This window comes from Ralstonia sp. OTU4908, assembly GCF_038440115.1.
GTDB classification, from domain to species: domain Bacteria; phylum Pseudomonadota; class Gammaproteobacteria; order Burkholderiales; family Burkholderiaceae; genus Ralstonia; species Ralstonia pickettii.
Map to the genome: position 1 here is coordinate 1 of NZ_JASATD010000024.1, position 56,485 is coordinate 56,485.

Sequence of the window (56,485 nt, forward strand, 5' to 3'; positions counted from 1 at the left end):
CCTCCGCCCTTCCCCACCCCCACTACCCCCCCCGCCCCCCGATACCGCGGGCCCCGATCGCGCCTTTTCGCGTGTCGCGTATACGCGCTCGCGTTCTGGTGCGACTGATCTTCAGGGCTCCATTTTAGGTGCGACCTCTCCTAATCCGAAAGATTTTTCGCAAATCACAGGCTTGGGAAGGGCGACTGTCTGATTTTTGCCGCAACGCGCGGCAAGGAGCTTTGTTATGCCCAAATTTGTTGTTCGAGTGACCATTCATGATGGTCGTGAGCAGGACTATCAACGCCTGCACGAAGCGCTGGAAGCCATCGGCTGTCTTCGCAGGATCATGTCTAGTGATGGTCGATGGTACCAGCTACCAGACGCCACATACGTCTACGGGCCATCTACGCCAACCAACGTGGGATCGGTACGCGATCGAGTGGCTCCGGTTGTGAAGCGCACGGTTCCCCGCACGACGGCGCCGGAAGTGTTTGTAGCCGAGTATTCATCGTCGGCGTGGTCTGGTCTCACTTTGGTGAAGTAGGAGAGCAGGGCCGCAGTCGACCCGCACTTCTGCCGGTCGACTGCCCCTGAGCTGTTGCGCACCGTCAGCCGACACCAGCCCGGCCATGCCGCGCGCATAGCCCAAACGCACCGCCACCTCCCCATCCATTCACCTACCGCCTGCTGCCCTGCAGCGGCTCAATGTCACCGCGCGCAAACACGGCGTCGGACGATTCGGCAAAGCGCCAACGAGCAGCCCCATGAAGGCGGGAGCGCGATGCGCCATCGTTCCACCGGCGACGATGAGCCGGTGCCTGCTTTGCTCTTCCACCGGGATACACGCAAACTGAAAAAGCCCGTGGGTCCGTGTAGTTCTTTGTCTAACTCTTTGATTTATAACGAAAGGGGCGCCACGGTTTTGCCCCAAAATGCCACGACTTCGGTTCTATCCGCCACACGCCCCCTTTTTCCCGGCGTCCCTACTTCTTTCCTTTTTTCCTTTAAAAATCAAAGAGAAAGAGAAAGAAGGCGGTGAGAAAACAGGGAAGAGCCGTGCCACGGTTTCGAGGGGTTGCCTATTTTTTAGGCCACGGAATTGGAGGCGTGCCACACCCCATTTCGTGGCATTCCGTGGCGCCTAGATTCGTTGTAGCGTAAGGCTTTGCGGGCGATAGGAAGGGGATGCCACGGAACCACGGGTGTTTTTTGCCTGTGGGGGCCGACGGCACGCCGTATTGGCGAAAAGGCGGGGCGCAGTCGAGGTGTTATTGGCAGCGGGATGCACAAGTGTTCATCCTTATTCTGCAAGCACCTATCGCCTCACCGAATGTGGCGAAGGGCTTTCACGAGCACGGGAGGACGGGAGTGCCAGTAATCACCAGCATCGCAGAGGGGTCGCGGCATGAGCGTTGATCGATTCCAGCTACTGCGAAATGTAGGGCGGTTCGACTCGGTCAATGCGGGTGCGCAACTTCCGTTGGGCCGCCTCGCACTCATTTATGCAGAGAATGGCCGAGGAAAAACAACGCTCGCGGCTATCCTTAAATCGGCAGGCACGGGCGACGCGTCACTGGTCACAGAGCGTCATCGACTTGGCGCGCAACACCCGCCGCACTTGGTCATCTCGCTCGGAATAGGCGCACCCCTCATTTTCCAGAACGGCGCCTGGTCTGCCACGCTTCCGAATATCGCAGTTTTTGACGACCGCTTTGTTGCGCAGAATGTCTGTTCAGGGATCGAGATCGAGACGGCTCACCGGCAGAACTTGCATGAGTTGATTCTGGGCGCTCAAGGCGTCGCGTTGAATGCTGTGTTGCAAGGCCATGTCGCTCGTATTGAAGAGCACAACCGTGCCCTGCGAGGGCTGGAAGACGCAATTCCGGCTGCCGCCCGGGGGGCGCTTTCGGTCGACGACTTCTGCGGACTACCCGCTCAGGCCAATATCGATGTAGCCATCCGGGAGGCGGAGCGCGACCTCGCTGCGGCGCAGTCGGCTGACATGGTGCGGCAAGCGGCAGAGTTTTCCACACTGACTCTGCCGGCGTTTGACATTGAGGCACTCAACGCCTTGCTGGTGCGCACACTGCCAGAACTTGAGGCCGCTGCGGCCGCAAACGTCCAAGCCCATCTGGCGAAGCTCGGACCAGAGGCCGCCGCTTGGGTCCACGATGGGATGCAACTCGTCGCCGGTGCGTCGGCGGGGCACGACAAAGACATCTGTCCCTTCTGCGCGCAGGACCTCGCAGGTTCACCACTTTTGCGCCACTACCAAGCGTATTTCAGCGCCGCTTATGAGGGGCTGAAGCAGGATATCGCACAATACATTCGGGGAGTGAACACCGCCCACGGCGCTCCGGCGGCCCTCGCGTTTGAGAGATCAGCGCGCGAAGCGGAGCGGAGCAGCACGTTTTGGCGCTCGTTCCTCGCAGTCCCTGAGTTCGCAATCGACACTGCGGCTGTGACGCAAGTGTGGACCCAAGCGCGCGAGGCGGTCGCGCAAGCGCTCGCCGAAAAGCAGGCTTCACCACTTGAGGGAATGCGGCTTTCCGCGGCTGCCCTTGCGGCGCTGGAGGCCTACGAAGCGGCCAAGGCAGCGGTTGTGGCCTGCTCTGAATCCCTGGAGGCTTGCAACGACCAAATTGCTGCAGTAAAGGAACGCGCAGCGTCGGCTAACGTGGCGAGGCTAACTCTCGATCTGACCAGGCTGAAATGCGTCCAGGCGCGTCACTCGGACGCAGTGGCACCGCACTGCGCGGCCTATCTCGCAGAGAAGGCATCGAAGACCGAAACTGAACGCCTAAGAACGCAGGCGCGCTCGGCGCTCGACAACTATCGGCAGAACATTTTTCCAGCGTACCAGGACGCGATTAACATCTACCTGGGGCGTTTCAACGCTGGCTTTCGCCTCGATGCAGTCGGCTCAGTCAACAATAGGGGAGGTTCTTCTTGCACCTACAACGTGCTCATCAACAACGAGACGGTGCCGCTAACTTCTGCCGCTGGTCCCTCCTTCCGCAACACGCTGAGTGCGGGTGATCGCAACGCACTCGCTCTAGCGTTCTTCTTCGCTTCGTTGGACCAGGACCCCCAACTTGCGCAGAAGGTCGTCGTTATTGACGACCCCATGACAAGCCTTGATGAACATCGTTCGCTGACCACAGTGCAGGAGATTCGACGGCTTGTGGGCCGCGTAGCGCAAGTAATCGTGCTTTCACACTCTAAGCCGTTCCTGTGTGGCCTATGGGAAGGCGCCAACCCGGCTGATCGCTCAGCGATCAGGGTATCCCGCGAGGCTACGGGTTCAACTTTGGCGCCCTGGGATGTTCGGCAGGACTGCATCACGGAGCATGACAAGCGCCACGAGTTGGTGACTCGGTATTTGCAGGCGGCTGACCCTGCAGAAGAGCGCGCGGTGGCGGCCGCCTTGCGACCCATCCTTGAAGCGTTCGCCCGCGTTGCCTATCCGGCCACGTTTCAGCCGGGTAGCCTCCTCGGGCCATTTCTTGGTATTTGTGAACAGAGGGTGAATACGCCGGCGCAAATCCTGAGCCAGGTCGACATCACGGAGTTGAGAGCATTGCTAGACTACGCCAACCTTTTTCATCATGACAGCAATCCGGCCTGGGCCGCGCAACTCATCAACGATCAGGAACTCGCTGACTTTGCACGGCGCACGCTTGCCTTTACGAGACGGTCATAGCGATGGGTGGGGCTGCCAATTCGCCTCAATGCGGTTGTGCTGTTTATTTCACAGTGGTGGATGTTCGAAAGCGGCGAGTCAGTGCAGTTGAACTATTCCATCCGGGTAGCATCTGGTGCAGGTGAAACGCGCAAAAAAACTATGCTCGACTGGGACCGTAGAACAACGCCGAAATGGCGGTTGATTCGAAGAGATCAAAAAGGTCACGCATACAGTGTTAAAGAAGTGTTGAAGCTGCTCGCGCCGGAAAAGTGGATGTGTCAGCGGCTTCTTCCTCGATCACAAGAGTTGGCTCGGCCTGACACTCTTTCCTCGCGATATGGGCTAGATATCTTCCCACCCCACACCGACTTCGCGACCATTGATGTCCCCCCTCAATACCTAGTATTGGTTGCGCCGCAACCGAGAGCAGCAGACACATTGATATACGACGCTGGTGAACTTGTTCGCGAATTCGGGATTGATTACTTGCAGCGATGTTTGTACTTGCTGCGTGGGCGGACATCACGCTACTGTCGTTTAATAACGCATCAAGACAATAAGAAAGTACTTCGATACAACGCGACCGTTATGGCGGCGCAGAATGCGGAGGCTCACGCTGTCGCCGACTACATCAAGACCTCTATGAGGGCTACGTGTCGTATAGATTGGACCCAGCATCGGATGGCAATTCTGGACAATTGGAGCGCGATGCATGGGAGAGACGCATTGGACGGCACGCTTGGCGTAGGGCTATATCGCTTTGCACTTTGGGGGAGCAATGACTTGGACAACCGAGAACTATTTTTCGAAGGCCCAGTTGTACTGGCAACGGGGCAGTAGTCGCGGGCGAGACAGTGAGGACTTCATCCTCTACCTTTGTTTTGCCCTCGAACTCATAGCTCGTGGAGCGGTGTGTCACGTCAATCCGGCACTCAATGCAGCCTCCGATTTGGAGAGCCTTCTCTTTGCGTGTGGACGGGTTCCGAGATCGCCACCAAGGTCGGCGGACCTGCAAGAGGTTATAAAAAGGCTTCAGCGACTTGTACCTGAGTTGACTGACGCGGAGGTCGCCAATGTCCAAACATTGGTCAATACACGTAATGGCGAGCTTCACGGTGATACAGCGGAGATCGCACAGTTGGCGGTGAACACTCTCATGCCGCACGTGTACTCGTTCATCGTCAAGGTCGCGGATTTTGCCGCTCAAAGCTTGGACACCTTGCTAGGTCCGGAGGATGCCGAAACCGCCAGAAGGACGGCCCAAGCCATCACAAAGGATCGATCACGACGAGTCCAAGACCTCATCCGCGTTTGCAAGGAGCGCTTTTTCTCCTTGCCAGATAACGAGCAACAGGCGAAGCGAGATGCATCGAAAACTGTAGCGTTGTCGGCGGTTCTCGTGAGCGGCCACCACATCATGTATTTGAAGTGCCCGGCGTGTGCGCAGGTTGGCCAATTGTTGGCAGCTCCGGTCGGCAGAAGCGCGCCCTTCTTAAGAGGGGAGGAACTGGTCCAAGAGGTTCGAGTGGCCCCATTTCAGTTCGCCTGCAAGTGCTGTGGCTTAGATATACGCGGCTTGGACGAACTGATGGCCGCTGGATTCGGGCATGAATATTCTTCGATGGACCAAGTCGATCCGGTCGATCATTTCAACATTGACCCGCATGACTACATCGATGCCGAGACCGTGGCACGCGAGTACTACCGGGAAAATTACGGCGACGAGTATCGGGATGAATGAGTGTCGCCAAGACAAACGGTCTCTGGCCCTTTGCTGGGGACGATCCACGTCACATCTGCGAGCCGGGAAGTTGATCGCTGTGGGGGCAAGTTTGGGGGCAAGTCTCAAAAGGCAGGTGGAAGATTGGCTTAGTCATAAGCATTCCCAGCATTTGTTCGAGAGCCCTTCGGCCACCAAGTTACTGGCAGCGTTTGATGAGCGATGCCCGAAAAAAACCCGCGAAGCGTTGAGCTTCGCGGGTTTTTTGTTGCTAGCCCTGCCTAAAGTTTGCCGTTGGCACCCAGGGCAGGCGGGGGCAAGTTCGGGGGCCACGTAACCACCCGGCGAATCACTAGCCCTATGGCCCCCTGGTCAAGCTCGAAAAGCTTGGGCTTTACGCTACGCCCCGCGCTGTCGGACCACAGTTCTCCGTCGCAGCGGCTCGGAACTTCCGTGAAAAAGAGCCGGCACTGGCGGGCTCTTTTGGGTTCTTGCTCGGACGTAACTCTTAGTGGCGTCGTCGGCTTCTAGTCGGAGCGGTCAGGCGGCATTACCGGAGAGGCACCCTTATGATTTGCACGTTGCACATCGAATCAAACATGCTCGCTTTTTCTTCGATGTTTTCACCGTGGTAGGCCACGACAAAGGGGCGCCACCATGCACTTTTCTCGCCCAGATCGTATGTCAGGCGATAGCTTTGGCCTGCTTCAGCGTTAAATTTCAGTGTGGCAAGCTCGGATTTCCGACATAGCAAAAAAAACTGTGCGTCGAGTTCGTGTTGACCGGGCAGCATCTCGATAATTTCGCGCCGTTTGCCAGCAGAGTGCACCAAGGCTCTGGCATCGGTTGGCTGCTCTGTAATGGTGTCAAAGCGACGTACCACTACATGTGGATCGACATATAGCAGGGATAGGTTCTTCTGGTCCTTGGTGTGGACCGTCGTATAGCTTTACCTTCGAGTAGACGGTGCAGCCGCACAATAGTGCGGCAGCGAGCAGGGGGGCTAATACGACTCGCATTGGTTTTTCTCGAGATATTTTGGGAGGCCGAATATATCTCGGATCAAGGGTCGCCCATACGATAGCGGCAGCCTTTGGCACCACCGCACATCAAATCAGAGCTAACAATGGACGACACGCTAAGAACTTAGGCAGTCAAACTGCGAGGCATAGATTCGACCGAAGCGGCGACTTAGCTCATGGAGGCATATCCCGTCGATAGCGCCGACTATGGGAGCGCGTTTCGCTTGCTTCGTGCCAGGTCATTCGATGCTGGGTCTGATACTCCTGCTCGTGACCGGTCCACCGCGGCTTTTGGTGATAAGCGGGCTCCCATGGCATTTAGCTTTGGCAAGCTGCGGACAGCCCACCGAGAGAATTGATTTGGAGTGAGTCTCATGCCGATCAGCATCCTCCCTTCTATTGCCAGTCGGCTCGCAGAGCTGGAAGCAGCGCCGCGCCCAATCGAGCCCCATTTGCTCTCCGTCGAACTCGACAGGTTGGTGACAGATCCGGACAAGCTCACTGAAGATGAGCGGCTGGGGTGCCAAGCCGAAATCGTCGGCTGGCGGTTTATGCCCATGCGCGGAGACGATCGTGGACCATGGGACAGCTACTTCGGGCCGCTCGGCTCAGGAACCACGGAAGACGGCAAAGAGGTCTACTTCCCGGACGCGAGGGAGATATCACGGGAGGTGATCGAGCATTGGTGGAACCGCTCTGAGCAGGCGTCTCACCCGGTTCTGCGTGCCAGGTACGCGGACCTCGCGTTGGAAATTGGCCGCGTCTGGAATCGTCATCACCCTAGTCAGCCGCAGTTCACCTTTTCACGCGAACTCGCGCAGCGAGCCGTTGACGCTCACTTGAAAGCCGTTGCGGACGATCTGGCAGAGAGTGATCACCAGGCTTGGACATTCCTAAACAGGGCCTTGGACTTGGCGCTACTTGTGAAAGACCGAGAGCGAGTCGGGCGGGCCAAGCTCGAGGCGTTCGCATATTGTCGAAAACTGCACGGCGCCGGCGAGTCCGGATATTGGTGGAACCTTGACAATATGTTCTGGGATCGCAAAGGCGCACCGCTCACGGAAGAGGAGCGCTCTGAGCTGATCGGCTGGCTTGAGGAGGCCTTGGAGGGTCACGCCAATATCAAAGATGCACAGCGCTTTGACCCGCACCAGGCGCAGAGCGCCGCTGACCGCCTTTCCCGCTGGTCGGAGAAACTTGGAGCGCCTGAGCGCAGCATCTCCGTAATCAAGAAAGCAGGTGCCGCGTTTGAGGAGATTGCCGCGAAAAGCAACGCGCTGACCGCCATCGCATGGTTGGAGGATTTGAGCGTTCGCTATCGGCGAGCGAATCTCATGGGCGACGTCGCTCGGGTCGACGCGACGATCAAGGCCCGCAGCGAGGAGGCCGAACAGTCGATGAGGCGCCACGAGGTCAGGCTGGAAATCACCAAGCAGGAAATGGATGAGTGGCTCAACAACTTGCTCGGGGAGTCATTGGAGCTGTCGCTCGGTCGGATCGCGGTTCATTTAATGACCAGTGAGGAGCAGTTGCGCCAATTCGTCGAAGATTCGGCCGCAAACGCGCCGCTTCAGGCTCACATACAGATCAACATTGTGGGCTCCAGCGGATTCACACGAGCAAAGATCGGCTCGGTCAAGGACGACATGCCTGGCCGCCTCATGAATATGGCCGCCACGCTCATCGGTCAGCAGGCCCCGTGGGTACATATGGCTCTGCAGCGCGCGAAGGAAAAATGGCAGCTCGATTCGGAAAAGCTTTTCGCTTGGCTGACTCAGAGCCCTTTGTTCCCAGTCGGCTCTCATAGTTTGCTGCGCGTCGGCATCGACTCGTGGTTTGCCGAGGACCACCTCAAGGCGATCCATCTGCTTGTGCCGCAGGCGGAGGCCGCACTCAGAGAATGGCTGATGTTGATGGGTGAGTCACCAATGCGGCCCGACCCGGAGTCAGGCGGCTTTGAGGCGTTGGGGATGGGTAGGGTCCTACACACCGAGTCCTTCAGGACGAGGGTGAACCCCACACTGCGCATGCACCTGAGGGCCCTATACACTGACGCCAAAGGACTCAACGTTCGCAATCGGATCGCTCACGGACTCGCCAGCCCGGAAGTATTAGACAGAGGAATTGCTAACTGGGTGATCCACTCGCTCCTGGCTATTCGCACCTACGCGCATCTAAAGTAACAAGGGCCGCTGGTCGGAGCGCATCCGCGCACGTCGGCTGTCCGCTTTGGGGTTGCGGATTCAACCGGTCAATGCACATCGCTATGGGGCAATTTTGGGGGCAAATTATTTATGCAAAGTAGAGGTTTGGCTCAACCAAGCGCTCAGGTCGAACCTCAACGCCAAAGAAAAAGCCCGCGAGCCAAACAGCATCGCGGGCTTTTCCAAATCTAGGCCACCATCAGCAGCCCCTCACCTCACTCCCCAGGCACCTCCTCGACCGTCTTCCGTGGCCCCCGGCTAAACCGCGCCGACAACGTCCGTCGCGCCGATTCCAACCCTTCCCCTTTGCCCGCAACCTTCAGGTACGTGTAACCCTCCAGCGCGGCCGTCATCAGGTCACTGCCCATCGCGAGTTGCGAATCCTGCATTCTTTCCAGCAACTTCTCCACGCGGGCGAGGCGAGGGCGCAGGGTGTCAAAGCCCACCAAGTCACGTCGCATTTCCTGCAGGTTGAAATTGGCGGGAAGCACGCCGGGGTTGTTGCTCAGCAGTTCCACTGCCTGGCGGCAGAACGCTTCGGACTTGTCGCCCATCTTCATGAGCGTGCTGCGCTGCTCGACTGACAGGCCAATCAGGCCGACGAGCTTTTCTTCCAGTGTCTTGAGCGCACCGTCAATGGCGGTCAGGTCGGTGGCGCTGGGTTGAAACGAGATCAAGTTCTGAGACATTGCGTTCCTTCTAAAGCGGATATCAACGTCATGCCGATTGGCACAACCCGGTGAGGTTGGCTACCGCTGCGGCGTATCGCAATGCTGTACACAACTTTTGACGGAAAGCGCCCGCTCATGGGGCGAGCAAGCCCGCTCACGCCGTTCGAATGTTGGAGCGTGAAGCGCGAGCCTCGGACTGTCGAATTCGACTCTCTGACACTGACGCTCGACCCTCAGACAGTGGAACGTGACCCTCAGACAGTGAAGTTCGAGTGTTTGAGGCTCAAACGCGAACCTCAAAGGGTCGAATTCGACTGTTTGACACTGGCGCTCGACCCTCCAACAGTGAAACGCCAGTGTTTGACCCTCGCGTTCCACTCTCTGAGGGTGAGGCGCCACTGTTTGAGGGTGGAGCGTGACCTTCCGGCCGTCGCTGCCTGCGAATCAAGAATCCAACTTTCGCCGCTGCCCCCGTCGCTATAATCCATCCCGCTGCCGCACCAACGGCAGTCGGGTTTGGCGACTCGACATACTCACAACGAGCATCCGCTTGGCGGATACGCTCGGGCACACTCGCGCATGCCTCCTATGGCGGGCCGGGTGGGGAGACCGCAAGGTCTGCCGGTTGCCGTGAGTACCGGTTCGCCAGCCCCGCCGTCAGGCCCGCCACCTTCGTCTGGCGACGAGAAGGCGGACCTCCAATCAATACTCACGGAGGCGCCTATGCCTATTGCAGACGAGACGCGACCAGCGTCCTACCCATCTCCACCCGCATCACCCAGCCCACCGCCCTCGTCATCCGACACAGGTAGGCTCACCAAGAACCGTACCTACCTGAACGGCGCAATCGCAGCGCAGGCGTATCTCCGGCGCACACGCGCCGCCATGCGCAGCCACGGCCAATGCCGCCCGGGCATGCTGCGCGAGCAGCTTCAACATCTGTCCGCGCACGCGTTTCCGCCGGCTTTTATCAAAGGCTTTGTGGATGCGATTGATGCGTACGTATCGATGTCGCTCGGGGGCCGCGATGTCGATCCGCAAACGTGGGACGTGTTAGCCGCCATAGAGCGGCGGGGCTACAGCCAATAACAACAGATTGACGCATTCCCGTGACGGGCGGGAATGCCTGTGTAGGGTCGGAGTTGCAGTTGCAGTTGCAGTTGCAGTGGCGCGTTGGCTGCTGGAGCTGCCCGCTTGCGGCCAGAAGGCGACATTCACCGGACATTCCCGCCCCAAGCGCGGCGGTGCTTCCCGCTCCGGTTAAGCTGGGAATTCCCCATTTTTTGCAGAACGTTGCGCCGCTATAATCGGCTACCCTCGTAGTCCACTTTTCCATGTCCTTCGCCCGCCGCCTTTTCGTATGGCTTGCGCTCCTCGGTATGGTGCTGCATGCGCCATTGCCGGCGATGCCGCATGGGCAACAGGTGGAATGGCTGGCCAGCCAGACCATTTGTAGTGCGAGTGGCATGCACAGCGAGGGGATGACCACGCAGTCATCCGGCAATCAAGACGACTCCGGCGCCGGCCACAGCGACATGCTGTGCTGCCTGGTTTGCGCGGACCTCGCTTCCAATCACGCGGCACCCCCGGCCGCTTGGGCTTTCGTTGAGCAACGCGGCTTGCATTTTGCCGTGCCACCGCTTCCTCCGTCGGGCTTCTACCGACATCCTGGCAGGTTACTGGCGGCCGCCCGGGCACCGCCGGTGGCATAGCGCACGTCGTCTATATGACCCATGGCGCGCTGCCTGCGCACCATTACGCCAACGGCGGAGACTCCGCCCGTGCCTTGCCAGGACTTTCATGAATCCGATTCTTCGCGCCGGAGCCGCCGGCGCAGCCTTGTTGTCCCCTGCGTTTGCTTTTGCCTGCGCCACCTGCGGCTGTTCGCTGAGCACCGATGCCGCCATGGGCTACTCCGCCATCCCCGGCTGGCGCATCAGCCTTGATTACACGTACATCCCGCAGAACCAGTTGCGTCACGGCACACGCTCGGTCACGCCGGCGGAGGCCGCGAGCATCAATGCCGCCGGAGGCAACCAGGAGGTGGAGCGCCAGACCATCAACCGCTACACCAACCTGAGCATCTACTACAGCCCGAACAGCAGTTGGAGCTTCGGCGCAATCGTGCCTTACATCAACCGCAGCCACACGACATACGGCTCAGCCACGCCCGACCAACTCACCCCGGACAACGTAAGCGGCGCCACGGCCAGCGGCCTGGGCGACATTAAGCTCATCGCCAACTACCAAGGTTTCCTGCCGACGCACAATCTGGGCGTTCAATTGGGCGTGAAGCTGCCGACCGGCCGCTACGGCGGCCAGGACGTGAACACCGGCGCCACGGTGGGGCGCAATCCGGTGTTCTTCAACAGCGGCCCCAACGCAGCGGGTGGGCAGGCGCTCGATACCAGCCTGCAACCAGGTACCGGCAGCACCGACTTGATTCTCGGCGCCTACTACTACCAACCCGTCAGCCAGGATTTCGATGCCTTCATCAACGGTCAATTCCAAGCGGCCGTGACCCACAGGCTGCGTGATGCCGGCGCCGACTTCCGGCCAGGTAATGCCGCGACAATGAGCTTCGGCGTGCGCTACGAGGCCAATCCGCACATCGTGCCGCAGTTGCAGTTCAACGTGACGCGCAAGGGTGCTGACAAGGGGGCGCTGGCTGACACCACCAATACGGCCGGCACGGTGGTTTATCTGTCGCCGGGCGTGACGGTCAGTGTGGCGCACAACCTGCAGGTCTATGCTTTCCTGCAGAAAGCGCTGTACAGCAACCTGCAGGGCTATCAACTCTTCCCGCGCTGGTCGGGCACAGTCGGAGCGAGCTATGCGTTCTGATGCGGACATGAACCCGATGCAAGGGCCCGGGCCGAGGCGCGCCTGGCTGCGTGCCGCAGGCGCGCTTGCCATGGGAGCCGGGCTGGGCGGCCGACAGGCGGCGGCGCACGCGGCCAGTCTGGAGGTTGGGCGCCCCGCACCACCCCTCGTCCTGCACACTCTGGACGGGCGCAGCATTGCGACCGATGATCTGCGCGGTCAGGTGGTAATCCTGACGTTCTGGGCGACGTGGTGCGGTCCTTGCCGCACGGAGCTTCCGCTGCTATCAGCCTACGCCGCACGCCATGCCGACAAGGGCTTGCGCGTACTGGGCTTCAGCCTGGACGAGCCAGCGGAGCTGCCGGCCGTGCGCGAAGTAGCGGCCAAGCTGAGCTTTCCGGTAGGCCTGCTCGGCAGCGCTTACGCGGGCGGCTACGGCCGCATCTGGCGCCTGCCCGTCAACTTCACGGTCGACCGCAAAGGCCTGCTGGCCGACAACGGCTGGGACTCGCGCGAGCCCGCCTGGACGGCCGAACGCCTGGAGCGCGTTGTCACACCTTTGTTGCGTTGAGGGTGGGCGGGCGATTGAGTAGCGTTCGCGCCGAGCTACTCGCCGTCACCGGGTAGTGTCGCGTCGGTGATTTGGTAATGGACATTCGACGATAGGGAGCGACAGGTGGCCTTGGGTCGGTAGCGGGCGTCGACCGATAGAGTTTCGGCTGGCTGCTACCGGCCAAGAGCAGCCATTCGGTACCGGCCATGAGGTGACATTCAACTATGCCATCCCCCAGTTTTCGTCTTACAGCAATGTATGCCGAGGGCGAAATGCAGTCCGTCGCTCGGCGTTATGTTCCAGCTTGCGTTGTGGAGGCGCTTCACCTTGAGCCGACCGCGCCATGGTTCTTGGTAAAAACAAAGACAGATATGGAGCGTGACCTGCTGAGAATGACTGAAACGCTCCTGAGCGAGTTCCAGGCAGTGTTTCGGGCATGCGGGTGCCCTGATGACATCGTCCGACGGCTCGCGTTTACGTTCCAGTCACTTGAGACCGTAGAGCGAGACTATGGGGGCAACTGGTATTGGGCGTTGAAGTAGTCAACGTTTTGCCCAACACACCTACCCTCGAAACCTCCCGCCGCCCCTCAGCCCCTCAGCCAAACTGGCGCGCCGCATCGCGCGCCAGGCCAGAACCGATCCCGCCGAACAGGTCGCCCTCGACGCGCCGCGCCGACGGCAGCACTTGCGCCAGTTGCTCGCGCAGCAACGGCACCCCGCTGGAGCCGCCGGCGAAGAGAATGGTATCGACCGCTTCCGCTGCGACGCCCGCCGTCTTCAGCATCGCTTGCACCGTCGAGACCGTCTTGCCGACCAGCTTCCCGATCGACTGGTCGAAGTCTTCGCGCGTGACGGACTGCTTCAACTCGGGCGCGATGCGGTGCAGGTCGATCTCCCCCACCGGGGCGTCCGACAGCGCGATCTTCGCGGCTTCCACCTGGATGGCCAGCCAGTGGCCGGCGCGCTCGCGGATCAGGCGGATGAGGCGGTCGAGTTTTTCGGTGTCGGCGGCATCTCGGTAGTTGTCCATCACCACCGTCCACGCCTTGCGCGTGTACACGTGGTTGATGGTGTGCCAGCTCGCCAGGTCGAAATACTGGCCGGACGGCATGGCCTTGCCGTTGCGCAGCGTGCTGTTCAGGCCCAGTAGCGGCATCACGCTGGCCAGGCTCAGGGCGCGGTCGAAGTCGGTACCACCGATGTGCACGCCGCCGTTGGCGAGGATGTCTTCGCGGCGGTCAAGGCGTTTCGCGCGGTCGGGCGACAGGCGCACGAGCGAGAAGTCGGACGTACCGCCGCCAATGTCGGCCACCAGCACAAGTTCTTCACCGCTGATGCCGGCCTCGTAGTCGAACGCGGCGGCGATGGGCTCGTACTGGAAGGCGATCTCGTCAAAGCCGGCGTCGCGCGCGATGTCCGACAGCGTGTCTTCGGCAAGCTGGTCGGCCTTGGGGTCTTCGTCGATGAAGAACACCGGGCGGCCCAGCACGGCGCGGCGGAATTCATGGCCGGCGGCATGCTCGGCGCGCCGCTTGAGTTCGCCAATGAAATGCGCCAGCAGCTTGCGGAAGGGCATGGCTTGGCCCATGACCTCGGTGCTGTCGTCCATCATTGATGTGCCGAGCAGGCTCTTGAGCGAGCGCATCAAGCGGCCCTCGTAGCCGGCAAGATAGTCGGCCAGCGCGGCACGGCCGTAGCTGACCGTCGGGTCTTCGGCGTGAAAGAAGATGACGGAAGGCAGAGTCGCCTTGCCGTCTTCGAGCGGCAGCAGGGTGGGTGCGTCCGGTCTCAGCCAGCCGACGGTGGAGTTGGACGTGCCGAAATCGACGCCGCAGGCGTTTGACATCATAGGATTGGGGCTTCTGGAGTGCAGCTGGAGGCATGCGCCTGCACGGGGTGTCAGGAACAGGCGCCACCGGCGAAGGGCCGCTATTGTAGTGGCTTTGTGCGACGGATCTGCACGACGGTGGATGCCTTGGCTACCACGGTTGTTTGGGCTTCCAGGCTGGGCTGTTTCATGCGGCTAGCGTTGCAGACCAAAACACAACGCAACACGCCCACCGCGTGCGAAAGACACGCGGCGGGCGCATTGCTGGCTGACCAATGAACAGTGAAGGCGGCGAAAGCGGTGAAGGCGGTGAAACAACCCGCCCACCCAATTACTTCAACCGCGCCTTCAGCTCTTCACTGGCTTGATGCAGGGCTGCACGCGTTGCAGGCACGCCGGCCAGCGCATTGAGCAAGCCGAAGTCGTGAATCATGCCGTTGTAGCGCGTGGCGGTCACATCCACACCCGCCGCGTCGAGCTTGCGTGCATACGCTTCGCCTTCATCGCGCAACACATCCTTCTCTGCCGTGATCACCAGTGCCGGCGGCAGCCCCTTCAGCTGTTGGGGCGTGGCCAGCAGCGGCGATGCGTAGATCTGCTGGCGCTGTGCCGGATCAGTCGTGTAGGCGTTCCAGAACCACTGCATCATCGGCTTGGTCAGGAAGTGCCCCTGCGCAAACTCGTCGTACGACGCGTTCTCGAAGTTGGCATTCGTGACCGGCCAGAACAGGACTTGGGGGAAGGGCGTGCGGGTCAGACCAGGCTCAGGCGTACGTCGATGTTGCCGCGCGTTGCGTTGGAGTACGGGCAGACGATGTGCGCGCGGTCGATGAGCGTTTGCGCTTCGGCCGGGTCCATGCCGGGCAGGCTGATCTTCAGGTCGACTTCAATGCCAAAGCCGTTCGGAATGACGCCGATGCCAACGGTGCCCTGTACGGACACATCTGCCGGCACGCGGATCTTGTCGCGCGCGCCCACAAACTTGATGGCGCCCAGGAAACACGCGCTGTAGCCGGCAGCAAACAGCTGTTCGGGGTTGGTGCCTTCGCCGCCGGCACCGCCGAGTTCGGTCGGCGTGGTCAGGCGCACGTCGAGCCGGCCATCGTCAGTGATGGCGCGACCATCGCGGCCGCCGGTGGCGCGAGCATTGGCACGGTAGAGGACGTTTTCGATCGACATGGTGGTTCTCCTGTGAGAGGGGTGGTGGTACGCGCATCGGCTGTCGAGGCCGCTCCGCATTGCTTACTATTAAATAGCGCGCTACTTAATCGATTTAAAAAACGGACGCGATCAGGCGCCCGTCGGCGATACGTGTGTGCTCAGGCGGCGTTCTTGAAGAGCCGCCCGCGCAATGCATTCAACTGTGTGCGCAGTTCTTCCAGCTCGCCGGGCGCGCACTCCATGGCCGCAGCCATGCATGCCGGCACTTTCTCGGCCCGCTTCTCGAGTGCCTTGCCGGCCGCCGTGAGCGAGATGATCACCCGCCGCTCGTCTTCTGCCGAGCGCTGCCGCTCGATCAAGCCTGCTGCCTCCAGCCGCTTCAGCAGCGGGGTGAGCGTGGCGGAGTCGAGGAACAGGCGCTCGCCAATCTCCGACACCGTTTGGGCGTCCTGCTCCCACAGCACCAGCATGACGAGGTACTGCGAATACGTCAGGTCCAGCGCCTTGAGCAGTGGCCGGTACGCCTTGTTGATCCCGATCATGGTCGAGTACAGCGCAAAGCAAAGCTGCTCGTCCAGGGCGAGATCGCGGCGTGCGGAGGAAGGCTTGCGCGTGTTCATGGAGGAGAATATATATAGCGTGCTATTGAATTGCAAGCTAATTTTTTAGATGGGTTGTTCGGTGCGGGCGAGGCGTGATCAACGCACGCAAAAGCGGGCCGCTAGAATGGGCCGCACACACGTTGCCAGCACTCCGAGAACTCAGCGGTTTCCTAGTCTCCAATTCTGGATATGGGCGGGTCATGACCACATTGATTCTTATCGCACTGTTTCTGGTTGCCCTGCTATGGGCAGCGTTCCCTGGAACGAAGTTGCCTGCACCGTTCAGTGGCCGCAGCTGTCAGGGGAAAAACTGGCGCAGAGCTTTCCCGTCAGCCTCAAAGCTGGAGATTCGAGAATTTCTGCTGCTGTTTGTCGGCGCGTTTGCGTTGCGCGACGGGGAGAAGCTGACGCTCAGCCCGGATGATGAAATTCTGGCGATATATCGGGCCTTATACCCACGGCAATGGACTCCAGACGCGCTTGAACTAGAAACCCTGGCAAAGGATGTTGAGAAGCGGTATGGGCTGGAGCTGCGTCGTATCTGGAACGAACGGCTAAGCCTCGGTCAGCTGTTCGCACACGCCCAGCAGCCCCCGCTGGCGACGCCGATCAAGGTTTCGGCGATCGACTGAGGTCACATGGCTGCCTTGCTGGAAGACTAACAAATGCCGCGAAAACTCAGTGTCTTTTTGATTGCGGCGATCTGCGTCATCGCGCACGCCGAAGAGGCGGAGCAACCAGCATGGCGCGCCAAACCTCAGGCATACGCCACAGTCAACAATATCTTCGCGACGCGCGAGCCATTCAATCGGGCACTTGTTGTTGACCAAGCGTTTGTAGAACCGACGCCCGACAAGGGGCTACGTTTCTGGTTTCGCATCTATGGCCCCAACTACCGCGTTTACTCTGAAGCGGGCGATGCGAAAAAAATCGCCGAGGGGATGTACCGCTACACCGGAAACGGAGAAACGACTTGCGACCTGCTGTTACGGCTCTCGCCCTTGCGTACCCTTCGCATCCAAGGCGTGCCGACGCCCGACGGTAACCAAGGCGGCGCCCGATTCTGCCCCACCGCAATCACTCTATCCTTCAAGCCATAAATGACCACAAGGAGAACCGCATGATCAAAGTGACCGTGATGTACCCCTACGCCGAAGGCGCACGCTTCGACCACGACTATTACCGCGAACGCCACATGCCGCTGGCGAAGGCGCGACTTGGCAATGCCTGTGCGTATTACACCGTCGATAAAGGCCTGGCCGGCGGAGCACCCGGTACCCCACCTGCCTACGTGGCGATGTGCGCGTTCATCTGTGAATCGGCCGATGCGTTCCAGGCGGCCATGAAGCAGCACGGCGCGGAGATCCTGGCCGATATCGTCAACTACACCGACATTGCACCGGTGCTTCAGATTAGCGAGGTCGTCGTCGAGCGCTCGGATCGTTGAGTGCGGCGGGCCGCCAGCGAGATCGTGTATCCGGCGGGGCGGCACCGTGATTTACGGGCGGGTCGCCGGCAAGCCGGAAGCCGCCCTGGGCCGCCCTAGGCCGCGCCCTCCTGCGGCTTAGAGTGGACCGAGCCGTCTTTGCTCGGCGGGCTGGGACAGGGGCCGGTCGCTCAATCAACGCCATGCCATTCCGGTTAGCGAGGTGGCAGCTTGGCTCACTGCAAACCTCACGTCGCGCCGCAGCGCGTAAAGCAGGCGCGGCCGCGCATTGCGGCGCTTCGACCTATAGCGACCTGAGCCAGGCCACCGATTGCGCCAGCGCACCCTTGCCGGCGTCGGTGTCCAACCGGAACTGATATTCGTGCCCGAGCGGGGGCTGGTAGTCCTGCGGGAAGAAGAGGCTCGTTACATTCACTCCCTGCGCCTGCAGCGCGGCTGCGAGGGCCACCGACTGCGGCCCGAGCGGATCGGCATTGCCCGCACTCACAAACGCGCGCGGAAAGCCGCGGGCGATGTAAGGGGTGATCGACATGGTGTCGAACCCCGGGGCCTGATGCCAGTCTCGCTTGCCGCTGTACGCCCACGCGGTCGCCTTGACGAACCAGGCACCCAAGCCGCCGCTTTGGCCCATCTGCGTGATGTCGTACACGCCGCAGTAGAGCAAGACGCCGGCGATCTGATTTGCCAATGGCTCGGGTGAGATTCCCAGCGCTTGCGCATAGCGCTCGTTCGTCACCAAGGCCGCCGTCTGCGCCGCGATTTGCGCCCCCGCACTGTCGCCCGCCAAGACCATCTTGTTTGCATTGATCTTCAATTGCGAAGCCTGCGCGGACAGGAACGCAAGCGCCCTGTTGGCCTGCCGGATGGGCGTGGGATAGGTCGCCTCGGGCGCGATGGTGTAGTCCACATTGACGACCGTAAAGCCCTTGCCTGCGAGGATCTTCAGATAGTTGGCGAGATCGGCCCGGCGCCCGGACACAAATCCGCCGCCATGAAACCACACGACGACAGGGCCGTCCGGGGTGGCCGCCTTGCCGCGATAGATGTCCAGGCGCCCATCCGCGTCGCTGGGGTCGTAGACCAGGCCGGTTTGCACAGCCACATCGTTGGGATCCAACGGCTCCAATGCTTTGGATGCCTGCGCAGCGCCGTGATCGAAGATGGCGCGGATGACCAACACGCTGGGCCATGGCGATGCAAGGCCGGCGATCACCACAATCACCAACAGAAGCAGGACCGAAAGGACGAGGCGTTTCATGGCCATTGCGCAAATCCCCGCGGGTGAGTGGTCGTGACGTTTTGCGGCTGGTCGCTGGTGGCAGCTCGCGCGATTCTAGCTTCTCATCGCCGGGGCGGTTGGCGACCATGGTGTAACCGCGTGGCCGGGAACGAGGCAGCGGGCCTCGTAGGGTGAGAGCGTCGTCGCAGTGACTGCTTCACGGCTGAAACATTCCAATTGGCATGCCCGCCCTGACGATTCCTTGTCCTGGCAGGCTTGCTTCGCTCAATTCAGTGACTTGCCTGTTTCAGCCATGACACAAAAATGCGTGCTGCAGGGGTGCGTGGTCTCTCCTGACGGGTGATTTTCTAGACAAATCAGGCGGTTAGTCGTCATGGCATGGATGTCGCTCTAGGGCCCCCGGGGAGGAGCGAGCCATGCCGACAATCACCTCGCAGCGCCATGCTTGGCGTTGGGCGACCTTTTGCGCGATAGAGCCGACCGCACTGGCTGCGTGTCTGGCGATGGCGTTTGCTTTGGCGCCGGCACATGCCGACGAGGGCGACATCATCGTGCAGCGCGATGTCACCCCGCGCGTCGCCTATCGGGGCGTTCAGACCGATGCACTGCCCATCCGCACGGCGGTGAGCCCGTTTCCTACGCAGGCGTTCAATCAATCCGTCGGGTCGGTCATGTCGGTGCTGTCTGACGGCGAACTCGGCGCATCGCGCGCCGCTTCCGGCAACGCAACGTCAGGCCTGCAGCGCGCCCTGACGTCATCCACGGGAACCGGATTGCAACCCGCCGCTGGCGGGCTTTCCGTCGGTAACGCCGTGAGCGGCGCTGCCGTTGGCGGCGTAGGCGGGCAAGTGGTGCAGGCCACGGCGGGCATTGCGTCGCAGATCAGCGGCGCACTGGCGCCGCTCTCGCGTGGCGGGCAGCCGTGAAGTCTCTAACGTGGCACTTCGTAGTGGCGGTGCTGGGCGCCGTGCCGGCTGGCGCGGCGTGGGCCCAAAGTGCGCCGGTGTCCGCCGTGGTGGAGGGCGATGCTGCGGCAAACACGGCCGGGCGCGTGGCCGTCAATCAGGCCTCGGGGGCGGGCAACGTGCAGGCCAACGTGGCCGCCGTGTCGACCGATGAGGCGCGCGTCGTGTCATCGCAGTTTGTCGGGCGGGTACGGTCAGGCGTATCGGCATCGAGCCGGCTGGCGGGCGCGTCTTTCAATGGTGCGGCGGGTCTGGTGTCGATCAATCAGGCCAGCGGTGCCGGCAACGCACAGCTCAACGTCGCGGTGATCGCCCCCACTGCGTCGGTTGTGCAACAGCAATCCCATCACATCGAGCCACTTGCCGACAGTGCCCTGTCGGGCGTGGCTGCACAGTCTCGTCGTCAGGATGCCGCGCCCGCGGCGGAGGGCAGGCAAGACGCGTCGATTGCATCGACGGCGTTGCGCAATACCTCCGGCGTTGTGCAGGTCAACCAGACGGCAGGAACGGGGAATGTCGTATCCAACGTCTTTGTGCTCCGTCCCCCGGCGGGCACTCTTTTTTAACAGCAACAGAAGGAAGGGAGATCACCATGAAAGCCAAACTGACTGCCATTGCTGTACTCGCCCTGCTGGCTGCAGGTGCAGCCCACGCTCAGGGACGAGACGACGGTCCGCGCTCCTCCGGGGCGGTTATCAGCAACGTGACCGAAATCAGCAATGACATCCACGTGCAGGGCTACGGCCTCGCGCTGGGTTTTGTGCCGTTCAGCTCGGAATCGTCGGCGGTTGTCGATTCCACGCAATCCAGCAACAACAACTCGGTCGACCTGCGGCGCGGCAGCAATACGGCGACGGTTGATGGACAGGCGCTCAAGGGCGCGCAGGGCGCGGTCGGGGTGAACGTCACGTCCGGCGCTGGCAATGTGCAGTCCAACGACGTTGCGCTGGCGGCCGTGGATGCCGGCAAGGTGTTCGCTTCGGCCCAGGTGTTCAACAACCAGGCGGACCCGGGTGAGTCCCTGTCCATCGGCAATGCGGCCAACAAGGCATCGCTGGGCGGTAGCGCTCTGAACGGCGCCAAGGGCACCATCGGCGTGAACATCGCTGCGGGCGCAGGTGAGCTGCAAGAGAACGGCATGGCTGCATCGACCAACACGTCGGGCCGTATCGCCAAGGCCACCGACTACAACAAGCAGTCGGCGGACAACAACTCGCTGCGCCTGAATGGTTGCGATCCGACCAATGTTGCATCGCTGAACGGCACTGCACTGATGAACGCGATGGGCAACATCGGCGTGAACATCGCGGCTGGCGCGGGCAACCTGCAGCACAACGGCCTGGCAATCGCCACGGCCAAGGCCGCCAACTAAGGCTGGCGTCCAAACACCCGGCCGCTGCTCCGGCGGTCGGGTGTCCGTTCCCCAAGGGGGGGATTCATGCGACTGAACCGGCAATCGGTGGGCAGGGTGATGTTGTGTCTCTTCTGCGCAGGCAGCTTGTGGGCAACGCAGGCCAGTGCCCAGGAGGGCGCGATTGCGTTGCGCGCCGACAGCGAAATGCCACTGAACAAGCCGGTCAAGAGCATGGCGGAGCTGCGCTATCGCAGTGTGATGCGACAGCAGCAGGATTTCAGTTGCGGGGCGGCTGCGGTTGGCACGTTGCTGCGCTACGGCTATGGCTTGGACATCGATGAGCGCCGCGTCATTGCCGACATGATGAAAGTGAGCGACCCGAAGCAGGTCGCCGAGCAAGGGTTCTCCATGCTCGATATGCGCAACTATGTGCAGACACTCGGCTTTCGGGGCCGTGGCTACCGTGTGGACATGGCGGCATTGCGCGATCTGGCGATCCCGGTGATCGTCTTGTTGAGCTTGAACGGGTACCAACATTTCGTGGTCGTCAAGCGCGCGGCCCAGGGGCGGGTGTTTATCGCCGACCCTGCACTGGGCAATCGCATCATGCAGGAGTGGGAATTTGCGCCTGCGTGGAATGGCCTCGTATTTGCAATCGTCGGCGACGTGTCGGTCCAGGCCGATTCCGGATTGCTGCAGACGAATGCTCCCAGCTTGCGTGCGCGTGAGAACGCCGCGTTCTCGGGAGGGATGCTGCCGATCCAGATGGAATTTGGACCTGCCCGGTGGGACCTGTTCTGATGAAAACCAAGACACTCGCATGGATGCTGCCGCTCGCGTATGCCGGCTGGTGTGCCGGAGCCAGCGCCGGGCCGCTCCCTGATCCTTCCGCGCCGGCCGAAGCGCACGACAGTGCCGTGCTGTTTCATTCCGGCACCGCAGTCGAGCTGGCCGATGACGGTGAGCTGGCCCAGCAGCGCGGCAAATACCTCGGCGCCAGCATCGTCAGCGGATTCATGATTGAAATGGCCTCGCAATGGCGCAACGAAGCTGGGCAGGCAGCGGCCGAAGCGCGGATGCTCGCCACCAACCTGCGCACCAGTACCGCCAGCGTCGCAGTGAGCACACTGGCGTCGGTGCAGATGGGCATAGGGGCTCTGGCGGGCGCCGCACCCGGGGCGACAGCCTCCGGCGGGGCCGGTGTACAGGTCAACGGTGTCGGCCAGGTGACACAGGTGGCTGGCAATAACAATCTGGCGAGTAACACCACATCGATCTCGATGCAGGCCGCTCCATTGCCTACACTGCCTTCGGGCAGCGCGTTGGCAACGGCGGCGCAGAACGGATTTACCGCCCAGGCCCAGGTGGGCGCGGGCGGCGTGCAGGTTGCCATCACCAGCCCGATGGGCGTCGTCTCGCAGTCGGTGACGCCCAATCTGGCCGGGGCGGCGGGGAGCGTGATGCAGGTGGCGCAAATGGCGGGCAATGCGCAGTTGATTGCCAATCAGTTGTCGATCCAACTGCAGATGCAGACGATGTCGCGTCAGCAGCTGGCTCAGATCGGCGTGGCGCAGGCATTGCAGGCGGTGGCGGGTTTACGCCGCTAGACGTGCCAATGCAGAATTTCCTATAACGACGCAATAGAAGAACACACAGGCAGGCAGTGAGAGGCGGCGCTCGGCAATAGGGCCGATGCGCTGATATGGAGGCTCTTTAGCCTCCGCCTTGCTTTCCGGGGGGGGGAACATGGGACACCGACGCACGGCAGTGGCGTGGGCAGTGGCATGTTGGTCGTTGCTTCCTGCGGCGGCCGAAGCGCAATCGGCACCGGCTGCCGCAGACTCCTTTGACGCGCGCCTGGCGCGCCTGCAGCGCATCATCGAGCGGCAGCAGAAGATCATTGATGCATTGGAAGAGCGCGTCGGCGACCTGGAGCTGGTGCGCGTGCGCGGGCGTGGCGTCGGTGCCGGCAACGCACAGGCATCCGCTGCGGGCGCAACCACGGCAACACAATCGCCGTCGTCTGCGCTGGTCGCCCAATCCGGCAACACGGCGCCCGCGTCGGAAAGCACAACCGCCGCGCGCCCCGACCCCAACGACAAGCCTCGCATCCAGAGCAAGGACCTCGTCTTCCAATCCGAGCACGCGCCGCTGTTTGAGCGACGTTTCACAATCGATACCGGCATCAGCTACAGCTACTACGACCGCCGCAACCTCGCGCTGTCGGGCTTTCTGGCGCTGGATGCGATCTTTCTCGGGCAGATCAACCTGGTCCAGACCAAGGCCAATGTCACGACCTTCGACGTCACCGGCCGCTATGGCTTCAGCGATCGGCTGAGCGCGGATTTCACAGTGCCGGCCGTGTATCGCTCCAGCACGTTCTTCAGCGGCGGTGCGGGTGGGGCATCGAGCACCGTCAGCGAGGCAGACAAGACGTCCGCGGGCTTGGGCGATGTGAGTGCCGGCATCTACTATCAGCTCGTCAAGGAGTCAGCGGATTTGCCGGACATTGTCGGCAGCTTTCGCGTGCGTGCACCGACCGGGCGTTCACCGTTCGGCATCAAGCTGATCCATGCCGACAGCAATAACAACAACCTGATCATCGACCAGCAACTGCCGACCGGCAACGGTGTATGGAGCGGCACGCTGGGCATGTCTTTCCTGAAGACGTACGACCCGGTGGTGTTGTTTGCCAATGCCAGCTACACGTACTACGTGCCGCGCTCGTTTGCCGACATCTCCTCGACCGAAGGCGTGGTGCAGCCGGGCAAAGTCAAGCTGGGCGATACCATCACTTTGGGCGGAGGCCTTGCATTGGCGCTGAACGACCGCACGGCGCTGACGATGGCTTACAGCACGGCATTCTCCGGCAACACGCGCATCACCCCAGAGGGCGGCGCCGAACAGTCGGTGGTGGGCAGCAAAACCAACGTAGGCACGATGACGTTCGGCATCAGCCATGTGCTGACCAAGAACTTGTCGATCAGCGCCACGCTGGCCATGGGCCTGACGCCGGACGCGCCGAACTACGTCTTTACGCTTCGCTTCCCGTACACGTGGTAGTGGCACGGGGTCGCGGCGCCCGGCAGACGGCAAGGCGTGGCGTAGGTGGAGCGAACGGCAACGCAACGAACGCGCCTGAGCGCGGGATGTTCTGCCCTGGATCGAGAGGTGCGCGTGCAAAGCCACAGGCTAGTCGGCATCCCGGCGAGCGGATCCCGGTGCAACGCGTTTTTGACGATCGACCGCATTCAACGCCCGCAGCACGGAGCGTCCGGTATCGGTCAGCCGCGCACGGCGGCGGTGCCCTTCGGCGGAGCGTTCGAGCATGACCAATTGCCGCTCCAGCAGCGCGTCCAATTCAGCGCGGTTCATGTCGACCTGCTCGGGTGACTGGCTGATCAACATCAGCGTGGCAAATTCGTGTGCACTCAGCATCTTTGTCTCCTAGTAACAAACAACCGTAACCAGGGGGCACGGTGCCAAATGCAGGCGCGCAAGGAGCGCGCCCGCCTGCAAGGCAAAACGACGGCCGGTGATGGGCTCAGCCGGCCTGGACTTCAATACGTCGCGGCTTCGCTTCATCGCGGCGCGGGATCGTCAGCTTGAGAACCCCGTCGCGCAGCTGAGCATCGATGCGCGAAGCGTCAAAGTCCGGACTCAGCACAAAGGTGCGCGAGAAATGCGGGTGTCGGACTTCGCCATGCTGCAGCCGCAGACCCTGCGGCGTGGGCACCATCAGTTCTGCATCGACCGTGAGGGTGCCATCCTGCACGCGCACATCGAGCTTCTCGCGCGGCACGCCCGGCAGGTCGGCAAACAGCGTGATGCCCTGGCGGTTTTCGAAGATGTCGACAGGCGGTGCCAGATGCGTCTGCCGTGCGGCGGGCTGTTCGCCTGGCTGCTTTGCAACCGTGGTCTTACCCGGCTGCGCCTGGGTCGCCAATTGTGTGGTGTCGTTCATGATGGGCTCCTTGATGCTTGCGCAAGCTGTGGCTTAGCCTTGCACGGTGATCTGACGCGGCTTCGATGCCTCCGACTTGCCGACGCTGATGGTCAGGCAGCCGTTGACGTACCGTGCATTGACCTTGTCGGGGTCGACATCCTGTGGCAGCTCGATCACGCGACGGAACGCGCCGGTGAAACGCTCATCGGCGTACACGCGCGTATCGTCGGTCATCTCGAAATCCGGGCGCTTGCGCTCGCCGCTGATCGTCAGCAGCCCCTTGTCGATCGAGACGTCGATTTGCGCGGGGTCGAGCCCCGGGGCGAATGCGACGATCTCGACCGAGTCATCGGTGCTGCCAATGTTGACGGGTGGAAAGGTGCCCAGGCGCGTGGCGCGCAGACTGGCGGGTGCACCCGCAAAGAGAGTGGCCATCTGCCGTTGCAGGCGATCAAATTCGCCCAGCAGATCGGTGCCAAAAAACAGATCGCTCATGGCTGGCTCCTGAAGGGCCCGCACGGAGACTGAACCGAACTACGCGCTCCAGCTCATCCGTCCGTGGCGGGCCACTGACAAATAAATCGAAACACGCAGCGCGAGAGCCGCGACTGCATTGACGACTCCTAAAATAAGGAGCCAAGCGGAAATTTCAAGAGGCCATTCGATACGTCATTCGGAGGTTTCATGGACCTTTTCAACGCAGTGCACGAACAGATGGATGCGGTGCGGTTGCCGTTGGTCGCGGTCACCGTGACAGCGGCCCGCCGACCGAATACGCCGCTCGTGGCGATCCTGCATTGGCATGGATTTCGCCGCGCCAGCCCGCTCGTGTTGCCGGGAGTCGACATTCCACCGCGCTCCGTCCCGGGCTCGGCCATTCAGCTAACGCACGCCTGGCAGAGCGTCGAAGCCGTTGACGAGGCGCTGCTCGACGCCGCCTGGCAGCTCGGCGCATGGGATCTTGAGCGCGTCGAGCGACGCGGTTGCAACGTGGTGGGCGCATCCGCAGGTGAAGCGCTGGCATGCCGCCAGGCATTCGGCGATTACGAAGGTGCCTCGGCGGACGAGGCACTCATCGATGGCGCTCCCGATCGTGCCCAGCTGATGCAGATTGCCGCGAACGAAGGCTACCTGCGCTGGCTGTTCCGGCCCGTCAAGGGTGGCGTGTGGCAGGCGCTTGAGGAGCCGGACGATACGCTCGGCCCGGATGGCGGACGCGAGCCGCCCTGTCCTGTCCTTCCAATCCCCCGCCAACTACCGCGCCACCGGCCGGTCCGCAGCCGAACCGTCTACCGCCTGGGAGCCGTCCGGCACATCCTGTTGCCGTGAAACATTTTGTTACAAACTCGCCGTTTTTTCACCTCTTGAACTCGCGGCGGTGCGCTTCTATTTTGCATTCCGCCAAGTATTCGGCACGGCTTGCTTGCCCTGCCTGGCGCCCTGCTTGAATGGCGCGCAAGCCGGATTCCCTTTTTTGGTGATCTATCGCTCAGGAGATGGAAATGAAGATTCGTCCCCTCTACGACCGGGTTATCGTCAAGCGAATCGAACAGCAACGGACGACGGCCTCGGGCATCGTGATTCCTGATTCCGCCGCAGAAAAGCCCGAGCAGGGTGAAGTCATCGCGGTCGGCACGGGCCGCCTGCTTCAGGACGGCACGCAGCGCGAACTCCAATTGAAGGTCGGTGACCAGGTGCTGTTCGGCAAGTACGCCGGGCAGACCGTCAAGGTCGATGGCGAGGAACTCCTCGTCATGCGTGAAGAAGACGTCATGGGCGTCATCGAAACCCACGCCGAGGCGGTTGCCAAGGCCGCCTGAAGCCTCGAGCCGCTCGCGGACACTGCCGGACAGGACACCGCAAATAGGCCGGTTGTTCGCGACGTGTTGAGTCAACGACTTATCCGGAGCAACAAACATGAGTGCAAAAGACGTCAAGTTCCATGACAGCGCGCGCGTCCGTATCGTCAAGGGCGTGAATGTTCTTGCCGATGCCGTGAAGGTGACGCTCGGGCCCAAGGGCCGCAACGTGGTCATCGAGCGCAGCTTTGGCGCCCCGACCATCACCAAGGACGGCGTGTCGGTCGCCAAGGAAATCGAGCTGAAGGACCGCTTCGAAAACATGGGCGCGCAGATGGTCAAGCAGGTCGCGTCCAAGACTGCGGACATTGCCGGTGACGGCACCACCACGGCCACCGTGCTGGCCCAGGCCATCGTGCAGGAAGGCATGAAGCACGTGGCGGCTGGCATGAACCCGATGGATCTCAAGCGTGGTATCGACAAGGCCGTGGCCGCCGTGCTCGATGAGCTTCGCAATCTGTCGAAGCCGATTTCGACCAACCGCGAAATCGCCCAGGTGGGCTCCATTTCGGCCAACTCGGACGAGGCCATCGGCAAGATCATCGCCGAGGCCATGGAGAAGGTCGGCAAGGAAGGCGTCATTACAGTCGAGGACGGCAAGTCGCTCGACAACGAGCTGGACGTGGTCGAAGGGATGCAGTTCGACCGCGGCTATGTCAGCCCGTATTTCATCAACGACCCGGAAAAGCAGGCGGCCTATCTGGACGACGCGCTGATCCTGCTGCACGACAAGAAGATCTCGAATATCCGCGACCTCCTGCCGATCCTGGAAGCGGCATCGAAGGCCGGCAAGCCGCTGCTGATCGTGGCGGAGGATGTGGAGAGCGAAGCGCTGGCCACCCTCGTCGTCAATGCGATGCGCGGCATCCTGAAGGTCGCCGCCGTCAAGGCGCCCGGATTTGGCGACCGCCGCAAGGCCATGCTGGAAGACATCGCCGTGCTCACCGGCGCAACGGTCATCTCTGAAGAAACAGGCAAGCAGCTTCAGAAGGCTACGTTGGAGGACCTCGGCCGGGCCAAGCGCGTGGAGGTCCGCAAGGACGACACCATCATCATCGACGGTGCCGGCGACCAGGCCAGCATCGATGCCCGCGTCAAGTCCATCCGCGTGCAGATCGACGAGGCCACAAGCGACTACGACCGCGAGAAGCTGCAGGAACGCGTGGCGAAGCTTGCCGGCGGCGTTGCGGTCATCAAGGTGGGCGCAGCCACCGAAGTCGAGATGAAGGAGAAGAAGGACCGTGTCGACGATGCCTTGCACGCCACCCGCGCGGCTGTGGAAGAGGGCATCGTTCCGGGCGGTGGCGTGGCCTTGCTGCGCGCCCGCTCTGCAGTGCTGAATCTGAAGGGCGCGAACAGCGACCAGGATGCCGGTATCCGCATCGTGCAGCACGCGCTGGAGGCACCGCTGCGCGCCATCGTCGCCAACGCCGGTGAAGAGCCGTCCGTCGTCATTGCGAAGGTCGCCGAAGGCAAGGGCAACTACGGCTACAACGCAGCCACCGGAGAGTACGGCGACCTCGTCGAAGCGGGTGTCGTCGACCCGACCAAGGTGACGCGCACCGCGTTGCAGAACGCCGCGTCTGTCGCCGGGCTGATCCTGACCACGGATGCGACCATCGCGGAGGCTCCGAAGGAAGACAAGCCCGCGCAAGTGCCGGCCCCTGAGCTGGACTACTGAACCACGCAGTTGTGCTGCCATCGACCGGCCGGTTCGCCGGCCGGTGCAACTGCATTCCGGCGCCGCTAGTCCCCGTTGCGGTGCCGGCTTTTTGAGGTTCGATCACGCCCATGAAGCTGCAACTCACCATTGACGCGAAGCACCTGGACGTTGAGATCGATGACGTCGTTGCTGGCCTGTTGGCTGCACGCCTCAGCCTGCCGGAAGGTGCCGACCACCGCGATGCGATCACGCGGCATCTCAGCGAGGTCAGCGCTCCATGGGTGCTCGACGATGAGCACATGCGCAAACGGGTGCTGCGTCGTCTGATTCTTGAGATTGCGGACCCGACGCTGTTGATGCGTCATCTCATGATGGATTAGCGCTCGACTTACCAGCTCCGGCCCGGAAGACGTCACGCCTGCCAACGAGGCCATGTAGAGCGCGAGAAAGCCGCTGCACGCCCAACCATGACGGCCATCCTGGCCCCGTATCGACCCACTCAAAAGGGGATAGGGGCGCGCGCATGTGCTGCCCGGTCGATATTTTCAGACTTGGCTCTTTCCGAGCGTCTTGGCCATACAGAGCAAAGGCTTGCCAGAACCCACGTCCACGACACCGCTCCAGCCCAGAGACGCCCCTATTGCCCGCCTATCCGGCACAGGGTAAAAATCGGTCTATTGCACCCCAATCTCGACTGGGAGTCGCGCATCCATGGACCAACCCGCCAAGCTCAATGCCGATTCCCTGGGTATCGTTGAATCGGTGATCATGGGCATCGCCGGTACTGCCCCGGCCTACAGCATCGAGATCACGACTTCCACCATCATCGGGACGGCCGGCACGCAGTCGCCGGCCAGCATCCTGGTGTGCGGGCTCATCATGTTTGGCATCGCGTACGCGTTCATCAACATGAACCGTGCTCTGGCGAGTGCCGGCACCTCGTATTCGTGGGTGAGCATGGTATTCGGGCGCGCGCTCGGCTTCTTTGCTGGGTGGGCCCTGCTGGTGCTGTGCTGTGTGTTCATGGTGTCCGCCATGATTCCGGCGGCAAATGCCACGCTGCTCATCTTTGATCGGCCCATGATGAACAACGTGCACTACGTGACGTTGATCGCGGCGGCATGGCTCACGTTTGTCAGTGTGGTGGTCGTCAAGGGCATCAAGCTCACCAGCTACGTGCAGGTGGTGATGACCCTCATCGAGGGCGTGATCCTGCTCGGGATCATCGTCGCGAGTTTCATGGTGTTTCCGCGTACGCCGCAGCACCCGTTCTCCTGGGTCTGGTTCTGGCCTTTCGCGTTCACACCCAAGCTGTTTGCCAACGGCGCGTTGGTGGCGATCTTCTTCTTTTACGGCTGGGACGTGACGATGAACCTCAGCGAAGAGACGCGCGACGCGAACCGTACGCCCGGCCGTGCCGCGTTCTGGTCGATGGTGTTCTTGATGGTGTTCTTCCTTGTCTTCATCGTCATCACGCAGCTTGCGCTGTCCGATGCCGAGATCCAGCACTACAACACGAACATCATCTTCGCCATTGCAGAGAAGCTGTTTGGGCCGACCTGGGGCTACGTCGCGATCGTCGCGGTCTTGCTGAGCACGGTGGGCACGGTCGAAACCCAGATGCTGCAGTTCACGCGCACGCTCTTTGCCAAGAGCCGCGACGGCGCACTGCACGCACGCTATGCGCGCCTGCATCCGGTTTGGCGCACGCCGCACATCGCCATCTTCTTCATCTGGCTGACGGGGCTCGCACTGCTGTTCGTGTCGTCCTATCTGCCGACGATCAACGTCATCCTGCACGATTCGATTACCGCCATCGGCTTCCAGATCTGCTTCTACCTGGGGCTCACGGGGCTGGCCTGCGGCTGGTACTACCGCAAGGTGCTGACGCAGGGGCCATGGGTCGCCATCACCCATGTCATCTGGCCGGTGGCTAGTGGGCTCTTCCTCTTCTTCATCGCGCTCTACAGCATCCCGACCTTCGACTGGGTCACCAATATGGTGGGCATGGGCGGCATCGCCATCGGTGTCATTCCGCTGCTGCTGAACCGTAAAAAGATCTGGTCGGCTCGCTCCGCCTGAGCCAGTCCGATGCACCCATTGCCATTCACCCGGCGCCAACCTGGGGCGCCGAATGCTGTCAGGCTGCACTGACAGCGCCTGCCGTATTGACCTACAGAAACAAGGGCGTGCCCGGACAACACAATGAGCGCCCGCTGATGGCGGCAGCCGGGCGTCACACCGATACTCAAGTCGGTGACTTCCAGCTCTCGATAAAGGTCATTGCCATGGACGACTATTGCACGCTGTGCGGGCGGCGCGGGCATTCTGCGTCGCACTGCCCATGGGGTTCGTATATGCGAATCCGTCGCTATTCTCCGGTCGTGTTGAAGAACGATCGTTCATTGACGTTTCGAAAATTCCCCACCTGATGCGCCAAGCGCGTAACGTGGTGGGCTTTATATTCGGTCGCGCGGAAGACGCCTACTGACCGGATGGCACATCGAGGGCAATCGCTTTCCGCGGAATCGAAAGCTGGATACGGTAGCCGCCCTGTGCGAGTGGCCCCGCCGCGAAAGTCCCTCCCAGGCGGCGCACGCGCTCGCGGATGCCGGCGATCCCCGATGACGGCGGCCGCCCGGCTGCGGGTTTGGTGGAGTGCGTGACGACGGCGCCATCGTTGTGAATCGCCAGCTCGCAATTTGCCCGATCGCATCGAAGATCGACCACGACTTTCGTTGCCGACGTCGCATGCCGGGCAACATTGGTCAGACCTTCCTGCACGATCCTGAACAGCGCGGTGGAGGCGGCGTCGTTGAACGCCACCGTATGCGTATTGCAGTTCAGTGCGACCCGCAGGCCGGTATGTTGTCCGAAATCGGTGACGAGCCAGTCGAGCGCGGGCAGCAGCCCCAGGTCGTCGAGCATGGTCGGCCGCAGGCCCGCGGCAAGACGCCGGACCGACGCGAGCGCGTGGTCGATAGCATGGCTCATCGCCAGTGTTCTTTCGCGCGCGTATGCCAGGGCTTCCGGCGTGGTGCTGTCATCTGCAAGCAGGCCGGTGATGATCATCTTCAGCGCAGTCAATTGCTGCCCGAGGTCATCATGAAGCTCGCGTGCAATACGCTTCTTTTCTTCTTCGCGAGTGGCTTCGACCCGGGATGCCAGCTCGCTCGCGTACTCGAGCTGCTTGAGCCGCTCGCGCTCGGTCAGGTCCCGGGTGACCTTGGCAAAGCCGATCAGGTCGCCGTCTTCATCCCGCAGGGCAGTGATCACCACGTTGGCCCAGAAGCGCGAGCCGTCCTTGCGGATGCGCCATCCTTCGTCTTCCCAGCGGCCAAGGGCGGCCGCGCGTTTGAGTTCTTCGCCCGGATAGTTCTGCGCAATTGCCTCGGCAGGATAGAAGACCGAAAAGTGCTGGCCGATGATTTCGTCGGCGTGATAGCCCTTGATGCGTTGGGCACCGGCATTCCAACTTGCGATGTGACCTGTGGGATCCAGGAGGAAGATTGCATAGTCCTGTATCGCGTCGACCAAGGTGCGATAACGCTCCTCCACGGGCACGTGGGCGATGGCCGCATCGCTTGCCGGTTTTCGCAATCTGTCTGCGTTGGTATCCATATCAAGCCCCGTCGCAGCGGGTTCGGGCGTCTAAGGCACGCCAGTTGGAAGCCGTTTTCCGAGCATCTACCCAAGAATATGCTGCTGGAGGATGGCAATCAAAGGCACCGACCTGGAAGCGCGCTTGCGCGCATGGACATGGTCGCGATTGCCGCTGTGGATATGTGGATAAGCGCGTGAAGAACTTCAGGGACAACTGTGTTGGCTGCCCGGGGTCAGGTTGTCCGCAGCACGGGTATAACTTTGATGGTTGCCGGGAGGGTGGGGCGTGCCCTGCACGAGTCATCCACGCAACGGCACATACTGTCCGACGGGTTGTGCAATTCGCAAGCCGTTGACGCAAAAGCGCTTTCTGCAGCTATCCACAGAAACGGTCCACCGTTATCTACTACTACTATTTTTATATACAGAAGAAATAAAGAAGACAGCAAAGACGGGCAGGGCAAACGCTCACGGGTGCTTGATGTTTGATGTGCGTTACGTGAGCGCGCCCAGCAGAAACGCGGCGATGCTGGCCGTGGTGAACGTGGTCAGCGCGCACATCGGCATGAACGGGTTGATCCAGGCCGTTGCAAGCCGGCGCGTGGTGCAGCGACGCCCAGCGGCAACAGGATCAGCAGCGCAATCGCGCCGGCAAACGTCGCCTGCCCGCGTGTGGCTCGCTGAATCAGAAAACTTTCCATTCATCCCCGGGGTTCGAGACTGTGCGTGTCCGACCTGCCCGCGTGTCGGTGTGCCTACATCCTAGGGAGCGTCAGGCGGTGGGAAAAGCCTAGGCGATGACCCGGGCAAGGAGGAGATCGCTACGGCTGGCCTAAGTCGGGTGGCCTAGGCTTGCCCACAGGCCGGTTCCAAGGGAATTGAAGGGAATCTTTAGTAGTGTGGGTCCGGCATCTCACGGTTGTTGAAACCCTCGGGCCCTTGGCCAACGCTGTATGGAATCACTCAATCACACGCTGTTTCTTTGGATCAACGCGCCGGCCGACGCACCGGCTGCCACCGTCTGGCTGGCGATGGCCTTTGCCGAATACGCGATCTGGCTGGTGCCGCTCACGCTCGTCGCCGGCTGGCTGTGGGGTGAGCCCACCACGCGCAGGCAGGCACTGCAGACCGGCGTGGCTGCAGCGCTGGCGTTGTCGATCAACGTCGGCTTCGGCCTTGCGTGGTATCACCCCAGGCCGTTTGCGATTGAACTGGGCACGAATCTGCTGCCGCACGCGCCGGATTCGTCGTTCCCCAGCGACCACCTGACCGCACTGTGGACGGTGGCATTCAGCCTGATGTGGAACGCACGCCTGCGCCGCGTGGGCGTGTTGCTGGCGCTTTTGGGCTTGCCCATGGCGTGGGCGCGCATCTACCTGGGCGTGCACTATCCGTTCGACATGCTGGGCGCGGCGGCTGTGTCGGCCCTATGCGCATGGCTTTGCAGCGGGCGTGTGGCGCATACGCTGTCGGAGCCGCTGCACCGGCTGGGGCTGGCCTTGCATGGCGTGGTGCTGGCGCCCTGCGTGCGGCGCGGCTGGGTGCGCAAGTAAGCCCGCTCAGGCGTGACGGCGCCACGCGCGCCAGAACAGCACGAAGGACAGCACGGTCGCCCCCACGTTGTAGAGCGTGGCCAGCGCGAACGCGTGGCCGTAGTGCGCAGCGTGTGTTGCCGCGTCCACCGCGACCGCGCCATCGGCCCCATCCACCTGGCCGAGCAGCGAGAACAGCAGCACGCCCACCACCGTGACGCCCACCGCGTTGCCAACGGCCTGCATGGTCGTCACCGTACCGGCGCCCATGCCGGCCTGGGCCGTTTCGACGCCGCTCAGGATGGTGTTGAGCGACAGCGGAATCACCATGCCTTGCCCGAAGCCGTTGAGCATCAGCGGCAGGATCAGCCAGGCGGTACCCGCGCCCAACTGCGCCATGGTGGCCAGCACGACCATGCCCACGGCGAAGGTGGCCACCCCCAGCAGCAGGGCACGCTGCCCGATGCGCTCAGCCAGACGGGGCGCTTTCAGCGAGCCGGTAAAGAACGCGATGGCCGCGGGCGTAAACACCAGCCCCGCCGCCAGCGCCGACAGGCCGCGCCCGAACTGCAGCAGGATCGTCAGCGCCAGGAAGTACGAACTGATGGCCGTGTAGAACAGGAAGATCGCCAGCACGCCCAGCACAAAGCTGCGGTTGCGGAACAGCGCCATCTCGATGATCGGGACGCGGCCCGCCGCCGACAGCGCTTGCTCCACCCGCACAAAGTGGCGGAACACCAGCAGCGAGGCCAGCGGCAGCACCCACGACCACCACGGCCAGCCGGATTCGCGGCCCTGCATGATCGGCACCAGCAGCATCGCCAGCGCCACCGCACCCGCCACGGCGCCGTGCACGTCCAGCCGCGCCGCCACCGGCGCACGCGATTCCGCCACGAAGGCGCGGGCCGCCAGGAGCGCCACAATGCCGATCGGCACATTCACCAGGAACACCGCACGCCAGCCGGATACGTCGGCCGCCAGCGGATGCGCGATCAGCCAGCCGCCGATGATTTGCGAGACTGACGCCGCCACGCCCTGTACGGCGCCCATGGTGCCGAACGCGCGCCGCCGGGCATCGCCGTCAAACAGCACGCGCAGCGAGGCCATCACCTGGGGCATGAGGATGGCCGCGCCCAGGCCCTGGCCGACACGCATGGCGATCAGCATCCACGGCGTGGTGGCCAGCCCGCACAGCGCAGATGCGAGCGTGAACAGCGCCATGCCTGCCAGAAACATGCGCCTGCGCCCATACAGGTCGCCCAGGCGGGCGCCGTTGAGCAGGAACACCGCATACGCTGCGCTGTAGCCGACCATTACGAGCTGGATTTCGGCAAAACTGGCGTGCAGGCCCGCCCGGATATCCGGAATCGCCACATTGACGATGAACAGGTCGAGAATGGTGACGAAGTTGCCGGTCAGCAGCGCCGCCAGCGCCGGCCAATGTCGTTTGGCTGGCGAGGCGACGCTACTAGCAGAAAGGGATTCCGTTGACGTGGGGGATCTCGGTTCATTAATATACGGTCGTACGTATACTAGAGAGCGATTGGCCCACGTCAAGGGCCGATTGTGTTGACCCCACTCATCGATAGGGCATTGCCATGAACGAAACCGACGGCCGCCGCCAGCGTGGCGAACGTGCGCGCGCCCAGGTGCTCGAGCACGCCACCGCCATCGCGTCCACCGACGGGTTGGAGGGCCTCACCATCGGCCGGGTGGCGACCGACGCCGGCGTGGGCAAAGGCAACATCCAGGTGCTCTTCGGCGACAAGGAAACGCTGCAGCTCGCCACCCTCGACGCTGGGGTCGTGCATTACCGCGCGACGGTGGTCGAGCCCGCGCTGGCGCTGGAGAGCCCGCTTGCCCGCCTGCGGGCGCTGACCGACGGCTGGTTCGACTACGTGGCCAGCGGCGCATCGCCAGGCGGCTGCTTTGTCTGCGCGGCCAGCTACGAATACCGGGCCCGCCCGGGCGCGATCCAGGATCGTGTGCGCGGACACCGCGAGTCGGTGCGTGCGCGGTTTCGCGAGACGATCACCGCCGCACAGGCCGCCGGAGAATTGCGCGCCGATGTCGACGTCGATCAGCTCGTCTTCGAGATCGAATCGTTTCGCTCCAACGCAAACGTGGCGTTTCTGATGGGCGATATGGCGGTGTTCGAGCGCGCGCGCCGCAGCACGCAGGCGCGCATCGATGCGGCGCTGGCCTGAGCGCGGCTGACCAGCGGCCGACGCGCGCGCACAACGCTGGTACTCAGGTCAGTCCCTCTCCTTCACCTTTGGTTACACTTCAGCGGCATCGAGCGTGCGTGCCACTGCGCTCGAAGAAGGAAATGCCGATCTCAGAAAAGGTTGCCTTTGGGGGGAGCGCATGACGCTCAGAATGACCGCCTCTTTGTTAGGAGGCGCTTTGTGGCTTGCGGGCTGCGCACAGCCGTATGTAGAACCGCCCGCGGGTGCCCGGACCGTGCCGGTTGAGTTTATACGGCCCGCCAGCGGCGCGGCCGCCGCATTGCTGGTCTTCGACGACGCCCGCACATGCACGGGGCAACGCGTGGCAATTGCCACGAACCAGCCAGCGCGCTCCGTGCGTGTGCTGACCGACGTGCCGACGACCATGGCCGTGAACTTCGTGCGTCCGGCGGGGAACCTGACCTATTTCTGCTCGGTTGCGGTGAGTTTCGTTCCGCTGACGGGGCACCGTTACCAGTTGCGTTCGACTTACTCCGAAAGCGAGCGGGGCTGTCGGGCGGCACTCATCGAATCCAGTAACGGGCTGTCATGGCGCCCGGTGGCTGCGCGCTATCGGCAATGGGCAACGCAGTCTGCTTGCCAGCCCTTGACCGACGCCGATATCGCGCACATGCATGATCGCACCCGTTCGGAAGATGGATCGACCACGCTGAGCGACCTCAAAGATTTGCTGGTGCCCCAATGAGGCGGCCCGCTTGACTAACATGCATATCGTTCGACTGGTTTCACTGCTGGCTGCTGCCGTGGTCTGCGCCGGCGTTGCAGAGCGCGCGGCCGCGCTTGAGCCCGCAGCGGTCTTTGCCAAGGTTTCGCCTAGCGTCTGGGAGGTCCGCGTTGCGGGTTCGGACGGGCGGCCGCTGTCCATTGGCAGCGCAGTCGTTATCGCCGATGGTGTGGCGATCACGAACTGCCATGTGCTGCGCGGCGGCAAGCAAGTCTGGCTCAAACGCGGCAACGCAAGCTACGGTGCTCGCTTGCAGTATCCCGACGTGGAGCGCGACCTCTGTCAACTGCGGGTCGCGGATTTCCACGCGCCTGCAGTGACGCTTGCTCCGGGTAGCGCGCTCGTGACGGGGCAGAAGGTGTACGCAGTCGGCAATCCGCTGGGGCTGGAGCTGACGATCAGTGAGGGTTTGATCTCGTCATTGCGTACCGATGACGAAGGACGTCTCAAGAGCATCCAGACGTCTGCCCCAATCTCACAAGGGTCCAGCGGGGGCGGCCTGTTCGATGCAGACGGCCGATTGATTGGCATAACAGACCATCAAGTCGTGCTCACCATGGGGCAGAACCTGAACTTCGCGATTCCTGCGGACTGGATTGCCGATGTCCCTGCGCGCGGGCAGAAATCGCTGGCTCAGGCGACGGCTGCACCGGCCGCTTACGCATCGAGCGCGCAGGCGGCGCCACCACGCCGCTCCGGCGAACTCGGGCGAAACCAACAGGCCGGCTTCGATATGTATTTGAAGAAAACGTGGCCGAAGATTTTTGTTGCCTCCGACGGCGATCATTACTCCTGGGCCGCAGGCCAGAACGCGGAGTTTCGGGCGATGGCTTTCTGTACCGAGCGATGGGTCAATTGCCGCGTCTACGCCCGAGACGACACCATCGTCGAGGCCAAGTGAGCGGCGTCGCTGCGCGGGAATGCTATTAATATGTCGGCCTCTGCGGCATCTTGGGGCGCTGCTCTTGTGCCGCAAGTAATCCCCGTCGAATAGGAACCTGCCAACATGAATTGGACCGCGACCCGGCCGATCCGCGTGATCGTGCTCGATGACCATGCGGTTGTCCGCCATGGTCTGGCTGCGCGCCTGAAACAGGAGACCGACATCGAGGTTTCCGGCATGTTCGCCTCGGGTCGCGAAATCGTGCAGGCACTCAAAGACAAAAGCCTTGAGGTGGATGTCCTGCTGATGGACTACTCGCTCGGACCCACCGAGATTGACGGGCTGAACCTGATCCGCCTGATCCGCGTGCGCTATCCGGACTTGAAGATCCTGGTGGCGTCGGCGCATCACAACATGGCGACGGTGGGCATGGTCATGCATGCCGGCGCACGCGGTTTTGTCGGCAAGGAAGAGGATCTGTCGGAATTGGTACGCGCCATCCGCACGGTGGCCGCGGGCGGCAAGCGCCTGAATGCCGCGCTGGCTGCCGAGATGGAGCGCGGTGCGCTTTCCGCCGATGCGCCCGCGCCCGTCACCAATGGCACCAAGCTGTCCGCCCTGATCGACCGCTCCGAACTCAGCCCGCGCGAGCGCGAGGTACTGCGCTGCTGCCTGGACGGCATGTCGGTCACGGACATTGCCGAGAAATTTGCGCGCAGCATCAAGACGATCAGCTCGCAAAAGCAATCGGCCTATCGCAAGCTGGGTATCCGCACCGATACCGAGCTGTTCAAGATCAAGCACGAGCTTGAGGGGCAGTGAGCGCTAAGCGGCACCCGCCCGAGCCCCGGCGCACCGCCAACGCTGACGGCTGAGACTGCCCACCCGAAAACGCCTGATCCGATCAGGCGTTGTGCAGCACGCGCAACAGCAGGTTTTCCAACTGCTTGACCTCGGTCTGCGAAAACCCGCGCAGCAGGTGGTTCAGCACGTCGATGATCAGCGGCCGGATCTCCGGATACAGCGCGCGGCCCTGCTCGGTGAGCGACACCACCACCGAGCGGCGGTCCGCATCGCTGGGCGCGCGCTTGACGATGTTCTTCTTCTCCAGCCGATCGATCAGCCGCGTCATCGCGCCCGGATCGTAGTGCAGCAGGCGCGAGAGTTCGGCCGGCGTGGTGGCCAGGTCTTCGGCCAGGTAGATGACGACCGTCCATTGCGCGGCTGTCAAGTCCAGCGATGCCAGGGCACTGTCGATATGCGTCACCAACGCGTGTCGGACCCGGTGCACGAGCCGACCGATGTTGGTATCGCGGTCCATGGTGTCAAGCTGGTAGGCGCCTTCACTGGTGCTGGTGTCGGCGGCCTCAGGTGTCTGTACGTCGATGCTCATGGTCGTGCTCCCCGTTCTGCCGGTGATCCGGCTTGTAAGGCGCGCCGCGTTCCCGTAACGCTGGGCGTACTTCATTGCACACTAATCGTCGCTTGCCCAGGCCGTCAAGCCGGGATCGATACCAACGCCGATCGTCAAATCTCGTTGGATACCGCTGCAAAACGATTGCGGCTGCCAAGGGGCGAGGCGGTTCGTATCATGGTTGAAACGTCGACGCCGTGACCAACTTGCACCATGTGGCGCGGCGTGCTCGTCCTCCTCCATTTTCCTTTTTTGAATGCCATGAACCTCCACCTTCAGAACAAGCTCGCTCTCGTGACCGGCTCGACCAAGGGCATCGGTCATGCCATTGCTGTAGCACTGGCCGCCGAAGGCGCCCGCGTGATCGTCAACGGCCGCACCGAAGCGTCCGTGGGCGACGCGATTGCACGCCTGCGCACCGAGGTGCCCGACGCCCAGGTCGAGGGCTTTGCCGGTGACCTGTCCAATCCGGCCCAGGTCGATGCGCTGCTCGGCCGCTTTCCCAAGGTCGACATCCTCATCAACAACCTCGGCATCTTCGAGCCCAAGCCGTTCGAGGAAATCGACGACGCCGAGTGGCAGCACTTCTTCAACGTGAACGTGCTGAGCGGCGCGCGGCTGTCGCGCGCCTACCTGCCCGGTATGCGTGCACAGAACTGGGGACGCATCGTGTTCATCAGCAGCGAGAGCGGCGTGCAGATTCCGGTGGAGATGATCCACTACGGTGTCACGAAGACCGCGCTGCTGGGCCTCTCGCGTGGATTGGCAGAGCTGACGGCGGGCACGGCCATCACGGTGAATGCCGTGCTGCCGGGGCCGACGCGTTCCGAAGGCGTAGACGCGTTTGTCGAAAAGCTCTCGGGCGGGCAGAGCTTCGAAGCGTTCGAGAAAACCTTCTTCGAGACGGCGCGGCCGACCTCGCTCATCAAGCGCTTTGCCACCACGCAGGAAGTCGCCAACCTGGTTGCCTACGTGGCCAGCCCGCTGTCGTCGGCCACCACGGGCGCTGCGCTGCGTGTGGACGGCGGCGTGGTGAAGTCGGCGTTCTAGAACGTCGGCCCTAACGAACGCACCATTCCGGCGCGCGGCCCCGGCTTTTACGCTGGCCATGTCGCTGGTGCATGCCGGCGGGACCCGCCGGCAGCGCGTCTGTTCGCCCGTATCGTTGAGAATGCAGACCAGGCAGACCGCGCGTGTCCTCGCCCGTGCGTCGGCGGCATTCCTTCCACATCTTCGGAGTGATTGCCATGTCCCACTGCAAAGTCTACGGAACCAAACCTGATAACGGCCCGGGTCAACTGGCGGCCCAGGCCGCACGCGATCGCGTCAACCAAGCGCATGCCACCTGGGCTGTCACGCTGGCCTACGACAGCGGCTCGACAACTGCTGTCTACACGTCGGCTGTCGCCAGCGTCGACGACCTGGAGAAGGCGTTCGAAGCGGAATTCCCGCAGTACACGGTGGTCGGTTACTGAGCCGGGTTCCCGCCATGTGCCCCCAAGGGGCATCGCGGCGGGCATGCTCCGGCCCACAAACATTGCAATCGGATGGCCGCCCGGCACAATGCATGTCGGACAGACTTTTCGAGGACCGGGATGCAGGACAGGCAGGCAAAGGGCAGCAAGTTATCGTGGCGGTGGCCGGTGTGGCTGGGTGTCGTGGCGTTGGCGCTCGGCGTTGCGACCGTTCGTGCACAGCAGCCGACGACGTCCGCTTCGGCAGAGCCGCAGATCGCCTTCTACTACGGCCGCGATGTCCCCGTCGCTGAACTGCAAGCCTTCGACTGGGTCGTGCTGGAGCCGGCCACGGCCGGCAGCTTCGATCCGAAGCAGCCATCGCCCACGCTCTGGTTCGCTCGCGTCGACCTGACGCAGCAGACCGACGCAATGCGCACAAGCGCCTGGCCTGCCAACGTGATCGACCAGGTCTTTGCGCCGCTGCTCGCGCAGGGCTACGCGGGCTTCCTGCTGGATGGGCTGGACGCGCTCCAGCGCGGCGCGCCCGATGCCGCCAATGCCGTTGCGGCACTGGTCCAGGCGTTGCATGCACGTGCACCGCAGACCAGGCTGCTGGCCGGCGGCACGGCGTGGCTTGAGACGCTCGCGCCGCAGTTGTCCGGCGTGGTGACGGCCGGGCTGGTGCGCGAGCGCACCGGCGGGGAAGGCTTGCAAGAGGTGACCGATGCCGACCGCGCCGCACGCGTTGCCACGCTGCGCAAGATCGGTGCGCAGTACCGCATACCCGCCGTCGCACTCGATTACTGCCCCAACTACAACCGTACCTGTCTGCGTGAGACCGCCAATGTGGCGCGCGCTGCAGGCGTGACCAGCTACGCCACCACGCCCGGCGCCGACTTCATCGGCATCGGCCGGCTGGAAGTGATGCCGCGCCGTGTCCTGCTGGTCGAACCCCAGGAGCCCGGCACCAGCCGCAACACCGCGCCATCCGTGCTCTATCTGGCCATGCCCATCAACTATCTCGGCTATCGCACCGAATTTGCCGACGCCAACAAGCCGTTGCCGACCGTCACGCCCGACCGCTATGCCGGCGTCGTCACCTGGTTCGACGGCAACGCAACGCGACCGGGCACGTGGTCATCGTGGCTCAGGCGCACGATGGGCGCCGGTGTTCGCGTGGCGATGTTCAACCAGTTCGGGCTGAACATGGATGCCACCACGGCGCGGATGCTGGATCTACAGACCGTGCCCGGCACGCCGGCGGGGCCGCTTGACATCGTTTTGCGCGATCCCATGGTGGGCTTCGAGTTGCAGCCTCATCCCGACCGGCGCATGGCCGTGGGGGTAAAGGTCGACCCCAGCGTCGCGGGGGCGCAGTCGCTGCTGCGGCTCTCCGCCGGCAGTTACGCCTACGATGCGGCGGCCATCATGCCGTGGGGCGGTTATGTGCTGCAGCCGTTTGGCGTCTTCCGCATGCCCGATGTCGACCAGGCGCGCTGGGTGATCCAGCCGCTCGATTTTCTGCGCCGCGCGCTGCAACTGCCCGCAATGCCGGTGCCTGACACTACGACGGAAAACGGCCGCCGGCTGATGACCGTGCACATCGATGGCGACGGATTCGCCTCCCGCACTGAGTTTCCACCGAGCGAGTTCTCCGGCCAGGCATTGCTGCGCGAGATCCTCGATCGCTACAAGGTGCCGACCACCGTGTCGATCATCGAGGGCGAGGTGGCGGCCGACGGCGTGTACCCGAAGCTCACGCCGCAGCTCGAGCCGATCGCGCGCACCCTCTTTGCGCAGCCCTACGTGGAGCTGGCCAGCCATACGTTCTCGCACCCGTTCAACTGGCTGCGCACCACCAACCCGCCCGATCCGGCCTCCGCCGCCACGGCCGAAGGCACCGACACCGCCTTCTCGTTGAACATTCCGAATTACCGGTTCAGCTTCGATCGCGAGATCGCGGGTTCCATCCACTACATCAACACCAAGCTCGCCCCGCCAGGCAAGCAGGTAAAGGTGCTGCTGTGGAGCGGCAACGGCCAGGTGCCGCCGATTGCCGTGCAAAAGACCGTCGAGGCCGGTGTCCTGAACATGAACGGCGGCGACACCTACATCACGCGCTCCAACCCGAGCTGGACCGCCGTGGCGCCGCTGGGCGTGGACAAAGGCGATGGCCTGTTCCAGGTATTTGCGCCCGACCAGAACGAGAACATCTACACCAACCTCTGGCACGGCCCGTATTACGGTTTCTCGCGGGCCATCGAGACGTTCGAGCTGACCGAAAAGCCTTACCGCTTCAAGCCGATCGGCATCTACTACCACATGTATTCGGGCACCAAGCTGGCCTCGGTGACGGCTCTGCGGCAGGTGTACGACTGGGCGGTCGCGCAGCCGGTCATGCCGGTCTACGCGTCGGACTACATCCGCAAGGTGCTCGACTTCCGCACCATGGCGATTGCGCATGACGGCGACGCCTGGGTCGTGCGCGGCACGGGTGATCTACGCACCGTGCGCTGGTCCGGGCGCGGCGTACCGCGTCTTGCGGATGCACGCGACGTGGCGGGCTACACGGCGGGTCCGGGTGGCTCCTATATCCATCTGACGAGCGGCTCGGCACGCTTTGCGCTGGACAACGATGGGCCGACGCTGCCTTACGTGCGCGATGCCAGCGGCCGCCTGTCGAACTGGCGGCGCAGTGCGGATGGCCGCTCGCTGTCGGTCGATGTTGCCGGCTATACGCGACCGTTCATCCGCTTTGCCAATGCAACCCGTTGCCGGGCGACCGTGGACGGCCGTGACGTGGCCGCCTCGCACGGGGCTGACTGGCGCATCGAACTGGGGGCGGGCAACCCCGCCAGGCTCACGCCTCAGCACGTCGAGCTGACCTGCGACAGATGACGTCCGAGATTGCGGAACCCTGTCTGGCCTGCCAGACATAAGGAGCTGTAAAACGTTTGCGCTCAAGCTTTTCTGGGTTGATCCGTTGTTAACTTGACTGACGACCCCCAGGAAAAAAGCATGAGAGCGTCTGCGCCCCTTTCTGCGGTTTCACAACCTCCAACAAGCCTCGGTACTAGGCTGGCGGTGATTGGCCTGATCGCCCTGGTGCTCGTGTTCGGCATGTTTGCCCTGGCGAACTCGCAATCGAGCCTGCGCATGCTGGAGGCCAATACACAATCGGCCATGCATAACCAGGAGGCCGCCATGCGCGACATGATCGGCCTGTTCGACGGCACCATGCGCACGGAGGCCGACCGCTTCCTGACCGCTTTTGCCGACGCCGCGCCCGGGCCGTACAGCGTAGATCCGGCGCAGACCGTTGAAGTGGCCGGCAAGCCGACGCCCACGTTCAAGAGCGGTGACACGGTGCTGAACCTCAACTTCACCGTGCCGGACCAGTTCTTCGCGCGCACCGGCGGCACGATCGCCACCGTGTTTGCCCGGGCCGGCGACGATTTCGTGCGCGTGACCACTTCGCTCAAGAAGGAAAACGGCGAACGCGCGATCGGCACGCTGCTCGACCGCGCGCACCCGAGCTACAAAGCGCTGATGGCCGGCGAGCCGTTCCGCGGCTTGGCGTGGCTGTTTGGCGTGCCCTACATGAGCAAGTACGAGCCCGTGCGCGATGCGTCGGGCAAGGTCATCGGCGCGCTCTACGTAGGTGTGGACGTGCGCTCGGAACTGGCGCTGCTCAAGGACAAGATCCGCTCGCACGGCATCGGCAAGACGGGCGGCTATTTCGTCATCGACGGCAAGCCCGGCGCAGACCAGGGCAAGGTGCTGATCGACCATGCGCAAGACCGGGAGGGCAAGAACCTGCTCGACGCCAAGGACGCGGCCGGCCAGACCTGGGTGCGCGAGATGATCGCGCGCAAGGACGGCACGTTGCGCCACACGCTGGCCGACACGGAAGCTGGCACCGCGCGCGAGCGGCTGACCGTCTTTACGCAATACCCAGACTGGCAGCTCGTGATTGCCGGCACAGCTTACGTAGACGAACTCAACGCCGATCTGGTGGCCGCCCGCAACCGCTTCCTGCTGCTGGGTCTGGCACTCGGTGCGCTGCTCGCCGGCGGGCTGTACTGGATGCTGCGCCGTACTGTGAGCATGCCGCTGGCCGAGGTGGTGAATGTCGCCCAGCGTGTGGCTGCGGGTGATCTCACGCACCGCCTGCCCACCACGCGCCGCGATGAAATCGGCCAGGTCATGCGTGCTGTCAACGGCGTCGGCGACGGCCTTTCGGGCATCGTCGACAAGGTGCGCGCCAGTGCCTCCACCATCGCGTCGAGCACCGGCCAGATCGCCGCCGGCAACGCCGATCTTTCCGCACGCACCGAAGCGCAGGCCGGCAACCTCGAGCGCACCGCATCCAGCATCGAGCAACTGGCCGCCACCGTGCGCCAAAACGCCGAGAGTGCCCACCATGCGCACGACATGGTGCAATCCGCCAGCGAGGCGGCCAATGCCGGCGGGCAGACCGTGGAGCGGCTGGTCGGCACCATGTCGGGCATCCATGCCACGGCGCAGAAGATTGCCGACATCACCGGCATCATCGACGGCATCGCGTTCCAGACGAACATCTTGGCGCTCAACGCCGCCGTGGAAGCCGCCCGCGCAGGCGAACAGGGCCGCGGCTTCGCTGTCGTCGCCGGCGAGGTGCGCAGCCTCGCCCAGCGCAGTGCAGCCGCCGCCAAGGAGATCAAGGAACTGATCAGTCGCTCGGTCGAAGAAGTACAGGCCGGCAACGAAGCCGCCCGCGGCGCCGGTGACGCCATGCAGGACATCGTGACGCGCGTGGAGCGCATCGCCGGCCTGATGGGCGAGATCAGCCACGCGTCGCGCGAGCAGTCGCAAGGCATCGAAGAGGTCAACCACGCGGTCACGTCGATGGACGAGGTGACGCAGCAGAACGCCGCGCTGGTCGAGGAAGCGGCTGCTGCGGCCGAAAGCCTGCGCCAACAAGCCCAGGAACTGCGCGGCGCGGTGGACGTGTTCCGGCTCGCCTGAAGCGGCAAGATGTCATGAACTAATGATGTGGTGTAGCAATCGGTACAAGGATTGACTGGCAATCGTGCAAACTTGTACCGCGCGGAACCTGATCCGCACCGGTGACTCGCAACATGGAACCCCGCTCAGTCACCGCCCGCCATGTCCGCCACAGAACCAACCTTCCATTCGGTCGTTGCCATCGACGACCACCCGATCGTCCTCGAATCCATTCAAGCCTTGCTTGCCGGATCGCCGCATCTCCAGCTTGTCGCCACAGCGGCCGATGGCGCGCAGGGGCTGCAGTTGATCCGCTCCGCGCGCCCTAAGCTCGCCATCGTTGATATCAATCTGCCAAATCTGGACGGGCTGGAACTCGTGCGTCGCGTGCGCGCGCAGCGCCGCGATATTGGCCTAGTCGTCACGTCTGCCCAGACCACCGGCAACGAGGCACGGCTCGCTTTCCTGGCGGGCGCCAACGCCTACGTGCCGAAATCGGAAGCGACCTCTGTGCTGACGGCGGCACTGTTGCTGGCGGCACGCGGCTATCTCTCGTTTCCCGCCTCTGCGATGGGGCCATCGGAAGGCGCTGGGCTTGCCACGCTTACCCAGCGCGAAATGCGTGTGAACCAACTGCTGGCCGAAGGCCATCGGAACACAGAGATCGCCAAGCGCCTCGGCATTTCGCCCAAGACGGTGTCCACGTTCAAGCATCGCATCTTGAGGAAGGTCGGACTTCCCGCCTGACCCATCGGCGCAATTGACAGGCAAAAAAAGAGACCGCTGTTTAGGGCGGTCTCTTAAAGTCGATGTGAAGCTGTGAAACTGTCATTCAAGCTTCGGGCCGAATCATAATCGAAAAGCCGCGCGTGCTAGTACTTTAATTTTTATCATCGATTGGATGATTTTTCTGATGCAATGGATTACGTCGCGTAAGCCTTGGGATTGCCTTCTGGTAAGCCATGCTTACGGTTCTCGCACTGTGATGGCAAAGTGTTGATTCATATGATTAATTTCGCTGCAAATGCTTGGGTTTCATATTTACCACAGGCTGTTTTTGAAATTGGTGAAGATGAGAAACCGGAATACATAATGGCCGCCGATCGCAAATCCTCGCGATAGTATTTTTCAAGGAAGACGATATGAAGATCAAGCTGTTTGCGGCCGCTGCTGCCGCCCTGGTTTCGGCGGGCGCCTTCGCTCAATCGAGCGTAACGATGTACGGCGTGGTTGACGCTGGCGTTGAGTGGGTCAACAAGGCGCCGAATGCTGCTCGCACGGAAGGCAACTCCCGCGTCGGCATGCAGTCGGGCAACATGTCCGGCTCGCGTTGGGGTCTGCGCGGCGTTGAAGACCTGGGCGGTGGCCTGAAGGGCGTCTTCAACCTGGAAAGCGGCTTCGCCATCGACGACGGCCGTTCGGCGCAAGGTAACCGCCTGTTCGGTCGCGCTGCCTACGTCGGACTGCAGGGCCAGTGGGGCCAACTGACCTTGGGCCGCCAGCAGAACCTGCTGTACGACTTCGCGCTGCAATACGACCCGATGGCGATCGCCTCGCGCTATTCAATCGCTTCGCAAGATGCCTACTTGGCTGGCCGTGCTGATAACGCAGTCAAGTACGTCGGTACCTTCGGCGGCCTGACGGCATCGGCGCTATACGCGTTCAATCGTGACGGCAACGAGCAAGCCGGCATGACGAAATTGGGCCGTGAGTGGAGCGCCGGCCTGAACTATGCCACCGGCCCGTTCGCGGTCGGTGCGGTGTATGACCAGTCGAATGGCGCTAGCAATGCCTTCTTCACCAACGGTTTCATGGCGGACCTGAAGGAGCAGCGTGCCACCATCGGTGGAACCTACGCTGTCGGCCCTGCCAAGTTTTATGCAGGCTACCGCTGGTACAAGATGAGCCATGACCTGGGCTCGACCGGTGTCAATGGCGACCTGCGTTCGAACCTGTACTGGCTTGGCGCCGGCTATCAAGCGACGCCCGCGCTGACGCTGACCGGTACCGCCTACTACCAGACATTCAAGAACGGCGAATTGCTGGGTGCTCTGGCGAGCAACGATGCGAATACCAACGTCGGCAATCCTTGGCTGTTCGTGGTCGGGGCTGACTATGCCTTGTCCAAGCGCACCGATGCGTACATGAACGTGGCCTATGCCAAGAACAGCCGCAGCTCGATTCTGGGCGTCGCGGGCATCAATGGCACCTCGTCGAATCTTTCGACGCTGCAATCGAACCAGAACCAAGTGTTCGATGGCAACCAACTGGGCGCCGTGGTCGGTATCCGCCACAAGTTCTAATCGGCATTCTGTCGGCTAGATATAAAAAACCCGGGCTTCAACCCGGGTTTTTTGTTGGCGCCTCCTTCGTGCGGGCGATCTAGTGCAGCATCACGCGCCGCACCACGGCCACCAGGGGGGGGCGGATCGAGCGCTCGAACCCCGGGCGCAGGTGCAGCGGCTTGAGCAGCATCTTGGCGGCCATGTCGAGCGGCAGATAGGAGCGCACCAGCGCGCTGACGCGCGAGTTCAGGGCGCGCACATCGGCGTCAGGCACATCTTCCTGGCCGCGCTCGATGCGCAGCACATTGCGCAGCGCGATCATCGAATCTTCATTCTTGATTTCACGCAGGCGCGAGGCGAGCGCCCTGAGCACGCGCGCGCGCCCCACCCCCTCGCTTGCGTTGCACTCGTTGAAGAATCGCAGGAAGTGTTTGTAATGCCGGACTTCATCGGCCGAAATGCGGCTGGCGAGGTCGCGCAGCACGGGTTCATCGGCGTCGGCCGCCGCCTGTGCGATGGCGCGATAGAAGGTTGCCGTGCCCATTTCGACAACGCAGCGCGCGACCATTTCCAACGCCTGCGTGGGCTCGAACTGGTCGACGGAACAGGTGACCGAGTATTCCTCGAAGAAGCGGGCGTAGCCGCGCTCCCAGTCGAACTCGGGCCACACCGCTTCAACGTAGCGGCGCAAGGCGCGGCCGTGCTGCAGCTCTTCGCGTTCCCAATGATGGGTCAGCCAGTGTGCGGTTTCGGGGCGATCGGCGTAGTACTGAGCGAGGTTGCCGGCGTAGAGATCCGAGCCGCTCTCGACAAACGAGGCACTCGTAACCAGGTAGAACAGCGTGCGGTTTTCTCGCACGCGGGCAACGTCGATGCTGTCGTAGCCGATCTCTTGGATCGACCACGGCATGCGCTCGCTCGCAGATGACGTTTCCAGATGAACCTGTGACAAGGCGTTTCCTCCGTCGGCAATCTCGCAAAAAGCGGGCCGTCATCCTATGAGAATGAAACATCACGTCCCATGTTTCAAGACAGATGTGCGCTTGCAAAGGTTCCGAAAAGCAATCTTCTGTCCACAAAGTGGCGAAGGCGTCATGACAATTGCGTCATCTCGGGACGCGACGCAGCGTTAGGCACGCTCAGGAAGCGTGCGCGTCCATCAGCATCCGCAAAGCTGCCGCGTCGACGATTTCGACCGTCCGGTAATGGCAGCGGATCCAACCTGCGCGCTGCCACGCCTGCAGGTATTTGGAAATCGTCTGCCGCGAGCGGGCCAGCATGCGGCCCAGCTCTTCATTGCTGGCCGCCACAGTGCGGCCGTCGCCCGAGCGGGCGAGCTGCAGCAGACGCTGGGCGAGGCGCGCATCGGCAGGCATTTCGCTGGCGTGCTCGAACTCGTCGAAGATCAGGCGGATGCGCTGGCAGAGTTGCTGCATCAGCGCCCACATGCCGGCCGGGTAGGCCGAAACCACCCGTGCAAACGCCGCGCTGCCCAGCAGGATGAGCGTGGTCGGCCCCTGCGCGTGGGCGCTGTGCGTGCGGCCGCCGCCGTCGATGAGCGCGATCTCGCCAAACCATTCACCCGCGCGCAACATGCCGTAGACCAGTTCGCTGCCGCCGTCCGTCGTCCGGCTGATGCGCACGCGGCCGCGCAGGATCAAAAACATGCCCTGCGCCGGGCCTCCGTGCGGGTGGATGCATTCGCCGTCGGGGTAGGTAATCAGGCGTGCGCTGGGCGCGATCTCGGCCAGCAGGTCGGCAGGGGCTTCGCGCAGCCAACCCTGCGCGAGCTGCGCGGGTGCGGGTGCCGGGGCGGTATGGGAGGCGTCTGCGGGCATGGCGGCAGGATGCGGCGAGGGCGGTCCGATCATTGTCAAACGCTTGACAGTCTGCACGCAAGCGCCGGGCAGAGAATGGTCCGCTAGCCGCGCACCCAGCCATTCAAGAACTACGACGCGGCACCGACGCGACCATTCCGGCGACGAAGGAGACACCCCAATGACTGATCCGCAACATACCGCCCCTCGCGCGACGTTCTCTCACATGGAGCACGGCACGCGCGAGGACTGGGCCGCCATCTCGGCGGAATTCATGCCGTTTGCCCGCGCTTTGCCCGACCGCGTGCTTGCGCACCTGAAGCTGCTCGACGGCGATTGCGGGGGCTTCCCGATCGATCGTCTCGCGCACTCACTGCAGACCGCGACACTCGCCCACCGCGACGGACGTGACGAGGAATACGTGGTCTGCGCGCTTCTGCACGACATTGGCGACACGCTGGGCAGCTTCAACCACCCGGACATCGCTACGGCGATCCTCAAGCCGTTCGTGAGCCCGGAAAACCTGTGGATGGTCGAGAAGCACGGCATCTTCCAGGGCTACTACTTCTTCCACCACCTGGGGCTCGACCGCAACCTGCGCGAGCAGTACCGCAGCCAGCCCGAGCTGTTCGAGCGCACGGCCGAGTTCTGCGCCAAGTACGACGCCGCGGCCTTCATGCCCGACTACGACAACCTGCCGCTCTCGTTCTTCGAGCCGATGGTGCGACGCGTGCTGGCCAAGCCGCGCAACTCCATCTACGTGAAGGAAGGCGAAAGCGAACTGTCGCAGCCAAAAGCCGCGGCAGCTTGATCGGCCGGCCTAAGCCTGCACCACATTGACGGGTGCGCCTGCCGCCCACGCCGCCACGTTGGCGAGCGTGGTGTCGGCAATGCCCGCCAGCGCCTCGCGCGTGAAAAACGCCTGATGCGCGGTGACGATGACGTTGGGAAAGCTCAGCAGGCGCGCCAGCACGTCGTCCTGCAGCACGTCCGCCGAGCGGTCCTCGAAGAACAGATCGGCCTCTTCTTCGTAGACGTCCAGCCCGAGATGACCGAGCTGGCCGCTCTTGAGCGCGTCGATCAGGGCCGGGCTGTCGACCAGGCCGCCGCGGCTCGTGTTGATGAGCATGGCGCCCGGCTTCATGCTGGCGAGCGCGCTGGCGTCGATCAGATGGTGTGTGTCAGCGTTGAGCGGGCAGTGCAGGCTGACGATATCGGCCCGCGCCAGCAATTCCGGCAGCGGCACGTAGCGCGCGCCCAGCGCCGCCAGCGAAGCCTGCGGAAACGGATCGAATGCCAGCAACTGGCAGCCAAAGCCCGCCATGATGCGGGCGAACACCTGGCCGATCTGCCCCGTGCCGACGACACCGACGGTCTTGCCCGCCAGGTCGAAGCCCAGCAAACCATCCAGTGAAAAATCGCCTTCGCGCGTGCGATTGCAGGCGCGGTGCAGCCGCCGGTTGAGCGTGAGGATCATGCCGACCGCATGCTCGGCCACCGCGTGGGGCGAATACGCTGGCACGCGCACCACCGTCAGCCCCAGGCGTTGTGCGGCCGGCAGATCGACGTGGTTGAAACCGGCCGAGCGCAGCGCGATCAGGCGCGTGCCGGCCGCCGCCAACGCCTCCAGCACTTCCGCATCGAGGCAATCATTCACGAACGGACATACCACTTCAAAGCCGGACGCGAGGGACGCCGTCTGCGCTTCAAGGTGCGCGCGTTGGAAGACGAGGTCGAAGCTGTAGCCGCCGCGTGCAAGTGAGGCGCGGAAGCTGTCTTCGTCGTAACGGTGGCTGCTGAAAAAAAGAATGCGCATGGTGGCGGCTCGGGCGCGTCGGCGCGCCAGGGAAGGTGGGCAACGGCATTAGCTTACTCTGGCACCATCCCGGGTTTGCGCGGCGCTGGCGGCAGGCTGTTAGCATGCCGGCATCTTCAGTGTTTTCCAGCGAGCCGTTGCTTTGCCTGCCACTCCCTCCTTTCTCTGGCACGACTACGAAACGTTCGGTGCCGTGCCGCGCCGTGATCGCCCCGCGCAGTTTGCCGGCATCCGCACCGATGCCGAGCTGAACGAAATCGGCGAGCCGGTCGAACTGTTCTGCCAGCCTTCCAACGACTGGCTGCCCGATCCGGTATCGTGCCTCATCACCGGCATCACGCCGCAGCAATGCGCCCGGCAAGGCATTCCGGAATACCGTTTCGCCCAGGCTATCGAGCGCGAACTCGGCACGCCCGGCACCATCGGCGTCGGCTACAACACCATCCGCTTCGACGATGAGGTGACGCGCCACCTGTTCTGGCGCAACCTGATCGACCCGTATGCTCGCGAGTGGCAGAACGAATGTGGGCGCTGGGATCTGCTCGACGTGGTGCGCACCACCTGGGCGCTGCGCCCGGAAGGCATTCAATGGCCGACCCACGAAGACGGCAGGCCCAGCTTCAAGCTGGAGCATCTGTCCAAGGCCAACGGCCTGGTGCACGAGGCCGCGCACGATGCGGTGTCCGACGTGCGCGCGACGATCGCGCTGGCGCGTCTGATTCGCAACGCGCAGCCGCGCCTGTTCGATTTCTGCCTGGCGCTGCGCAAGAAAGACCGCGTGGCGGCGGAGATTGGCGATGCGCCCCGCCCGTTGCTGCACATCTCCGGGATGTACGGCGTGGAGCGTGGCTGCATGGCCGTGGTGTGGCCGCTAGGAGGGCACCCGACCAACAAGAACGAACTGATCGTGTGGGACCTGGCGTTCGACCCGTCCGAGCTGTTCGACATGGACGTCGCCACGATCCGCGAGCGCATGTTCACGCGCGCAGCCGATCTGGCCGAAGGCACCACGCGACTGCCGATCAAGTCGATCCACATCAACAAGTCGCCCATCGTCATCAGCAACATGAAGACGCTGCAGCCCGGGCAGGCAGAACGCTGGGGCATCGACTTCGCCACGATCGAACGCCACGCCGCCATCGCCCAGGGCGCGCCCGACATGCGCGAAACATGGCGCCAGGTGTACGCCCGCGAGTTGGAGCCGATTGAAGACGTCGACCAGAACCTCTACGGCGGATTCGTCGGCAACGAGGATCGCCGCCTGCTCAACGAGCTGCGCACGCTCAGCGGCGAACAGCTCGCGCGCCTGCATGCGGAGTTTGCCGACGCACGCCTGCCGGAGCTGCTGTTCCGCTATCGCGCACGCAACTTTCCCGATACGTTGAACGAAGAGGAATACGAACTGTGGGAACAGCTTCGCGCCGAGCGGTTGTTCGAAGGCCGCGATGGCTACATGACCTTTGAGACCTTCGGCGAGCGGCTTCAGCAATTGGGCGCGGAAGCCGAGGAGAACGGCGACACGCGCGCGCAGACCATCCTGCAGGATCTGTACGACTACGCGCAGCAGATCGTGCCCGGCTGACGTAGCGGGGGCGCACCAAGAAAAACGGAGGCAGAAGCCTCCGTTTTTTATTGGCGATGCCGAACGCTTAGCGCCGATCAGGCCGCCTGCTGTGCCGCCGCCGGATCACGCCACTGTGCCAGCAGCTTGTTCCAGCGGATGCGCGCCGCAGCCAGGTTGGCCTCCTTCACATGGCCGAAGCCGCGGATGTCCTCCGGCAGGCGGGCCAGTTCCACGGCTTGCGCCAGCTTCTGCGCCGTCAGGCCTTTCGCCAGTTCATCGACCAGCGCGCGGTATTCGCCGATCAGCGCGCGCTCGGTGCGGCGTTCTTCGGTCTTGCCGAAGATGTCGAACGCCGTGCCGCGCAGGCCCTTGAGCTTGGCGAGCACCTTGAAGATGCGCATCGTGTTCGGACCGAAGCGTTGCTTGACCAGGTGGCCCTTCTCGTCACGCTTGGCCGTCATGGGTGGCGCGAGCCAGAAGTTGAGCTGGTAGTCGCGGCCGGGTTCGCCTTCGAACTGGGCGCGCAGCTTGTCGAGGAAGGCCGGATCGGTGTACAGGCGGGCGACTTCGTATTCGTCCTTGTACGCCATCAGCTTCGACAGGTTGCGCACCACCGCTTCCGTGAGCGCCAGGGGTTGGCCGGCCCCCACCACGGCGGCCTCTGCTGCACGCACGCGCTCGACCACCGCGCGGAATTCAGCGGCATATGCAGCATTCTGGTAGGCGGTCAGCAGATCGACGCGGCGGGCGATCAGCGTGTCGAGCGAGGGCAGGGCGATGACGTCGGCCTTGGCACGCGGTGCGTCGCCGGCGAGCTTGAGCACCGCCTCGCGGTCTTGCGCGAGGTGGCGGCCCCATTCGAACGCGGTCTTGTTCTTCTCGACGGCCACGCCGTTGAGTTCGATCGCGCGGATGAGCGCGTCGTGCGTCAGCGGAACCCAGCCTTTTTGCCACGCAAAGCCGAGCACCAGCGGGTTGGTGAAGATGGCGTCGCCCAGCAGGCGCACGGCCAGCGTGTTGGCGTCTTCAAACGCGCAGGCGTCGCCGACGGCAGCGCGGATGTCCGCCTCTGCCGAGCTGCCCGGGAAGCGCCAGTTCGGGTTCTTGATGAAGTCGGCCGTGGGTGATGCCGTGCTGTTGATGATGGCGCGCGTCTGACCGTGCTGCACCTTCGACAGCACTTCATCCGACGCCGAGACAATCGCGTCGCAGCCGATCACGAGGTCCGCCTCGCCCATGGCGATGCGCGTGGCGTGGATTGAATCGGGGCGCTCGCCAATCTGCACGTGCGAGAGCACCGCGCCGCCTTTCTGCGCCAGGCCCGCCATGTCGAGCACGGTCACGCCCTTGCCTTCGATGTGCGCGGCCATGCCGAGCAGGCCGCCGATCGTCACCACGCCCGTGCCGCCGACACCGGTCACCAGCACGCCGTACGCGCGCTGGATGGCGGGCAGCTCAGGATGCGGCAGCAGCGGCAAGCCTTCCATCGACACGCCGTGCGACTCCGGCTTGCGCACCTGCGCGCCCTCGGCCGTCACGAAGCTCGGGCAGAAGCCGTTCACGCACGAGAAATCCTTGTTGCACGACGACTGGTTGATCTTGCGCTTCGTGCCCAGCTCCGTTTCCAGCGGCTCGACCGACAGGCAGTTCGACTTGACCGAGCAATCGCCGCAGCCTTCGCACACGGCGTCGTTGATGAACGCGCGGCGGGCCGGATCAACCATCGTGCCGCGCTTGCGGCGGCGGCGCTTTTCCGTCGCGCAGGTCTGGTCGTAGATCAACACGCTGGTGCCCTGCACCTCGCGCAGCTCGCGCTGAATGGCGTCAAGGCGATCACGGTGGTGCACCGTTACGCCTTCGGGCAGCTTGATGGCGGCGTTGTACTTCTCCGGCTCGTCCGTGACGATGACGATGCGCGACGTGCCTTCGGCGTAGACCTGCGCGGCAATCTGCGGCACCGACAGCGGGCCGTCGACCGGCTGGCCGCCCGTCATGGCCACGGCGTCGTTGTAGAGGATCTTGTAGGTGATGTTCACCTTGGCCGCGATGGAGGCACGAATCGCCAGCAGGCCCGAGTGGTAATACGTGCCGTCGCCGAGGTTGGCGAACACGTGCTGGTCGCCCGAAAACGGCATCTGACCGATCCACGCCACGCCTTCGCCGCCCATCTGGCTGAAGGTGTCGGTGCGGCGATCCATCCACACGGTCATGTAGTGGCAGCCGATGCCGGCCAGCGCGCGCGAGCCTTCCGGCACGTTGGTCGACGTGTTGTGCGGGCAGCCCGAGCAGAACCACGGCTTGCGCTCGGCGGTAATGCGCGGCTTGGCGAGCGCTTTTTCTTTGGCGTCGATGATGGCGATGCGCGAGGCAATGCGTGCGCGCACGTCCGACGGCAGCTCGAACTTTTCCAGGCGCGTGGCGATGGCGCGCGCGATGAGCGCGGGCGACAGTTCGTAATGCGCCGGCAGCAGCCAGTTGGCCATCGGCACCGACCATTCGCCGCCGGCATTGTCTTTTTCGTCAAACTTTCCGTACACGCGCGGACGCACGTCGTCGCGGTAGTTGTACAGCTCTTCCTTCAGTTGGTATTCCAGGATCTGGCGCTTCTCTTCCACCACCAGGATCTCTTGCAGGCCCTCGGCAAAGGCACGCGCGCCATGTGCTTCCAGCGGCCATACACAGCCGACCTTGTACAGGCGGATGCCGATGCGGCGGCAGGTGTCGTCATCGAGGCCGAGGTCGACCAGCGCCTGGCGAACGTCCAGGTACGCCTTGCCGGCGGTCATGATGCCGAAGCGCGCCTGCGGCGAATCGAGCACCACGCGGTCCAGCTTGTTGGCCCGCACGTACGACAGACCGGCGTACCACTTGTAGTCGAGCAGCCGCGCTTCCTGCACCAGCGGCGGATCGGGCCAGCGGATGTTCAGCCCGCCCTGCGGCATGACGAAATCCTCGGGCAGGATGATCTGCGCACGGTGTGGATCGACATCCACCGACGCCGACGATTCCACCACGTCCGTCACGCACTTCATCGAGACCCACAGGCCTGAGTAGCGGCTCATCGCCCAGCCGTGCAGGCCGTAGTCGAGGTATTCCTGCACGTTCGACGGATACAGCACCGGAATGCCGGCCGCCTTGAAGACGTGCTCGGACTGGTGCGCCAGCGTCGACGACTTGGCCGCGTGGTCATCGCCTGCCAGTACCAGCACGCCGCCATGCGCGGACGAGCCCGCCGAGTTGGCGTGCTTGAACACGTCGATCGTGCGGTCCACGCCCGGCCCCTTGCCGTACCACATGCCGAACACGCCGCTGAACTTGGCGCTCGGATACAGATTGACCTGCTGCGAGCCCCAGACCGCCGTGGCGGCCAGGTCTTCGTTGAGCCCCGCCTGGAAGACGATGTTGTGCCCGGCCAGATGCTTCTTGGC

General features: G+C 63.0%; 51 protein-coding genes and 2 pseudogenes (1 of these 53 cut by a window edge). 35 read left to right on the forward strand and 18 right to left on the reverse strand.

Features of this window, described 5'->3' with window-relative positions; translation table 11 throughout:
- Positions 1–1,387: 1,387 nt before the first annotated feature.
- The 3 genes from AAHM38_RS18265 (at position 1,388) to AAHM38_RS18270 (ending at position 5,408) form a co-directional block, all read left to right on the forward strand.
- Complete coding sequence (locus tag AAHM38_RS18265) at positions 1,388–3,685, forward strand: AAA family ATPase (protein WP_015855874.1); 2,298 nt, start codon at positions 1,388–1,390, stop codon at positions 3,683–3,685.
- A 570-nt stretch (positions 3,686–4,255) separates the two neighbouring features.
- Complete coding sequence (locus tag AAHM38_RS25715; RefSeq protein WP_375139918.1) at positions 4,256–4,507, forward strand: TauD/TfdA family dioxygenase; 252 nt, start codon at positions 4,256–4,258, stop codon at positions 4,505–4,507.
- Positions 4,446–5,408, forward strand: coding sequence for a hypothetical protein (locus AAHM38_RS18270; RefSeq protein WP_015855872.1), 963 nt, complete (start codon positions 4,446–4,448; stop codon positions 5,406–5,408). The genes AAHM38_RS25715 and AAHM38_RS18270 overlap by 62 nt, the downstream gene beginning before the upstream one ends.
- Before the next feature lie 529 nt (positions 5,409–5,937).
- Here the strand turns inward: AAHM38_RS18270 and AAHM38_RS18275 are convergent.
- Complete coding sequence (locus AAHM38_RS18275) at positions 5,938–6,270, reverse strand: hypothetical protein (RefSeq protein WP_146049749.1); 333 nt, start codon at positions 6,268–6,270, stop codon at positions 5,938–5,940.
- Between the two features lie 513 nt (positions 6,271–6,783).
- On the opposite strand from AAHM38_RS18275, the gene AAHM38_RS18280 reads away from it, so the two are divergent.
- On the forward strand, positions 6,784–8,592 hold the full coding sequence (locus AAHM38_RS18280; protein ID WP_015855870.1) for a DUF4209 domain-containing protein: 1,809 nt from the start codon (positions 6,784–6,786) through the stop codon (positions 8,590–8,592).
- Positions 8,593–8,828: 236 nt separating this feature from the next.
- Here the strand turns inward: AAHM38_RS18280 and AAHM38_RS18285 are convergent, their stop codons facing one another.
- A complete protein-coding gene (locus AAHM38_RS18285) occupies positions 8,829–9,302 on the reverse strand; it encodes a hypothetical protein (protein WP_015855869.1) in 474 nt (157 codons plus the stop codon).
- A gap of 705 nt (positions 9,303–10,007) precedes the next feature.
- On the opposite strand from AAHM38_RS18285, the gene AAHM38_RS18290 reads away from it, so the two are divergent.
- From AAHM38_RS18290 to AAHM38_RS18305, 4 genes are all read left to right on the forward strand, one after another.
- Positions 10,008–10,373, forward strand: coding sequence for a hypothetical protein (locus AAHM38_RS18290; protein WP_015855868.1), 366 nt, complete (start codon positions 10,008–10,010; stop codon positions 10,371–10,373).
- A 245-nt stretch (positions 10,374–10,618) separates the two neighbouring features.
- The gene (locus tag AAHM38_RS18295) at positions 10,619–10,996 is read left to right on the forward strand and encodes a DUF2946 family protein (protein ID WP_009277243.1); all 378 of its coding nucleotides are present in this window, start codon (positions 10,619–10,621) and stop codon (positions 10,994–10,996) included.
- A gap of 88 nt (positions 10,997–11,084) precedes the next feature.
- Positions 11,085–12,128 (forward strand): transporter, encoded by a 1,044-nt coding sequence (locus AAHM38_RS18300; protein ID WP_015855867.1) that lies wholly within the window; start codon positions 11,085–11,087, stop codon positions 12,126–12,128.
- A complete protein-coding gene (locus tag AAHM38_RS18305; protein ID WP_015855866.1) occupies positions 12,118–12,678 on the forward strand; it encodes a TlpA disulfide reductase family protein in 561 nt (186 codons plus the stop codon). The genes AAHM38_RS18300 and AAHM38_RS18305 overlap by 11 nt, the downstream gene beginning before the upstream one ends.
- A gap of 579 nt (positions 12,679–13,257) precedes the next feature.
- Here AAHM38_RS18305 and AAHM38_RS18310 read toward each other — a convergent pair.
- The 4 genes and pseudogenes from AAHM38_RS18310 to AAHM38_RS18325 all read right to left on the reverse strand — a co-directional run bounded on the left by AAHM38_RS18310 (position 13,258) and on the right by AAHM38_RS18325 (position 16,271).
- On the reverse strand, positions 13,258–14,511 hold the full coding sequence (locus AAHM38_RS18310; protein WP_015855864.1) for an Hsp70 family protein: 1,254 nt from the start codon (positions 14,509–14,511) through the stop codon (positions 13,258–13,260).
- 310 nt (positions 14,512–14,821) lie between these two features.
- A pseudogene (locus AAHM38_RS18315) lies at positions 14,822–15,226 on the reverse strand (alpha/beta hydrolase fold domain-containing protein); the annotation flags it as partial.
- A 17-nt stretch (positions 15,227–15,243) separates the two neighbouring features.
- A complete protein-coding gene (locus AAHM38_RS18320; protein ID WP_009239632.1) occupies positions 15,244–15,669 on the reverse strand; it encodes an organic hydroperoxide resistance protein in 426 nt (141 codons plus the stop codon).
- A gap of 140 nt (positions 15,670–15,809) precedes the next feature.
- Positions 15,810–16,271 (reverse strand): MarR family winged helix-turn-helix transcriptional regulator, encoded by a 462-nt coding sequence (locus AAHM38_RS18325; protein ID WP_015855863.1) that lies wholly within the window; start codon positions 16,269–16,271, stop codon positions 15,810–15,812.
- 182 nt (positions 16,272–16,453) lie between these two features.
- Here AAHM38_RS18325 and AAHM38_RS18330 point away from each other — a divergent pair, with 182 nt between their 5' ends.
- From AAHM38_RS18330 to AAHM38_RS18340, 3 genes are read left to right on the forward strand one after another with little or no spacing between them, the layout of a single operon-like run.
- Positions 16,454–16,885: a hypothetical protein gene (locus tag AAHM38_RS18330; protein ID WP_015855862.1), complete on the forward strand. Its 432-nt coding sequence runs from the start codon at positions 16,454–16,456 to the stop codon at positions 16,883–16,885.
- A gap of 33 nt (positions 16,886–16,918) precedes the next feature.
- The gene (locus AAHM38_RS18335) at positions 16,919–17,353 is read left to right on the forward strand and encodes a hypothetical protein (protein ID WP_015855861.1); all 435 of its coding nucleotides are present in this window, start codon (positions 16,919–16,921) and stop codon (positions 17,351–17,353) included.
- A gap of 20 nt (positions 17,354–17,373) precedes the next feature.
- The gene (locus AAHM38_RS18340; protein WP_009239636.1) at positions 17,374–17,700 is read left to right on the forward strand and encodes an EthD family reductase; all 327 of its coding nucleotides are present in this window, start codon (positions 17,374–17,376) and stop codon (positions 17,698–17,700) included.
- 283 nt (positions 17,701–17,983) lie between these two features.
- Here the strand turns inward: AAHM38_RS18340 and AAHM38_RS18345 are convergent, their stop codons facing one another.
- Positions 17,984–18,964: an alpha/beta hydrolase gene (locus tag AAHM38_RS18345; RefSeq protein ID WP_015855860.1), complete on the reverse strand. Its 981-nt coding sequence runs from the start codon at positions 18,962–18,964 to the stop codon at positions 17,984–17,986.
- A gap of 392 nt (positions 18,965–19,356) precedes the next feature.
- On the opposite strand from AAHM38_RS18345, the gene AAHM38_RS18350 reads away from it, so the two are divergent.
- From AAHM38_RS18350 to AAHM38_RS18375, 6 genes are all read left to right on the forward strand, one after another.
- Positions 19,357–19,866: a hypothetical protein gene (locus tag AAHM38_RS18350; protein WP_015855859.1), complete on the forward strand. Its 510-nt coding sequence runs from the start codon at positions 19,357–19,359 to the stop codon at positions 19,864–19,866.
- Positions 19,863–20,471, forward strand: a complete 609-nt coding sequence (locus tag AAHM38_RS18355) for a hypothetical protein (protein ID WP_015855858.1) — start codon at positions 19,863–19,865, stop codon at positions 20,469–20,471. Before AAHM38_RS18350 ends, AAHM38_RS18355 begins: the two co-directional genes overlap by 4 nt.
- Positions 20,472–20,497: 26 nt before the next feature.
- Entirely contained in the window at positions 20,498–21,277 is a 780-nt protein-coding gene (locus AAHM38_RS18360) for a hypothetical protein (RefSeq protein ID WP_015855857.1), read from the forward strand.
- 66 nt (positions 21,278–21,343) lie between these two features.
- On the forward strand, positions 21,344–22,060 hold the full coding sequence (locus AAHM38_RS18365) for a C39 family peptidase (RefSeq protein WP_015855856.1): 717 nt from the start codon (positions 21,344–21,346) through the stop codon (positions 22,058–22,060).
- On the forward strand, positions 22,060–22,866 hold the full coding sequence (locus AAHM38_RS18370; RefSeq protein ID WP_015855855.1) for a hypothetical protein: 807 nt from the start codon (positions 22,060–22,062) through the stop codon (positions 22,864–22,866). Before AAHM38_RS18365 ends, AAHM38_RS18370 begins: the two co-directional genes overlap by 1 nt.
- A 139-nt stretch (positions 22,867–23,005) precedes the next feature.
- A complete protein-coding gene (locus AAHM38_RS18375) occupies positions 23,006–24,322 on the forward strand; it encodes a hypothetical protein (RefSeq protein WP_015855854.1) in 1,317 nt (438 codons plus the stop codon).
- Between the two features lie 129 nt (positions 24,323–24,451).
- On the opposite strand, the gene AAHM38_RS18380 is transcribed toward AAHM38_RS18375, so the two are convergent.
- From AAHM38_RS18380 to AAHM38_RS18390, 3 genes are all read right to left on the reverse strand, one after another.
- A complete protein-coding gene (locus AAHM38_RS18380) occupies positions 24,452–24,697 on the reverse strand; it encodes a hypothetical protein (RefSeq protein ID WP_015855853.1) in 246 nt (81 codons plus the stop codon).
- A 106-nt stretch (positions 24,698–24,803) separates the two neighbouring features.
- Complete coding sequence (locus tag AAHM38_RS18385; RefSeq protein ID WP_015855852.1) at positions 24,804–25,223, reverse strand: Hsp20/alpha crystallin family protein; 420 nt, start codon at positions 25,221–25,223, stop codon at positions 24,804–24,806.
- Between the two features lie 33 nt (positions 25,224–25,256).
- Positions 25,257–25,700, reverse strand: coding sequence for an Hsp20/alpha crystallin family protein (locus AAHM38_RS18390; RefSeq protein ID WP_009239646.1), 444 nt, complete (start codon positions 25,698–25,700; stop codon positions 25,257–25,259).
- Positions 25,701–25,889: 189 nt separating this feature from the next.
- Between AAHM38_RS18390 and AAHM38_RS18395 the strand changes: the two genes are divergently transcribed.
- The 5 genes from AAHM38_RS18395 (at position 25,890) to AAHM38_RS18415 (ending at position 30,809) form a co-directional block, all read left to right on the forward strand.
- Positions 25,890–26,534, forward strand: coding sequence for a hypothetical protein (locus tag AAHM38_RS18395; protein WP_015855851.1), 645 nt, complete (start codon positions 25,890–25,892; stop codon positions 26,532–26,534).
- A 173-nt stretch (positions 26,535–26,707) separates the two neighbouring features.
- Positions 26,708–27,025 (forward strand): co-chaperone GroES, encoded by a 318-nt coding sequence (locus AAHM38_RS18400; protein ID WP_004628765.1) that lies wholly within the window; start codon positions 26,708–26,710, stop codon positions 27,023–27,025.
- A 97-nt stretch (positions 27,026–27,122) separates the two neighbouring features.
- Positions 27,123–28,745, forward strand: coding sequence for a chaperonin GroEL (groL, locus tag AAHM38_RS18405; RefSeq protein WP_015855850.1), 1,623 nt, complete (start codon positions 27,123–27,125; stop codon positions 28,743–28,745).
- A 110-nt stretch (positions 28,746–28,855) separates the two neighbouring features.
- Complete coding sequence (locus AAHM38_RS18410; protein ID WP_015855849.1) at positions 28,856–29,107, forward strand: hypothetical protein; 252 nt, start codon at positions 28,856–28,858, stop codon at positions 29,105–29,107.
- Positions 29,108–29,438: 331 nt separating this feature from the next.
- On the forward strand, positions 29,439–30,809 hold the full coding sequence (locus tag AAHM38_RS18415; RefSeq protein ID WP_015855848.1) for an APC family permease: 1,371 nt from the start codon (positions 29,439–29,441) through the stop codon (positions 30,807–30,809).
- 402 nt (positions 30,810–31,211) lie between these two features.
- Here the strand turns inward: AAHM38_RS18415 and AAHM38_RS18420 are convergent, their stop codons facing one another.
- Together AAHM38_RS18420 and AAHM38_RS18425 are read right to left on the reverse strand one after the other, a co-directional pair.
- The gene (locus tag AAHM38_RS18420) at positions 31,212–32,348 is read right to left on the reverse strand and encodes a PAS domain-containing sensor histidine kinase (RefSeq protein WP_015855846.1); all 1,137 of its coding nucleotides are present in this window, start codon (positions 32,346–32,348) and stop codon (positions 31,212–31,214) included.
- A 486-nt stretch (positions 32,349–32,834) separates the two neighbouring features.
- Positions 32,835–33,031, reverse strand: a pseudogene (locus tag AAHM38_RS18425) (diguanylate cyclase); the annotation flags it as partial.
- A gap of 252 nt (positions 33,032–33,283) precedes the next feature.
- Between AAHM38_RS18425 and AAHM38_RS18430 the strand changes: the two are divergent.
- Positions 33,284–33,883 (forward strand): undecaprenyl-diphosphatase, encoded by a 600-nt coding sequence (locus AAHM38_RS18430; protein ID WP_015855845.1) that lies wholly within the window; start codon positions 33,284–33,286, stop codon positions 33,881–33,883.
- 6 nt (positions 33,884–33,889) lie between these two features.
- Here the strand turns inward: AAHM38_RS18430 and AAHM38_RS18435 are convergent, their stop codons facing one another.
- The gene (locus tag AAHM38_RS18435; protein WP_049779124.1) at positions 33,890–35,293 is read right to left on the reverse strand and encodes an MFS transporter; all 1,404 of its coding nucleotides are present in this window, start codon (positions 35,291–35,293) and stop codon (positions 33,890–33,892) included.
- Positions 35,294–35,460: 167 nt separating this feature from the next.
- Here AAHM38_RS18435 and AAHM38_RS18440 point away from each other — a divergent pair, with 167 nt between their 5' ends.
- The 4 genes from AAHM38_RS18440 to AAHM38_RS18455 all read left to right on the forward strand — a co-directional run bounded on the left by AAHM38_RS18440 (position 35,461) and on the right by AAHM38_RS18455 (position 38,540).
- Positions 35,461–36,069 (forward strand): TetR/AcrR family transcriptional regulator, encoded by a 609-nt coding sequence (locus AAHM38_RS18440; RefSeq protein WP_009239654.1) that lies wholly within the window; start codon positions 35,461–35,463, stop codon positions 36,067–36,069.
- 160 nt (positions 36,070–36,229) lie between these two features.
- Positions 36,230–36,796, forward strand: a complete 567-nt coding sequence (locus tag AAHM38_RS18445; RefSeq protein ID WP_015855843.1) for a hypothetical protein — start codon at positions 36,230–36,232, stop codon at positions 36,794–36,796.
- A gap of 19 nt (positions 36,797–36,815) precedes the next feature.
- Entirely contained in the window at positions 36,816–37,736 is a 921-nt protein-coding gene (locus AAHM38_RS18450; protein WP_015855842.1) for a S1C family serine protease, read from the forward strand.
- A 105-nt stretch (positions 37,737–37,841) separates the two neighbouring features.
- Positions 37,842–38,540: a response regulator transcription factor gene (locus AAHM38_RS18455; RefSeq protein WP_009239657.1), complete on the forward strand. Its 699-nt coding sequence runs from the start codon at positions 37,842–37,844 to the stop codon at positions 38,538–38,540.
- 82 nt (positions 38,541–38,622) lie between these two features.
- Here AAHM38_RS18455 and AAHM38_RS18460 read toward each other — a convergent pair whose 3' ends face one another.
- On the reverse strand, positions 38,623–39,111 hold the full coding sequence (locus AAHM38_RS18460; protein WP_004628789.1) for a MarR family winged helix-turn-helix transcriptional regulator: 489 nt from the start codon (positions 39,109–39,111) through the stop codon (positions 38,623–38,625).
- Between the two features lie 282 nt (positions 39,112–39,393).
- Between AAHM38_RS18460 and AAHM38_RS18465 the strand changes: the two genes are divergently transcribed.
- From AAHM38_RS18465 to AAHM38_RS18490, 6 genes are all read left to right on the forward strand, one after another.
- Complete coding sequence (locus AAHM38_RS18465) at positions 39,394–40,182, forward strand: SDR family NAD(P)-dependent oxidoreductase (RefSeq protein WP_041668554.1); 789 nt, start codon at positions 39,394–39,396, stop codon at positions 40,180–40,182.
- A gap of 197 nt (positions 40,183–40,379) precedes the next feature.
- Positions 40,380–40,607 carry a hypothetical protein gene (locus AAHM38_RS18470; RefSeq protein WP_009239659.1) on the forward strand — a complete coding sequence of 76 codons (228 nt, stop codon included), beginning with the start codon at positions 40,380–40,382 and terminating at the stop codon, positions 40,605–40,607.
- Positions 40,608–40,727: 120 nt separating this feature from the next.
- Positions 40,728–43,487 (forward strand): polysaccharide deacetylase family protein, encoded by a 2,760-nt coding sequence (locus tag AAHM38_RS18475; RefSeq protein WP_015855840.1) that lies wholly within the window; start codon positions 40,728–40,730, stop codon positions 43,485–43,487.
- Positions 43,488–43,607: 120 nt separating this feature from the next.
- Positions 43,608–45,596 carry a methyl-accepting chemotaxis protein gene (locus AAHM38_RS18480; protein WP_015855839.1) on the forward strand — a complete coding sequence of 663 codons (1,989 nt, stop codon included), beginning with the start codon at positions 43,608–43,610 and terminating at the stop codon, positions 45,594–45,596.
- Between the two features lie 141 nt (positions 45,597–45,737).
- Positions 45,738–46,322: a response regulator transcription factor gene (locus AAHM38_RS18485; RefSeq protein WP_004628799.1), complete on the forward strand. Its 585-nt coding sequence runs from the start codon at positions 45,738–45,740 to the stop codon at positions 46,320–46,322.
- Positions 46,323–46,717: 395 nt separating this feature from the next.
- Complete coding sequence (locus AAHM38_RS18490; protein ID WP_015855838.1) at positions 46,718–47,878, forward strand: porin; 1,161 nt, start codon at positions 46,718–46,720, stop codon at positions 47,876–47,878.
- A 79-nt stretch (positions 47,879–47,957) separates the two neighbouring features.
- Here AAHM38_RS18490 and AAHM38_RS18495 read toward each other — a convergent pair whose 3' ends face one another.
- Both AAHM38_RS18495 and AAHM38_RS18500 read right to left on the reverse strand, forming a co-directional pair.
- The gene (locus AAHM38_RS18495) at positions 47,958–48,770 is read right to left on the reverse strand and encodes a ferritin-like domain-containing protein (protein WP_009239662.1); all 813 of its coding nucleotides are present in this window, start codon (positions 48,768–48,770) and stop codon (positions 47,958–47,960) included.
- A gap of 229 nt (positions 48,771–48,999) precedes the next feature.
- Positions 49,000–49,698, reverse strand: coding sequence for a Crp/Fnr family transcriptional regulator (locus tag AAHM38_RS18500; RefSeq protein WP_015855837.1), 699 nt, complete (start codon positions 49,696–49,698; stop codon positions 49,000–49,002).
- Between the two features lie 160 nt (positions 49,699–49,858).
- Between AAHM38_RS18500 and AAHM38_RS18505 the strand changes: the two genes are divergently transcribed.
- On the forward strand, positions 49,859–50,488 hold the full coding sequence (locus AAHM38_RS18505) for an HD domain-containing protein (protein WP_015855836.1): 630 nt from the start codon (positions 49,859–49,861) through the stop codon (positions 50,486–50,488).
- A gap of 9 nt (positions 50,489–50,497) precedes the next feature.
- Here the strand turns inward: AAHM38_RS18505 and AAHM38_RS18510 are convergent, their stop codons facing one another.
- Positions 50,498–51,493 (reverse strand): 2-hydroxyacid dehydrogenase, encoded by a 996-nt coding sequence (locus AAHM38_RS18510; protein ID WP_015855835.1) that lies wholly within the window; start codon positions 51,491–51,493, stop codon positions 50,498–50,500.
- Positions 51,494–51,635: 142 nt separating this feature from the next.
- Here AAHM38_RS18510 and sbcB point away from each other — a divergent pair, with 142 nt between their 5' ends.
- Entirely contained in the window at positions 51,636–53,075 is a 1,440-nt protein-coding gene (gene sbcB / locus AAHM38_RS18515) for an exodeoxyribonuclease I (protein WP_015855834.1), read from the forward strand.
- Positions 53,076–53,152: 77 nt separating this feature from the next.
- Here sbcB and AAHM38_RS18520 read toward each other — a convergent pair whose 3' ends face one another.
- Positions 53,153–56,485: the 3' portion of an indolepyruvate ferredoxin oxidoreductase family protein gene (locus tag AAHM38_RS18520; RefSeq protein WP_015855833.1), read on the reverse strand. It continues 228 nt past the right edge of the window; only the last 3,333 of its 3,561 coding nucleotides appear in the window; its start codon lies off the right edge, out of view; the stop codon is at positions 53,153–53,155.

Bases quoted from the DNA above. Each gene is read 5' to 3' on its own strand.
- AAHM38_RS18365 (WP_015855856.1), top strand. From the start codon at position 21,344: ATGCGACTGAACCGGCAATCGGTGGGCAGGGTGATGTTGTGTCTCTTC.
- AAHM38_RS18335 (WP_015855861.1), top strand. From the start codon at position 16,919: ATGCCGCGAAAACTCAGTGTCTTTTTGATTGCGGCGATCTGCGTCATC.
- AAHM38_RS18320 (WP_009239632.1), bottom strand. From the start codon at position 15,669: ATGTCGATCGAAAACGTCCTCTACCGTGCCAATGCTCGCGCCACCGGC.
- AAHM38_RS18495 (WP_009239662.1), bottom strand. From the start codon at position 48,770: ATGCCGTGGTCGATCCAAGAGATCGGCTACGACAGCATCGACGTTGCC.
- AAHM38_RS18475 (WP_015855840.1), top strand. From the start codon at position 40,728: ATGCAGGACAGGCAGGCAAAGGGCAGCAAGTTATCGTGGCGGTGGCCG.
- AAHM38_RS18455 (WP_009239657.1), top strand. From the start codon at position 37,842: ATGAATTGGACCGCGACCCGGCCGATCCGCGTGATCGTGCTCGATGAC.
- AAHM38_RS18300 (WP_015855867.1), top strand. From the start codon at position 11,085: ATGAATCCGATTCTTCGCGCCGGAGCCGCCGGCGCAGCCTTGTTGTCC.
- groL (WP_015855850.1), top strand. From the start codon at position 27,123: ATGAGTGCAAAAGACGTCAAGTTCCATGACAGCGCGCGCGTCCGTATC.
- AAHM38_RS18485 (WP_004628799.1), top strand. From the start codon at position 45,738: ATGTCCGCCACAGAACCAACCTTCCATTCGGTCGTTGCCATCGACGAC.
- AAHM38_RS18290 (WP_015855868.1), top strand. From the start codon at position 10,008: ATGCCTATTGCAGACGAGACGCGACCAGCGTCCTACCCATCTCCACCC.
- AAHM38_RS18480 (WP_015855839.1), top strand. From the start codon at position 43,608: ATGAGAGCGTCTGCGCCCCTTTCTGCGGTTTCACAACCTCCAACAAGC.
- AAHM38_RS18280 (WP_015855870.1), top strand. From the start codon at position 6,784: ATGCCGATCAGCATCCTCCCTTCTATTGCCAGTCGGCTCGCAGAGCTG.
- AAHM38_RS18430 (WP_015855845.1), top strand. From the start codon at position 33,284: ATGGAATCACTCAATCACACGCTGTTTCTTTGGATCAACGCGCCGGCC.
- AAHM38_RS18350 (WP_015855859.1), top strand. From the start codon at position 19,357: ATGCCGACAATCACCTCGCAGCGCCATGCTTGGCGTTGGGCGACCTTT.
- AAHM38_RS18305 (WP_015855866.1), top strand. From the start codon at position 12,118: ATGCGTTCTGATGCGGACATGAACCCGATGCAAGGGCCCGGGCCGAGG.
- AAHM38_RS18470 (WP_009239659.1), top strand. From the start codon at position 40,380: ATGTCCCACTGCAAAGTCTACGGAACCAAACCTGATAACGGCCCGGGT.
- AAHM38_RS18490 (WP_015855838.1), top strand. From the start codon at position 46,718: ATGAAGATCAAGCTGTTTGCGGCCGCTGCTGCCGCCCTGGTTTCGGCG.
- AAHM38_RS18325 (WP_015855863.1), bottom strand. From the start codon at position 16,271: ATGAACACGCGCAAGCCTTCCTCCGCACGCCGCGATCTCGCCCTGGAC.
- AAHM38_RS18310 (WP_015855864.1), bottom strand. From the start codon at position 14,511: ATGATGTCAAACGCCTGCGGCGTCGATTTCGGCACGTCCAACTCCACC.
- AAHM38_RS18445 (WP_015855843.1), top strand. From the start codon at position 36,230: ATGACGCTCAGAATGACCGCCTCTTTGTTAGGAGGCGCTTTGTGGCTT.
- AAHM38_RS18345 (WP_015855860.1), bottom strand. From the start codon at position 18,964: ATGGCCATGAAACGCCTCGTCCTTTCGGTCCTGCTTCTGTTGGTGATT.
- AAHM38_RS18360 (WP_015855857.1), top strand. From the start codon at position 20,498: ATGAAAGCCAAACTGACTGCCATTGCTGTACTCGCCCTGCTGGCTGCA.
- AAHM38_RS25715 (WP_375139918.1), top strand. From the start codon at position 4,256: ATGGCGGCGCAGAATGCGGAGGCTCACGCTGTCGCCGACTACATCAAG.
- AAHM38_RS18375 (WP_015855854.1), top strand. From the start codon at position 23,006: ATGGGACACCGACGCACGGCAGTGGCGTGGGCAGTGGCATGTTGGTCG.
- AAHM38_RS18385 (WP_015855852.1), bottom strand. From the start codon at position 25,223: ATGAACGACACCACACAATTGGCGACCCAGGCGCAGCCGGGTAAGACC.
- AAHM38_RS18270 (WP_015855872.1), top strand. From the start codon at position 4,446: ATGACTTGGACAACCGAGAACTATTTTTCGAAGGCCCAGTTGTACTGG.
- AAHM38_RS18460 (WP_004628789.1), bottom strand. From the start codon at position 39,111: ATGAGCATCGACGTACAGACACCTGAGGCCGCCGACACCAGCACCAGT.
- AAHM38_RS18400 (WP_004628765.1), top strand. From the start codon at position 26,708: ATGAAGATTCGTCCCCTCTACGACCGGGTTATCGTCAAGCGAATCGAA.
- AAHM38_RS18450 (WP_015855842.1), top strand. From the start codon at position 36,816: ATGCATATCGTTCGACTGGTTTCACTGCTGGCTGCTGCCGTGGTCTGC.
- AAHM38_RS18390 (WP_009239646.1), bottom strand. From the start codon at position 25,700: ATGAGCGATCTGTTTTTTGGCACCGATCTGCTGGGCGAATTTGATCGC.
- AAHM38_RS18510 (WP_015855835.1), bottom strand. From the start codon at position 51,493: ATGCGCATTCTTTTTTTCAGCAGCCACCGTTACGACGAAGACAGCTTC.
- AAHM38_RS18295 (WP_009277243.1), top strand. From the start codon at position 10,619: ATGTCCTTCGCCCGCCGCCTTTTCGTATGGCTTGCGCTCCTCGGTATG.
- AAHM38_RS18380 (WP_015855853.1), bottom strand. From the start codon at position 24,697: ATGCTGAGTGCACACGAATTTGCCACGCTGATGTTGATCAGCCAGTCA.
- AAHM38_RS18265 (WP_015855874.1), top strand. From the start codon at position 1,388: ATGAGCGTTGATCGATTCCAGCTACTGCGAAATGTAGGGCGGTTCGAC.
- AAHM38_RS18330 (WP_015855862.1), top strand. From the start codon at position 16,454: ATGACCACATTGATTCTTATCGCACTGTTTCTGGTTGCCCTGCTATGG.
- AAHM38_RS18370 (WP_015855855.1), top strand. From the start codon at position 22,060: ATGAAAACCAAGACACTCGCATGGATGCTGCCGCTCGCGTATGCCGGC.
- AAHM38_RS18440 (WP_009239654.1), top strand. From the start codon at position 35,461: ATGAACGAAACCGACGGCCGCCGCCAGCGTGGCGAACGTGCGCGCGCC.
- AAHM38_RS18410 (WP_015855849.1), top strand. From the start codon at position 28,856: ATGAAGCTGCAACTCACCATTGACGCGAAGCACCTGGACGTTGAGATC.
- AAHM38_RS18505 (WP_015855836.1), top strand. From the start codon at position 49,859: ATGACTGATCCGCAACATACCGCCCCTCGCGCGACGTTCTCTCACATG.
- AAHM38_RS18340 (WP_009239636.1), top strand. From the start codon at position 17,374: ATGATCAAAGTGACCGTGATGTACCCCTACGCCGAAGGCGCACGCTTC.
- AAHM38_RS18285 (WP_015855869.1), bottom strand. From the start codon at position 9,302: ATGTCTCAGAACTTGATCTCGTTTCAACCCAGCGCCACCGACCTGACC.
- AAHM38_RS18415 (WP_015855848.1), top strand. From the start codon at position 29,439: ATGGACCAACCCGCCAAGCTCAATGCCGATTCCCTGGGTATCGTTGAA.
- AAHM38_RS18500 (WP_015855837.1), bottom strand. From the start codon at position 49,698: ATGCCCGCAGACGCCTCCCATACCGCCCCGGCACCCGCACCCGCGCAG.
- AAHM38_RS18395 (WP_015855851.1), top strand. From the start codon at position 25,890: ATGGACCTTTTCAACGCAGTGCACGAACAGATGGATGCGGTGCGGTTG.
- AAHM38_RS18465 (WP_041668554.1), top strand. From the start codon at position 39,394: ATGAACCTCCACCTTCAGAACAAGCTCGCTCTCGTGACCGGCTCGACC.
- AAHM38_RS18420 (WP_015855846.1), bottom strand. From the start codon at position 32,348: ATGGATACCAACGCAGACAGATTGCGAAAACCGGCAAGCGATGCGGCC.